50 protein-coding genes and 1 pseudogene (1 of these 51 running past the window's edge) are annotated in these 56,960 nt (G+C 70.2%); 26 read left to right on the top strand and 25 right to left on the bottom strand.

Going from position 1 to position 56,960, the window contains the following annotated elements; translation table 11 throughout:
• The 3 genes from ACX80N_RS00255 to ACX80N_RS00245 form a co-directional block, all read left to right on the top strand.
• Positions 1-263, top strand: the 3' portion of a protein-coding gene (locus ACX80N_RS00255) for a hypothetical protein (RefSeq protein ID WP_459337845.1). It extends 379 nt beyond the left edge of the window; the window shows 263 of its 642 coding nt (coding positions 380-642); the start codon falls outside the window, past its left edge; it ends in the stop codon at positions 261-263.
• 45 nt (positions 264-308) lie between these two features.
• Entirely contained in the window at positions 309-2,285 is a 1,977-nt protein-coding gene (locus ACX80N_RS00250; protein WP_459337844.1) for a beta-galactosidase, read from the top strand.
• Positions 2,286-2,443: 158 nt separating this feature from the next.
• A complete protein-coding gene (locus ACX80N_RS00245) occupies positions 2,444-2,683 on the top strand; it encodes a hypothetical protein (RefSeq protein WP_105032846.1) in 240 nt (79 codons plus the stop codon).
• A 118-nt stretch (positions 2,684-2,801) separates the two neighbouring features.
• Here the strand turns inward: ACX80N_RS00245 and ACX80N_RS00240 are convergent, their stop codons facing one another.
• Positions 2,802-3,941, bottom strand: a complete 1,140-nt coding sequence (locus tag ACX80N_RS00240) for a glutamate--cysteine ligase (protein ID WP_459337843.1) — start codon at positions 3,939-3,941, stop codon at positions 2,802-2,804.
• 162 nt (positions 3,942-4,103) lie between these two features.
• On the opposite strand from ACX80N_RS00240, the gene ACX80N_RS00235 reads away from it, so the two are divergent.
• Positions 4,104-4,922: a shikimate 5-dehydrogenase gene (locus ACX80N_RS00235; RefSeq protein ID WP_459337842.1), complete on the top strand. Its 819-nt coding sequence runs from the start codon at positions 4,104-4,106 to the stop codon at positions 4,920-4,922.
• Between the two features lie 80 nt (positions 4,923-5,002).
• Here the strand turns inward: ACX80N_RS00235 and ACX80N_RS00230 are convergent, their stop codons facing one another.
• Positions 5,003-6,979: an amylosucrase gene (locus ACX80N_RS00230; RefSeq protein ID WP_459337841.1), complete on the bottom strand. Its 1,977-nt coding sequence runs from the start codon at positions 6,977-6,979 to the stop codon at positions 5,003-5,005.
• 277 nt (positions 6,980-7,256) lie between these two features.
• On the opposite strand from ACX80N_RS00230, the gene ACX80N_RS00225 reads away from it, so the two are divergent.
• A complete protein-coding gene (locus ACX80N_RS00225) occupies positions 7,257-7,988 on the top strand; it encodes a trypsin-like serine protease (protein ID WP_459337840.1) in 732 nt (243 codons plus the stop codon).
• 117 nt (positions 7,989-8,105) lie between these two features.
• Here the strand turns inward: ACX80N_RS00225 and ACX80N_RS00220 are convergent, their stop codons facing one another.
• The 5 genes from ACX80N_RS00220 to ACX80N_RS00200 all read right to left on the bottom strand — a co-directional run bounded on the left by ACX80N_RS00220 (position 8,106) and on the right by ACX80N_RS00200 (position 15,418).
• Entirely contained in the window at positions 8,106-9,440 is a 1,335-nt protein-coding gene (locus ACX80N_RS00220; RefSeq protein WP_459337839.1) for an ABC transporter substrate-binding protein, read from the bottom strand.
• 77 nt (positions 9,441-9,517) lie between these two features.
• On the bottom strand, positions 9,518-10,351 hold the full coding sequence (locus ACX80N_RS00215; protein WP_459338453.1) for a carbohydrate ABC transporter permease: 834 nt from the start codon (positions 10,349-10,351) through the stop codon (positions 9,518-9,520).
• A 95-nt stretch (positions 10,352-10,446) separates the two neighbouring features.
• Complete coding sequence (locus ACX80N_RS00210; protein WP_105032841.1) at positions 10,447-11,385, bottom strand: carbohydrate ABC transporter permease; 939 nt, start codon at positions 11,383-11,385, stop codon at positions 10,447-10,449.
• Positions 11,363-13,429 (bottom strand): beta-galactosidase, encoded by a 2,067-nt coding sequence (locus ACX80N_RS00205; protein ID WP_459337838.1) that lies wholly within the window; start codon positions 13,427-13,429, stop codon positions 11,363-11,365. Before ACX80N_RS00205 ends, ACX80N_RS00210 begins: the two co-directional genes overlap by 23 nt.
• Before the next feature lie 201 nt (positions 13,430-13,630).
• Entirely contained in the window at positions 13,631-15,418 is a 1,788-nt protein-coding gene (locus tag ACX80N_RS00200; RefSeq protein ID WP_459337837.1) for an ABC transporter ATP-binding protein, read from the bottom strand.
• Between the two features lie 89 nt (positions 15,419-15,507).
• On the opposite strand from ACX80N_RS00200, the gene ACX80N_RS00195 reads away from it, so the two are divergent.
• Complete coding sequence (locus tag ACX80N_RS00195; RefSeq protein WP_459337836.1) at positions 15,508-16,065, top strand: TetR/AcrR family transcriptional regulator; 558 nt, start codon at positions 15,508-15,510, stop codon at positions 16,063-16,065.
• Here ACX80N_RS00195 and ACX80N_RS00190 read toward each other — a convergent pair.
• Positions 16,062-16,715, bottom strand: coding sequence for a maleylpyruvate isomerase family mycothiol-dependent enzyme (locus tag ACX80N_RS00190; RefSeq protein WP_459337835.1), 654 nt, complete (start codon positions 16,713-16,715; stop codon positions 16,062-16,064). The genes ACX80N_RS00195 and ACX80N_RS00190 overlap by 4 nt on opposite strands.
• Positions 16,716-16,718: 3 nt before the next feature.
• The gene (locus ACX80N_RS00185) at positions 16,719-17,165 is read right to left on the bottom strand and encodes a VOC family protein (RefSeq protein WP_105032837.1); all 447 of its coding nucleotides are present in this window, start codon (positions 17,163-17,165) and stop codon (positions 16,719-16,721) included.
• A 171-nt stretch (positions 17,166-17,336) separates the two neighbouring features.
• On the opposite strand from ACX80N_RS00185, the gene ACX80N_RS00180 reads away from it, so the two are divergent.
• Positions 17,337-18,791 (top strand): APC family permease, encoded by a 1,455-nt coding sequence (locus ACX80N_RS00180; protein ID WP_459337834.1) that lies wholly within the window; start codon positions 17,337-17,339, stop codon positions 18,789-18,791.
• Positions 18,792-18,823: 32 nt separating this feature from the next.
• Positions 18,824-19,660 (top strand): PhzF family phenazine biosynthesis protein, encoded by an 837-nt coding sequence (locus ACX80N_RS00175; RefSeq protein ID WP_459337833.1) that lies wholly within the window; start codon positions 18,824-18,826, stop codon positions 19,658-19,660.
• Between the two features lie 33 nt (positions 19,661-19,693).
• Here ACX80N_RS00175 and ybaK read toward each other — a convergent pair whose 3' ends face one another.
• Together ybaK and ACX80N_RS00165 are read right to left on the bottom strand one after the other, a co-directional pair.
• The gene (gene ybaK, locus ACX80N_RS00170; protein WP_105032834.1) at positions 19,694-20,188 is read right to left on the bottom strand and encodes a Cys-tRNA(Pro) deacylase; all 495 of its coding nucleotides are present in this window, start codon (positions 20,186-20,188) and stop codon (positions 19,694-19,696) included.
• An 18-nt stretch (positions 20,189-20,206) separates the two neighbouring features.
• Entirely contained in the window at positions 20,207-20,536 is a 330-nt protein-coding gene (locus ACX80N_RS00165) for a hypothetical protein (RefSeq protein WP_459337832.1), read from the bottom strand.
• 410 nt (positions 20,537-20,946) lie between these two features.
• On the opposite strand from ACX80N_RS00165, the gene ACX80N_RS00160 reads away from it, so the two are divergent.
• Together ACX80N_RS00160 and ACX80N_RS00155 are read left to right on the top strand one after the other, a co-directional pair.
• Entirely contained in the window at positions 20,947-21,963 is a 1,017-nt protein-coding gene (locus ACX80N_RS00160; RefSeq protein ID WP_459337831.1) for a LacI family DNA-binding transcriptional regulator, read from the top strand.
• Positions 21,964-22,006: 43 nt separating this feature from the next.
• The gene (locus ACX80N_RS00155; protein ID WP_105032831.1) at positions 22,007-22,300 is read left to right on the top strand and encodes a DUF503 domain-containing protein; all 294 of its coding nucleotides are present in this window, start codon (positions 22,007-22,009) and stop codon (positions 22,298-22,300) included.
• 15 nt (positions 22,301-22,315) lie between these two features.
• Here ACX80N_RS00155 and ACX80N_RS00150 read toward each other — a convergent pair whose 3' ends face one another.
• The 6 genes from ACX80N_RS00150 to ACX80N_RS00125 form a co-directional block, all read right to left on the bottom strand.
• Complete coding sequence (locus ACX80N_RS00150) at positions 22,316-23,038, bottom strand: HAD family hydrolase (RefSeq protein ID WP_459337830.1); 723 nt, start codon at positions 23,036-23,038, stop codon at positions 22,316-22,318.
• A 123-nt stretch (positions 23,039-23,161) separates the two neighbouring features.
• Positions 23,162-24,376: a class I SAM-dependent methyltransferase gene (locus ACX80N_RS00145; RefSeq protein ID WP_459337829.1), complete on the bottom strand. Its 1,215-nt coding sequence runs from the start codon at positions 24,374-24,376 to the stop codon at positions 23,162-23,164.
• Positions 24,377-24,385: 9 nt separating this feature from the next.
• Positions 24,386-25,144 carry an iron ABC transporter ATP-binding protein gene (locus ACX80N_RS00140; protein WP_459337828.1) on the bottom strand — a complete coding sequence of 253 codons (759 nt, stop codon included), beginning with the start codon at positions 25,142-25,144 and terminating at the stop codon, positions 24,386-24,388.
• Entirely contained in the window at positions 25,141-26,154 is a 1,014-nt protein-coding gene (locus ACX80N_RS00135) for an iron chelate uptake ABC transporter family permease subunit (protein WP_459337827.1), read from the bottom strand. Before ACX80N_RS00135 ends, ACX80N_RS00140 begins: the two co-directional genes overlap by 4 nt.
• The gene (locus ACX80N_RS00130; RefSeq protein WP_459337826.1) at positions 26,144-27,157 is read right to left on the bottom strand and encodes an ABC transporter permease; all 1,014 of its coding nucleotides are present in this window, start codon (positions 27,155-27,157) and stop codon (positions 26,144-26,146) included. Before ACX80N_RS00130 ends, ACX80N_RS00135 begins: the two co-directional genes overlap by 11 nt.
• Positions 27,158-27,190: 33 nt before the next feature.
• Positions 27,191-28,135 (bottom strand): siderophore ABC transporter substrate-binding protein, encoded by a 945-nt coding sequence (locus ACX80N_RS00125; protein ID WP_105032826.1) that lies wholly within the window; start codon positions 28,133-28,135, stop codon positions 27,191-27,193.
• Positions 28,136-28,458: 323 nt separating this feature from the next.
• Here ACX80N_RS00125 and groES point away from each other — a divergent pair, with 323 nt between their 5' ends.
• The 3 genes from groES (at position 28,459) to ACX80N_RS00110 (ending at position 31,587) form a co-directional block, all read left to right on the top strand.
• A complete protein-coding gene (gene groES / locus ACX80N_RS00120; RefSeq protein ID WP_105032825.1) occupies positions 28,459-28,755 on the top strand; it encodes a co-chaperone GroES in 297 nt (98 codons plus the stop codon).
• A 68-nt stretch (positions 28,756-28,823) separates the two neighbouring features.
• The gene (gene groL / locus ACX80N_RS00115; protein WP_459337825.1) at positions 28,824-30,440 is read left to right on the top strand and encodes a chaperonin GroEL; all 1,617 of its coding nucleotides are present in this window, start codon (positions 28,824-28,826) and stop codon (positions 30,438-30,440) included.
• 286 nt (positions 30,441-30,726) lie between these two features.
• Positions 30,727-31,587 carry a VanW family protein gene (locus tag ACX80N_RS00110; RefSeq protein ID WP_459337824.1) on the top strand — a complete coding sequence of 287 codons (861 nt, stop codon included), beginning with the start codon at positions 30,727-30,729 and terminating at the stop codon, positions 31,585-31,587.
• A gap of 194 nt (positions 31,588-31,781) precedes the next feature.
• On the opposite strand, the gene ACX80N_RS00105 is transcribed toward ACX80N_RS00110, so the two are convergent.
• Positions 31,782-33,416, bottom strand: a complete 1,635-nt coding sequence (locus ACX80N_RS00105; protein ID WP_105032823.1) for a ribonuclease J — start codon at positions 33,414-33,416, stop codon at positions 31,782-31,784.
• A 421-nt stretch (positions 33,417-33,837) separates the two neighbouring features.
• On the opposite strand from ACX80N_RS00105, the gene guaB reads away from it, so the two are divergent.
• Together guaB and ACX80N_RS00095 are read left to right on the top strand one after the other, a co-directional pair.
• Positions 33,838-35,364 carry an IMP dehydrogenase gene (gene guaB / locus ACX80N_RS00100; RefSeq protein WP_459337823.1) on the top strand — a complete coding sequence of 509 codons (1,527 nt, stop codon included), beginning with the start codon at positions 33,838-33,840 and terminating at the stop codon, positions 35,362-35,364.
• 111 nt (positions 35,365-35,475) lie between these two features.
• Entirely contained in the window at positions 35,476-37,305 is a 1,830-nt protein-coding gene (locus ACX80N_RS00095; RefSeq protein ID WP_105032821.1) for an ABC transporter ATP-binding protein, read from the top strand.
• A 150-nt stretch (positions 37,306-37,455) separates the two neighbouring features.
• Here the strand turns inward: ACX80N_RS00095 and ACX80N_RS00090 are convergent, their stop codons facing one another.
• Both ACX80N_RS00090 and ACX80N_RS00085 read right to left on the bottom strand, forming a co-directional pair.
• Positions 37,456-38,106: a hypothetical protein gene (locus ACX80N_RS00090; RefSeq protein ID WP_157940284.1), complete on the bottom strand. Its 651-nt coding sequence runs from the start codon at positions 38,104-38,106 to the stop codon at positions 37,456-37,458.
• A gap of 192 nt (positions 38,107-38,298) precedes the next feature.
• The gene (locus ACX80N_RS00085) at positions 38,299-38,433 is read right to left on the bottom strand and encodes a hypothetical protein (protein WP_459337822.1); all 135 of its coding nucleotides are present in this window, start codon (positions 38,431-38,433) and stop codon (positions 38,299-38,301) included.
• A 113-nt stretch (positions 38,434-38,546) separates the two neighbouring features.
• Between ACX80N_RS00085 and ACX80N_RS00080 the strand changes: the two genes are divergently transcribed.
• From ACX80N_RS00080 to ACX80N_RS00070, 3 genes are all read left to right on the top strand, one after another.
• Positions 38,547-39,041 carry an FBP domain-containing protein gene (locus tag ACX80N_RS00080; protein WP_105032819.1) on the top strand — a complete coding sequence of 165 codons (495 nt, stop codon included), beginning with the start codon at positions 38,547-38,549 and terminating at the stop codon, positions 39,039-39,041.
• 115 nt (positions 39,042-39,156) lie between these two features.
• Positions 39,157-40,296: a GuaB3 family IMP dehydrogenase-related protein gene (locus ACX80N_RS00075; protein ID WP_459337821.1), complete on the top strand. Its 1,140-nt coding sequence runs from the start codon at positions 39,157-39,159 to the stop codon at positions 40,294-40,296.
• A gap of 24 nt (positions 40,297-40,320) precedes the next feature.
• On the top strand, positions 40,321-40,803 hold the full coding sequence (locus ACX80N_RS00070) for a PTS sugar transporter subunit IIA (RefSeq protein ID WP_420808262.1): 483 nt from the start codon (positions 40,321-40,323) through the stop codon (positions 40,801-40,803).
• Between the two features lie 19 nt (positions 40,804-40,822).
• On the opposite strand, the gene ACX80N_RS00065 is transcribed toward ACX80N_RS00070, so the two are convergent.
• Complete coding sequence (locus ACX80N_RS00065) at positions 40,823-42,529, bottom strand: ABC transporter ATP-binding protein (protein ID WP_459338452.1); 1,707 nt, start codon at positions 42,527-42,529, stop codon at positions 40,823-40,825.
• A gap of 31 nt (positions 42,530-42,560) precedes the next feature.
• The gene (locus ACX80N_RS00060; RefSeq protein WP_459337820.1) at positions 42,561-44,282 is read right to left on the bottom strand and encodes an ABC transporter transmembrane domain-containing protein; all 1,722 of its coding nucleotides are present in this window, start codon (positions 44,280-44,282) and stop codon (positions 42,561-42,563) included.
• A gap of 131 nt (positions 44,283-44,413) precedes the next feature.
• Here ACX80N_RS00060 and ACX80N_RS00055 point away from each other — a divergent pair, with 131 nt between their 5' ends.
• The 4 genes from ACX80N_RS00055 (at position 44,414) to ACX80N_RS00040 (ending at position 51,676) form a co-directional block, all read left to right on the top strand.
• Positions 44,414-45,313 (top strand): SURF1 family protein, encoded by a 900-nt coding sequence (locus ACX80N_RS00055; RefSeq protein WP_459337819.1) that lies wholly within the window; start codon positions 44,414-44,416, stop codon positions 45,311-45,313.
• Positions 45,306-45,809 (top strand): DUF3817 domain-containing protein, encoded by a 504-nt coding sequence (locus tag ACX80N_RS00050; RefSeq protein WP_459337818.1) that lies wholly within the window; start codon positions 45,306-45,308, stop codon positions 45,807-45,809. The genes ACX80N_RS00055 and ACX80N_RS00050 overlap by 8 nt, the downstream gene beginning before the upstream one ends.
• A gap of 98 nt (positions 45,810-45,907) precedes the next feature.
• Positions 45,908-47,494 carry a glutamine-hydrolyzing GMP synthase gene (gene guaA / locus ACX80N_RS00045; protein ID WP_105032813.1) on the top strand — a complete coding sequence of 529 codons (1,587 nt, stop codon included), beginning with the start codon at positions 45,908-45,910 and terminating at the stop codon, positions 47,492-47,494.
• Between the two features lie 93 nt (positions 47,495-47,587).
• On the top strand, positions 47,588-51,676 hold the full coding sequence (locus ACX80N_RS00040; protein ID WP_459337817.1) for a DUF4011 domain-containing protein: 4,089 nt from the start codon (positions 47,588-47,590) through the stop codon (positions 51,674-51,676).
• Between the two features lie 38 nt (positions 51,677-51,714).
• Here the strand turns inward: ACX80N_RS00040 and ACX80N_RS00035 are convergent, their stop codons facing one another.
• The 3 genes from ACX80N_RS00035 to ACX80N_RS00025 form a co-directional block, all read right to left on the bottom strand.
• A complete protein-coding gene (locus ACX80N_RS00035; protein ID WP_459337816.1) occupies positions 51,715-52,386 on the bottom strand; it encodes an RcpC/CpaB family pilus assembly protein in 672 nt (223 codons plus the stop codon).
• A 178-nt stretch (positions 52,387-52,564) separates the two neighbouring features.
• Positions 52,565-52,891, bottom strand: coding sequence for an FmdB family zinc ribbon protein (locus ACX80N_RS00030; protein ID WP_459337815.1), 327 nt, complete (start codon positions 52,889-52,891; stop codon positions 52,565-52,567).
• A gap of 84 nt (positions 52,892-52,975) precedes the next feature.
• On the bottom strand, positions 52,976-53,653 hold the full coding sequence (locus ACX80N_RS00025; RefSeq protein WP_459337814.1) for a 5-formyltetrahydrofolate cyclo-ligase: 678 nt from the start codon (positions 53,651-53,653) through the stop codon (positions 52,976-52,978).
• 57 nt (positions 53,654-53,710) lie between these two features.
• Here ACX80N_RS00025 and galU point away from each other — a divergent pair, with 57 nt between their 5' ends.
• From galU to ACX80N_RS00005, 4 genes and pseudogenes are all read left to right on the top strand, one after another.
• Complete coding sequence (gene galU, locus ACX80N_RS00020) at positions 53,711-54,613, top strand: UTP--glucose-1-phosphate uridylyltransferase GalU (RefSeq protein ID WP_105033215.1); 903 nt, start codon at positions 53,711-53,713, stop codon at positions 54,611-54,613.
• A 16-nt stretch (positions 54,614-54,629) separates the two neighbouring features.
• The gene (locus tag ACX80N_RS00015; RefSeq protein ID WP_459337813.1) at positions 54,630-55,259 is read left to right on the top strand and encodes a GNAT family N-acetyltransferase; all 630 of its coding nucleotides are present in this window, start codon (positions 54,630-54,632) and stop codon (positions 55,257-55,259) included.
• A 255-nt stretch (positions 55,260-55,514) separates the two neighbouring features.
• A complete protein-coding gene (locus ACX80N_RS00010) occupies positions 55,515-56,312 on the top strand; it encodes a hypothetical protein (RefSeq protein ID WP_459337812.1) in 798 nt (265 codons plus the stop codon).
• Positions 56,313-56,375: 63 nt separating this feature from the next.
• Positions 56,376-56,960: pseudogene (locus tag ACX80N_RS00005) on the top strand (hypothetical protein); the annotation flags it as partial.

Raw genomic sequence — 56,960 nt, 5'->3', positions numbered from 1 at the left:
GCGTCGTCCTGCTGATCGGGCTGCTGGCATGCCTGGCAGGGACGACGGCACGCTGGCAGCTGACGCGCTCCTGGCGGGAGGCGGCCCGCCTGTGGCTGCGGGACGCGCAGCAGGACCCGAGCGGCGTCCTCTGGCTCGTCGTCGCCGTCGTGCTCACCGCGATGGTCGCCTGGCAGCTTCCGCCGCTCATCGTCCCGGGGATCGGCTGCCTGGTGTTCGCCGCGCTCGCGACGTCGGTGCGCGAGCGCGGCTCCCGCTCCTGAACGCGTTCCCCACCGACCCGCCGACCCACCGACCCAGGAGATCCCGTGCACTACGGCGCCGACTACAACCCCGAGCAGTGGCCCGAGGAGATCTGGCCGGAGGACGTGGCCCGCATGCGCGAGGCCGGTGTCACGATGGTGAGCCTCGGCATCTTCTCCTGGGCGCGCATCCAGCCGTCCGAGCACGAGTTCGACTTCGAGTGGCTGGACCGCATCATCGGGCTGCTGCACGACGGCGGTATCGCGGTGGACCTCGCCACCGCGACGGCGTCGCCTCCTCCCTGGGCCACCGTCGCCTATCCGGAGATGCTCGCCGCCGACGAGAACGGCACGCCCTACTGGCACGGCAGCCGCCAGCACTACGCCCCGTCCTCGCCCGCCTACCGGAAGCTGGCCGCGGCCCTCGTCACGAGGATCGCCGAGCGCTACGCGCAGCATCCGGCCGTGGTCCTGTGGCACGTTAACAACGAGTACGGCTGCCACCTGAACATCGACTACTCGGATGCGGCGCGCGACGCCTTCCGCTCGTGGCTGCAGAACAGGTACGGATCGGTCGAGGCGCTGAACGACGCGTGGGGCACCATGTTCTGGTCCCAGCGCTACGGATCCTTCGCCGAGGTCTTCCCGCCGCGGCACGCGCCCTACAGCCACAATCCGGGACAGCTGCTCGACTACCGCCGGTTCACCTCCGACATGCTGTTCGAGTGCTACCGGATGGAGCGGGACATCATCCGTGCGGCCGGTGCCCTGCAGCCGATCACCACGAACTTCATGGGGGCGTTCAAGCCCGTCAACTATGCGCAGTGGGCGGCGGAACTGGATGTGATCAGCGACGACCTCTACCCTGACCCGAACGATCCGGAGGGCTTCCGTGAGGGCGCGTTCCACGGCGACCTCATGCGCTCCCTCAAGCCCGGGACCCCCTGGCTCCTGATGGAGCAGGCATCCAACGCCGTCAACTGGCGGCCCAGCAACGCCCCCAAGGCTCCCGGGCAACTCGCCGCGCAGAGCCTGCAGGCCGTGGCCCGCGGTGCGGACGGGATCCTCTTCTTCCAGTGGCGGCAGTCCCGCGCCGGCTCGGAGAAGTTCCACTCCGGGATGCTGCCGCACGCAGGGACGGAGACGCGGACCTGGCGGGAGGTCGTGGCGCTCGGCCGGACGCTGGGTGGCCTTCCCGCACTCCCCGCGGACGACGGCTCCGCCCGGGTCGCGATCCTGCTCGACTGGGAGAACTGGTGGGCGATCGAGAACCCCGACCATCCCACCTCGCTGGACTACCTGTCGCTGGTGCGGGGCTGGTACGACGCCGCCCACCGCCTCCACGTACAGGTGGACCTCGTCCCGCCCACCGCCGACCTCTCCCGATACCGCGCGGTCATCGCCCCGCACCTCTACCTGCTGACGGAGCAGGCCGCAGCGAACCTGTCAGGGTTCGTCGACGGCGGAGGACACCTGCTCGTCACGGCGTTCACCGACGTCGTCGATACCAACGACCGCTTCCGGACCGGCGGGTTCGGCACGCAACTGCGCCGGCTCCTGGGCGTCGTCGTCGAGGACTTCGGCGCGCTGGTGGCCCCCGCATTATCCGGCCCGGGTCAGCAGCAGGTCCAGGTCAGCGGTGGAGGATTCGCCTTCCCGGGGTCCCTGCTGGCCGAGGAGGTGCAGGCTGTCGACGCCGAGGTGCTGGCCGGCTTCGACGGTGGGCGTCAGGACGGCATGCCTGCGCTGACGTCGCGCCGCCGCGGTGCAGGCTCGGCCTACTATCTGGCTACGGTGCCGGACGACGACGGTGCACGCCAGGTACTGCAGCACCTGTTCGGGGCGGCACAGGTGCAGCCGGTGCTGCCGGGCCTGCCACCGACGGTCGAGGCTATCCGGCGCGGGCGGTTGCTCACGGTGATCAACTACGGGGACGAGGCCGTCGACGTCGAGGTTCAGGGCCTGGACGCCGTCGACGGCCGGGCCGTCAGCAAGGTCTCGCTGCAGCCCTTCGGCTACGCCCTGGTCCTCACCGACGCCTGAGCCCCGGATCCGCCGTCCTCGTCCCGCCACCTGGTCACGGTCCTGCAGACGGAACCCCCGGTAGGAGACCGTTACACCGCCCTGCGGACACCTGCAAGACCGCGGACGAGTCCGCGCCGCGAGAGCAGGACGGTCTCGGCAGGCCTACGCTCGGGTGCATGGACCAGCCCACCGAAGAACATCACCTGAAGGACCTCGGCAGCGCGGAGGGGATCGACCCGACCGACGTGGGCCAGATCCAGGACGGCCCACTCACCGCCGCTGACGAAGTGGACCTCATCTCCAACCAGGCCGTGCCCGATGGCGATCCGTCCGTGGAGACACTCGCCGGGAATCTCGGCCTCGAAGGCTCCGCGGACAACCCGACGCGGGACGACCACTTCACGGGCGGCTCCTGACCCGGGAGCGCCTGCGCGGGCTCCTGCACCTGGTCGGGCACGACGGCGCGGAGGTCGCAGTCGTCCTCCTCCGCGGCCCCGGGCCGGCGCCGGCCCTCTCGCCCCGAGGTGGTCGCGCCTACGCTCGCAGCTGCTGCACCATGTCGAGCACGACGGCGCGGAGGTCGCCGTCGTTCTCCTCCGCGATCCTGCGCTGGCGCTGGTACCCGGCGCCGCGCTGCAGGATGCCCTCGACGTCCGCGAGCTCGCTGCTGCAGCCGAGCTTCGCGGCGATCGGTTCGAGCCGGTTCAGGACCTCCACGAGGTGTTCCGTGACGAGCTGCTCGTTGCCCTTCGCGTCGAGGATGATGATGGCCTCCATGCCGTAGCGGGCTGCCCTCCACTTGTTCTCCTGGATGTGCCACGGCGGCATGGTGGGGATGCTGCCGCCGCCGTCGAGCGTGTCCGAGAACTCGTGGACGAGGCACTGGGTGAGGGCCGCGACGGCGCCGACGTCCTGCAGGGTCGAGAGCCCGTCGCAGACACGCATCTCCACGGTGCCGAGGTTCGCCACCGGGCGGATGTCCCAGCGGATCTCGCTGACGGTGTCGATGACGCCGGTAGTCGACATGTCCTGGACGTAGGACTCGTAGCCGGCCCAGTCGTCGAAGTGGAACGGCAGCCCGGCGGTGGGCAGCTGCTGGAACATGAGGGCCCGCTGCGAGGCGTACCCCGTGTCCTCGCCGCCCCAGAACGGGGACGAGGCGGAGAGTGCCTGGAAATGCGGGAAGTAGTTGGTCAGACCGTCCACCACGGGCAGCGCCTTGTCCCGGTGGTCGAGTCCCACGTGAACGTGCACCCCGTAGATGACCATCTGCCGCCCCCACCACTGCGTGCGGTCGATGAGCTTCGCATACCGGTCCTTGTCCGTGACCTGCTGGGCGCGCGGGGCGCTGAAGGGGTGCGAGCCCGCGCAGAAGAGCTCCACGCCCATGGGGTCCGTGACCTCCCGCACGGCGGCGAGGGAGCGGGACAGGTCGGCCTTCGCATCCGCGACCGTGGTGCAGACACCGGTGACGAGTTCCACCGTGTTCAGCAGGAGCTCCTGCTTGATGTGCGGGTGCTCGTCGTCGTCCTGCAGCTCGGGGTGGTTCGCGCTGACACCGCGCAGTACCTCGTTCGCCACGGAGACGAGTTCGCCGTTGTAGCGGTCCACGAGGGCCAATTCCCACTCGACGCCGAGGGTGGACTGGGCCGACTGCGCGAAATCGATCTTCAAGGGCGTGCTCCTGGGACGGTGTGGGCGGTGGAATCCGTTGTATCTCGGCAGCGCGCCGTCGCGGGACCGAGGTCAAGTCTAATGAGGATGCACCGCCGATTGCATGATCGGTCGTCCTGGGTCACGTTGGCTGTTCGCGCCTCTCACGGGCAGAATTGCCGGATGCCCATCCTGAACAAAGACATGACGCTCTGCATCTCCCTGGCTGCGCGCCCCAGCAACATCGGCACGCGCTTCCACAACTACCTGTACGGGGAACTGGGGCTGAACTACATCTACAAGGCCTTCACCACCACCGACCTGCCCTCGGCCATCGCCGGCCTGCGCGGCCTGGGGATCCGGGGCTGCGCCGTCTCCATGCCGTTCAAGGAGGACGTGATCGCCCTGGTGGACCACCTCGACCCGTCGGCGAAGGCCATCGACTCGGTCAACACCATCGTGAACGACGACGGCGTCCTCACCGCCTACAACACCGACTACCTCGCGGTGGAGCGGCTGCTGCGCGAGCACGCCGTGCCCACGACGCACTCGGTCCTCGTGCAGGGCTCCGGAGGCATGGCCAAGGCCGTGGTCGCGGCCCTGCGGGACTCGGGCTTCGAACGGGTGACGGTCGTTGCCCGCAACGAGCGCACGGGGCGGGCGCTCGCCGACCTGTACGGCTTCGGGTGGCAGCAGGAGGTGGGGGACACGACGGCGGACCTGATCCTCAACGTCACGCCGCTGGGCATGGCCGGCGCGGACGCCGACGTCCTCGCCTTCCCGCAGGCGGCGATCCACGCCGCGCAGGTGGTGTTCGACGTCGTCGCCTCGCCGTCCGAGACGCCGCTGATCCTGGCTGCCCGGGAGGCGGGCAAACCCGTCATCACGGGTGCCGAGGTGGTGGCGCTGCAGGCCGAGGAGCAGTTCGTGCTCTACACCGGGGTGCGGCCCACGCCGGAGCAGGTACGCGCCGCGGGGGAGTTCTCCCGCCAGCAGGCCTAGCGGCACGACGGGGGGAGTTCTCCCGCCGGCAGGCCGGACGGCACCGCGGCGTGCGGAGCCACCGGCATCCCTTCGCACGCTTACAGGCGGTACCACCGCACGCCGTGCGGCTCGAGCGTCAGTCCCGGGCGGAGCAACTCGCGCTCGCCGGTGATGAGTTCCAGTGCCGACTCCGGCAGCCCGGACAGCGTCTCGGCCGTGATCTCCTGCGCCGTGTCGGCGAAGTTCGCGAACACGACGACGGTGGACTCCCGGCTGTCCGACCGGCTGTCGGGCCGGCCGGGGCGCTGGTAGCCGAGGACGTGCGGGTTGCGGGTGTGGAAGGGTACGAGCCGTCCGCCGGCGAATTCCGGGGTGTGCTTGCGGACCTGGATCAGGCGGGTGAGTCCGGTGAAGACCGCACCGGCGTGCGTGGTCGGATCGTTGCGCTGCGCGTAGGCCTCGGCCGGGTAGACCGGGCGCCCCACCCAGCGGCTGTCGCCGGCCTTGGCAGGGTCGTCGAGGTAGGAGTAGTCGTTGAGCTGGCCCACCTCGTCGCCGAGGTAGAGCAGCGGGATCCCGCCGGTACTGAGGATGATCGAGTGCGCCAGGAGGATCCGCGCCACCGCCGCATCGGCTGCGGTGTCTGCAGCGCCATCTGCCGCGGCCGAGGTGTCGTCTCCCTGGTCGAGTCCCGGGATGGCTGCTGCTTCGAGGCCGGCCAGTGAGGCCGTGGTGCCGGAGATCCGGCAGTCGCCGGTGCGGGGGTTGTCCTGGAAGGGGACGCCGCGCGCGAAGCTTCCGGGGAAGCGGTCGACGTAGAAGGCGTTGAGGAACCGGCGGTGGTCGTAGCCGTCGATGCCGAACTCCGCGGCGTCCTCGTCGGAGAACGTCCACCCGATGTCGTCGTGGCTGCGCACGTAGTTCACCCACGCGGTGCCCTCGGGGATGTCATGCCTGCGTTCGAGGGCCTGGGCGAGCAGGGACACCTCCCGGGTGGCCAGGGAGTTCCAGATCAGCGCCATCTGCAGGGGGTTGTAGCTGAGCTGGCACTCTCCGGGGTCGATGTACTGCACGACCTCGTCGGGGTGCACGATCGCCTCGGACTTGAACAGCAGCGACGGGGCGGCGAGTCGGCAGACGGCATTGAACGCCTGCAGCAGCAGGTGGGCCTCGGGCAGGCTCTCACACGTGGTGCCCAGCTGCTTCCAGATGAACGCGACAGCGTCCATCCGGACGATGTCCACGCCCTGGTTCGCCAGGTACAGCATCTCGCCGGCCATGGCGCGGAACACCCGCGGGTTGCCGTAGTTGAGGTCCCACTGGAAGGAGTGGAACGTGGCCCAGATCCACCGGCCGTCCTCGAGCTGCACGAAGGAGCCCGGGTGGTCGTCGGGGAAGATCTCCCGCACCGTCCGCTCGTAGGCATCGGGCATGTCGCGATCGGGGTAGATCCAGTAGAAGTCCTGGTAGTCGGGATCGCCCGCGACCGCCCTGCGGGCCCATTCGTGCTCGTCGGAGGTGTGGTTGAAGATGAAGTCGACCACCAGGGCGATGCCGCTCTCGCGCAGCTCCCGGGCGAGGTCCGCGAGCTCGTCCATGGTGCCGAGTGCGGGGTCCACGTCGCGGTAGCTGGAGACCGCATATCCACCGTCGGAGTTCTCCTCCGGCGCCAGGAACAACGGCATCAGATGCAGGTACGTCAGCCCCAGCTCCCGGAAGTAGGGGATGCGTTCGCGAAGCCGTGCGAGGCTTCCCGCGTACAGGTCCACGTAGCAGACACCCCCGAGCATCCGGTGGGAGGAGAACCAGTCGGATGTCATCGCCCGGTCCGCGTCGAGGGCCTTCAGATCCGCGGGCCGGTCCTGCCACGAGGTGGCCGCGTCCAGGACCACCTGCAGCAGCTCGTCGTCCGAGCCGGGTCCGTAGATCCTGTGGAAGAGCGACCGCAGGCGCGGGAACTCCGCGCCGAAGCGTGCCCGGAACGACTCCCAATCGGCGTCCGTAGTACTCTGCCGGCGTGCGGACTCGAGCGCTGCCCGAAATCGACCCTCGGGCAGGGTGTGCGGAGAACTCATCCGGCAAGCCTATTGCAGTCGGGCAGGGCTCGGCGGGCCGCCCCGTGCGTGCTTCAACGCGTACCGCTGTCCGGAAAGGGGGAATGGTGGCTCCATCGCCGGCGTGGGAGTAGTCTCCTCCCACCACATCCCTGGAAAGGTCGCAATGATGAGACGTTTTCTCCGTAGTTCCGCCTTGCTGGCATCGATGGCGATTGCCTTGTCCGTCGTCGGGACAACCCCCGCCTCGGCCATCACGGGAGGCGAGCCAGATGGCGAAGAACATCCAAATGTCGGATTGATCCTGGCCTATGGGGAGGACGGCCAGCGGTTTCGTTGTTCGGCCACCCTGATCGAGCCGACGATCCTCCTGACAGCCGCGCACTGCACCGATGGGACCGTAGGGAGCACCCTGGTCACGTTCGACTCCGTGGTGGCCGAGGCGCCACCGTCACCGTTCCCTTTCGCAGCGGACCCCTCCGTCGGGTACACGGACGCGGAAATCGCCCGCGCAGGCTACTTGTCGGGAAGTGCGGCTACCCACCCCGCCTATTCGGACTTCACGGACCTGTCCAACTGGAACGACGTCGGGGTCATCGTCCTGGATGGGGCGATCACCGGCATCCAGCCGGCGAAGGTTGCCCCGATCGGATACCTCGATCAGTTCGGGTCTCCCGTACTCAACAAAACCCTGTTCGAGGTGGTGGGTTACGGCACCGAGGTGCGCAAGCCGGAGGCCGGGCCGCAGAAGCCCCAGCCCATGTCGTATCCGCTCATCCGTCGCAACACCACGTCGCCGGGCCAGAAGCTGACCCCGCAGATCCTGCAGCTGCAGGGCAACCCGAACGACAACCGAGGGGGAGGCGGAACCTGTTTCGGGGACTCGGGTGGGCCCGTCTTCCTCGGCGGTTACCTCGTGGCCGTGACGAGTTACGGGTACACCGCGAACTGCCGCTACCTCGGCGGTTACCAGCGCGTGGACATCCCCGTCGTGCAGGGTTGGCTCGCGGACTACCTCGTTCGGAACTAGGGCACCTGCAGAACAGGAGCCGGCTCCCGCGAGGGGGCCGGCTCCTGTTTCGTTCTCCGTAGTGCCCGCCCTGTCAGCAACAGTGGGCAACACGATGGAGCGAGGTGCTGCTCCGTGCTACTCCGAGACGGGGATGGACTGCGACTTCAGGGAGTCGATCGTCTTCTGCTGCCCGTTCTCGAGGGCGTCCATGAGGGTGCCGGAGCCGCCGATGGCTGCACCGAACCCGTCCGAGACGTCCGTGTAGGTCTGCGTCATCGTGGGGCCCCAGGTGAAGTTCGGGTCCACGTTCGAGGACGCGTCGGCGAAGACCTCGTAGATCTTCTGTCCGCCGTAGTAGTCGACGCCGCCGGCGAAGGCTTCGAGCTCGGTCGCGGACTTCGCTGCCGGGTAGATGCCGCCGAGTTCGTTGGCGAGCGCGAGGGCTTCGGGATCGGTGTTGAGCCACAGCGCGAACTTCGCGGCCTCGGCCGGGTGCTCGGAGCCCTTCAGGACCGCCGTGGACGAACCGCCCCAGTTACCGGCGGTCTCCCCGCCGTCCTCCCACTGCGGCATCGGGGCGACGGCCCACTTGCCGGCGGTGTCGGGAGCCCCGTCGGAGAGGGTGGTCGCGCCCCACACGGCGGACACCCAGGTCCACTGCTGGCCCTGGTTGAAGGACGCGTTCCACTCGTCCGAGAAGGACGGCAGCGTGGAGACGAGGTCCTTGGAGAGCAGGTCCTGCCAGTAGGTGGCGACCTCCTCGGACTCGGGGCTCGTCAGGTTGACGTCCCAGCTCTCGCCGTCGTTCGCGAACCACTGGCCACCGTTCTGCCAGACCATGCCGGCAAACCAGTTGACGTCCTGCTTCGGGAAGTTGGTGATGTAGGAGCCCTGCGCCTTGATCTGCTCGGCTGCCGCGGCGTACTCCTCCCAGGTGGTGGGGACCTCGATGCCGGCGGCCTCGAAGAGGTCGGCGCGGTAGTACATGGCCATGGGGCCGCTGTCCTGGGGGACGGCGTAGACGGAGCCCTCTTCGCCGAAGGTCACCTGGCCCCAGGTCCAGTCGACGAACTTGTCCTGCGCGTCGGCGACGCCCTCGCACGCTGCGATGTTCTCCAGTCCGTCCTGGACACGGAAGTTCGGCAGCGCGTCGTACTCGATCTGGCCGAGGTCGGGTGCGTTGCCGGCCTGGATCTGGTTGAAGAAGTTCTGGTAGGTCCCCGAGTTGCCGTTGGGGCCGGTCTGCACCTCGACCTGGATGTCGGGGTTCTCGGCGTTCCACAGCTTGACGACCTCGTCCATGCCGGGGACCCACGTGGTGAAGTTCAGGGTGACAGGGCCCTCGGAGGCCTCGCAGGGAGCCGCTTCGGCTCCTGCCTCGGTGCTGTCTCCGCCGGCTGAACAGCCGGAGAGAGCCAGCGCAGAGATCATGGCAAAGGCCGCGGTGACTTTTCCGTAATGCGCGCGCATTGTCTTTCCTATCGGTGGTAGTGCGGTGCAGGGGCGGTCGCCCGTGCACCTGTGGTGCTGGTCGGGAGACTGGGGTGCTACTTGACGCCGCCTGCGCCGAGGCCGCTGCTCCAGAAACGCTGGAGTGCGAGGAAGGCGATGATCAGCGGGAGGATCGAGACGAGCGCGCCGACGATCACGAGGGAGCGCAGCTCGGGGATCTGGCTGATCTGGCTGTTCCAGGCGTACAGACCCAGCGTCACGGGGAAGAGCACCTGGTCGCGGAGCATGATCAGGGGCAGGAAGAAGTTGTTCCAGATCGCCACGAACTGGAAGAGGAAGATCGTGACGAGGGCCGGTGCCATGAGGCGCGTGGACACCGTGAAGAACGTGCGGATCTCACCCGAGCCGTCCAGGCGGGCCGCTTCGAGCAGTTCGTTGGGCACGCTGGCTGCGGCGTAGATACGGGCCAGGTACACGCCGAACGGGCTGACGAGGCTCGGCAGGAACACGGCCCACATGGTGTTGGTCAGCTCCACGCGGCTGAAGATGAGGAACAGGGGGAGAGCCAGCGCCGTGGCGGGCACGAGGACCCCGCTGAGCACGATGTTGAAGATCGCCTCGCGCCCCCGGAACTCGTACTTGGCGAGGGCGTACCCGCACATCGCCGCGATGATCGTGCCGATCAGGGCGCCGACACCCGCGTAGAGGGCGGAGTTGAGCAGCCAGCGGCCGAACAGCCCGTCGCCGTAGCTGAACAGGCGCCCGAGGTTGGCGAAGAAGGTCCCGGCGGAGTTGCCCGTGAACCACAGGGGAGCGGTGGACGTGATCTCGCCGCCCGTCTTGGTGGACGTGGTGAGCAGCCACCAGATGGGGGTCAGGAAGTACAGGGTGAAGACACCCATGATGAGCATCGCCGCACTGCGGGACATGATGCTCTGACGGGGACCGCGGGCATGCCTGCCGGCGCTGTCCGCCGTCGAACTCCCGCCACGATGGCGCTTGGACGCGGTGGCTGGGGCTGCCGTCACTGGGTTACCTTCCGCTGGGTGGACTTGAGGAAGACGAAGGAGAGGATGAAGGTGGCGAGTGCGAGGACCACCGAGAACGCCGCGGCGAGGTTGTAGTTCGGCACCGACGCCGTCGTGTAGACCGCGAGGTTCGGGGTGAACGTGCTGTTGATCGCCGAGCTGAAGCTGCGGAGCGTCTGGGGCTCGGCCAGGAGCTGGAGCGTGCCGATGATCGAGAACACCGCCGTCAGGATGATGGCCGGGATCACCAGGGGGATCTTGATGCGCCAGGCGATCTGGATGTTGCTGGCGCCGTCGAGCCGTGCCGCCTCGTAGATCTCCGTGGGGATCGCGAGCAGCGACGAGTAGATGATGAGCATGTTGTAGCCCACGTAGACCCAGGTGACGATGTTCGCGATCGCCCACAGCACGAGGTTGCCGCCCAGCAGGTCGACGTTCGAGGTGACTGCGCCGAACGGCGAGAGCGACGGCGAGTACAGGAAACCCCACATGATGGCCGCGATGACGCCGGGGACGGCGTAGGGGGCGAAGAACGCGAGCCGGAAGAACTTCTTGCCCTTCAGCAGCGGCGAGTCGAGCAGCAGCGCGAACAGGAGGGCGAGGCCGAGCATGATCGGCACCTGCACCACGCCGAAGAGCAGCACGCGCCCCACCGATTCCCAGAACGCGGTGTTCTGGAAGACCTGCTCGTACTGGACGAAGCCCCCGAAGACCTGCCGGGGCCTGCCGAAGGTGCCCTCGCGCTCCACGGTGAGCAGCGACTGCACGACGGCGTACACGATCGGGATCGCGTAGAAGGCGAGGAAGAGGATCGCGAACGGCGCGATGAACAGCGCCACGGCGCGGCGCTGCGCTCCCGACGAGCGGGTCCTCCTCGAGACCGGGGCCGCCTTGGGGGCCTCGGCCGGAGTGCTAAGAACTGACATGGCCTGCATCCTTTCGGCCCTGGGTCGAGCCGTCGGTGTCGGTGGTTGCTGGAGTGGTGCGCACGACGCGGACGGCGCCTGCGGGAACCACGACGACGTCGGCCACGGCCTCGGCGGTCAGCAGTTCCAGACCGCTGACCCGGTGCTTGCGGTCCTCGGTGGTGTGGTTGATGAGGAAGACGTACTCGCGCCCGTCGCCGCGGCGCGCGACGACCTCGAGGCCGGACTGCGCCTCGGGCACCTCCACGCCGGCGGTGACCGCTGCCCGGAGCAGCAGGTCCCTGAGTACGCCGCCGTCGAGCACGGTCCCGGCGTACCACGCCTCGCCCGCTCCGACGCGGTTGCGGGTCACGGCCGGTGTCCCGGTGTGGTGGCCGGTCGCGTAGCTGAGGACGGCCTCGGCCGAGGTGAGGCGCAGGGACTCGGACCAGAGCGTGGCGGGTGAGCCGTTGTCGAGGGTCAGGGGGTGCGCGGGATCGAGGGGGAAGAACTCCTCGGAACGGATGCCGAGGAGGTCACGGAAGGCTCCCGGGTAACCGCCGGGCCGCACCCTCTCGTTCTCGTCGACGATGCCGCTGAAGAACGTGATGAATGCGGAGCCGCCGTTCGTCACGAAGTCGCTGATGACGGCGGCGTGCTCGTCGCGCACGAGGTAGAGGTTCGGCACCACCACGAGCTTGTAGGCGGAGAGATCCGCGCCGGGAGCCACGATGTCCACCGTGACGCCGGCGTCCCACAGGGCCTTGTAGGCGGCGTGGACCTGCTCGATGTAGCGCACGTCGCCCGACGGGTGCGACTCCTGGTCGTGCGCCCACCATGCCTCCCAGCTGAAGACGAGCGCGACGTCGGCGTGCACCGTGGTGCCCGCGACCTCCCGGAGTCTTCCGAGCGTGGCGCCGAGTTCGACGACGTCGCGCCAGACCTGCGAATCGGTGCCGGCGTGGGGGAGCATTGCGGAGTGGAACTTCTCGCTCCCTTGCAGCGACGCGCGCCACTGGAAGAAGCACAGGCCGTCAGCACCCCGCGCGAGGTGGGTCAGGGAGTTGCGGAGCATCTCCCCGGGACCCTTGGCGATGTTGCGGGGCTGCCAGTTCACGGCACCCGTGGAGTGTTCCATGAGCAGCCAGGGCAGTCCCTGGGCGAGCCCGCGGGTGGTGTCGGCGGCGAACGCGAGTTCCGCGTCCGGCGCGCCGAGACGGTGGTCGAGGTAGTGGTCGTTCGCGATGACGTCCATCTCCGGCGCCCAGGACCAGTAGTCCTGGTCGCGGATGTGCGCGGCGACCATGAAGTTGGTGGTCACCGGGACGGTGCTGTTGCGACGCAGGACCGACTCCTCGGCCGAGTAGTGTGCGAGCAGCTCGTCGGAGCTGAAGCGGTGGAAGTCGAGCGTCTGCGTGGGGTTCAGGGCCGAGAGGGTGAGCCTCGGGGGCAGCACCTGCTCCCACGCGGAGTACCGCTGGCTCCAGAAGGCGGTGCCCCAGGCGGCATTGAGTGCGTCGAGGGTCTCGTAGCGGGTCCGGAGCCAGCCCCGGAAGGCCTCGGCCGAGACGTCGCAGTAGCACAGGGAGTTGTGGCAGCCGAGCTCGTTGGAGACGTGCCACAGGCGCAGGGCCGGGTGGCTGCCGTAGCGGGCGGAGACCTGCTCCACCAGGGCCAGGGCGTGCCGCCGGTAGACGGGGGAGCTGGGGCAGAACGCCTGGCGGCCGCCGGGCCAGCGGCTGGTGCCGTCGGCGGTGCGGGGGAGCATCTCGGGGTGGGCCGTGGTGAGCCAGGCGGGGGTGGACGAGGTGCCGGTGCCGAGGTTCACGCCGATGCCGTGTTCGGCGAGGAGGTCCATGACGGCGTCGAGGTCCTCGAACCGGAACACTCCCTCCTCCGGCTCGAGCTCCGCCCACCCGAAGATGTTGACGGCCACGAGGTTGACGCCGGCTTCCTTCATGAGTCGGACGTCCTCACGCCAGACGGCGGCGTCCCACTGCTCGGGGTTGTAGTCACACCCGTAGACGAGCTCTCCGTTGCCGGACAGTCCTGCGACGGTGGTTGTGGGTGCCAAACCTGCTCCTCATGCTGCGGTACCTGTTCTCGGGCGATGCCGGAGAACAGACCACGGCGCAGTTCTGTGAACGTTCCCAGAACCGGGCGGCGTACTCTCCATCGAGAATGTGTGAACGCTCCCAGAGTAATGCCGGCCACATTCGGTGTCAACGGCGACCGGAAGCGGCCAGGCTGATTCGGCGCGCCGGAGGCGGTGGACTCAGGCGCTGGTCCCGGCAGACCGTCGGACACCGTCGGCGGACTGTCCGGGATGGTCCGAGGCGTCGTCGTGGATCCGAAGCGCGACGACGAGTCCGCAGTACAGTGCGTCCCGGCCGAGCAGCGCCTCGTGAGTCCCGATGTCCCGGATCCGCCCGCCGTCCATGACCACGATCCTGTCGGCGTCGAGGACCGTGGAGAGGCGGTGTGCCACGGTGACGACCGCGGCGCCGGAGGCGACGTCGGTGATGCACCGCTGCAGCGCCTGCTCGGTCACGCCGTCCACCTGTGCGGTCGCCTCGTCGAGTATCAGGACGTCGGGTGTGCGCAGGACCGCGCGTGCGACGGCGACCCGCTGACGCTGGCCGCCCGACAGCTGGCCTGCCTGGAGCGAGGTGTCGAGCCCATGGGGCAGGGCGGCGACGACGTCGGTGAGGCGGACGGCCGCCAGCGCGGCCGCGACCTCCTCGTCCGAGGCGTCCGGGTGCGTGAAGGTGATGTTCTCGCGCACCGTGCCGGGCACGAGGGGCGTCTCCTGCTCCACGTAGGCGAGCCGCGCCCGCACCTGCTGCGGGGTCCACTGCGCGTACGGCCTCCCGTCGAGGACCATCCCGCCCGCCGAGGGTTCGAGGAAACGCAGCAGCAGGGAGAGCAGGGTGGTCTTGCCGGCGCCGGACGGGCCGACGATGGCGAGGTGACCCCGCCTCGGGATCCCGAGGGTGATGCCTGCGACAGCCTCGCCGGCGTCCGGGCCGTACCGCGCGCTGACGTCGTCGAACTCGAGGATGCAGGGGGTGCCCGCATCCGCCGGTGCCATCGGTCCGTCGGGAACGGTGGTCGGCTCCGGCTCGAACCTGTCCATCTGACCGATCCGCTCGGCGGCCGCGATACCGGACTGCAGAGCCGTGAGGTTCTGGGTCAGCTCCGTGAGCGGTCCCATCAGCCCGAACGCGTACAGCAGGAAAGCGATCAGCGTCGAGACGGGCATGTCGCCCTGCGCCACCCGCCATGCACCGACGCCGAGGATGACGATGATCGCGAGTTGCAGTCCCGTCCACGCGATCGTCCAGACCCACGCCTGCGTCACCGCTGACCGCACCCCGAAGCGGGCGGCGGTGTCGATGTGGGAGCCGATGCTGTCGAGGATCCTGGCCTCCGCCCGGCTCGCCTTGACCGTGCGGATGGCACGGACGGCGCCCTCCAGCGTGGACCCGATATTTCCCACGGCCTCCTGGGCTCTCGCCTCGGCGACGGCGATGCGCGGCAGCAGCAGGACCATGAGGGCCGTGACCACGCCGACGGCCACCACCGTGATGCCAAGGAGAGGCGGGTCCAGCACGAGCATGAGCACGAGCGTCCCGACGAGCATCACGACGGCGTTGACGAGTCCCACGAGGCTGGCCGAGGCCTGGTGCAGAAGGCCGGTGTCGCTGGTGACCCGCGTGACCACCTCGCCGGACGGCGTTCGCGCCACCGACCCCACCCGCGCCCGCAGCACCGTGCCGACCAGCATCCGGCGGGCGGCGAGCACCACCTGTTCACCCAGCCTCCCGAACAGGATCCACTGGGCGAACGAGACCACCGCCCCGGCGATCACGAGTGCGAGCAGCCACACCACCGGGCTCACCAGGGTGTCGGCCGTGTCGGCCGTAGCCAGTGAATCGAGCACCCACTTCGTGACCAGGGGAGTAGCGAGACCCGCAGCGCTGGCGAGCAGGCCCAGCAGGAGGCCGACGAGCAACGTGGCGCGGTGCGGAGACAGCAGGGTGAGCAGTATTCGGAGCCTCATGCTCCACAATGGAACATCGGTGTACCAGTCTGGTCAATAGTCTGCAGAGTCAGCGACTACTCGAATCGGGATGGAGTAGTGTCGCTCGCGTGACCGCACCAGCAACCGGAGTACGCTCCCGCACCCGTCAGGCGATCGTCGCCGCGGCGGTGACGACGCTCGCCTCGGACCCGTCGGCGAGCCTGGCGGACGTGGCGGACGCGGCGGGCGTGGGCCGCACCACCCTGCACCGGTACTTCGCCGAACGCTCGGACCTGGTGGCCGGGGTCACGGAGGAATGCGGTCGGGCCGTAGCCGCGGCCCATGCCCGCGCCCGGCTCCTCGACGGCACCGGGCGGGAGGCACTTCTGCGACTGTGCCGGGAGTACTTCGACCTCGGCGACGTCCTGGCGCTCGTGTTCAACGGCGTCGTGGAGCTCGACGGCGCACTGCCCGACGACGAGGCCGGGCTGTCCGTGCGGGTCTGCGAGCGGGGGCACGACGACGGCAGCCTCGACCCGGGCCAGCCCGCCCTGTGGCTGGTGAACGTCCTGTGGTGCTCGCTCTACTCGGGGTGGGCCTGGATGCAGGAACACGGAAGCTCACGCCACGACGCCCTGGAACTGCTGCTCCGCACGCTCGACGGCGCCGTCCGACCGCGCGGCTAGCCTTCCGTCGCGATCCGCGCGCGCAGCAGGGGCATGCCCGGGCCGTCGAGTTCGTCGAGGTAGGCGGCCCGGCCGGCAAGGCACATCACGAGTGCGAGCAGCGTGCCCTTCACCTCCGGACCCTCGCCCGCGGTGAAGGAAGCGTCCGTCGCGACGAGCCGGAGGCCCGCGGCGTTCCGGCGACTCGGGACGGTGAAGTTCCTGGCCACGAAGAACTCCGCCACGGGGAGCAGCGCCTCGATGCCGGGCCGGGTCGGGATACCGAGCGGCGACCGGATGTCCTGGGCATGCACCACCACCTCACCGAGGTAGGCGGGGATGTCCGACGACGGCGCGATCGACAGGTCCATCACCTCCCGGAACCGCTCGAGCGTGCCGGCGGGTGAGGCGCCCCGGTGTTCGGCCAGGCGTCGCCGGTTGTGTACCCCCGGGCGGAAACCGGCCAGCAGCATGCTCCTGATCCACCGCCCCCGGCCCACCGATGCTGCGGCCGAGAGGTGTGCGGTGACGTCCTCGACGTCCCACTCGCCGCACAGCGTGGGTGCCCGCCACTGCTCGGGTCGGAGGGCGGCGAGGTCCCGGGCGAGGGAGGCCCGTTCGGCGTGGGCCATCTCCCACAGGGCATCGGTGCCGGTGGTGGTCCCGGGCATGCGTCAGGCCGGCTGCTGGTCGCCGTACTTGGCGCCGACGGCTTCCCAGTCGCCGGTCTGGGCGATGGGATCCATCCACATCACTTCCCAGGTGTGTCCGTCGGGATCGGCGAAGGAGCGCGAGCGCATGAAGCCGAGTTCCTGCGACCTGCCTTCGACGGCACCGGCCGCGACGGCCCGGCCCACGAGAGCATCGACGTCCTCGGGCGCGTCCACGCTGATGGCATTGATGACGGCGGAGGTGGCGTGGGCGTCGGCGACGGGCTTGTCCGTGAACTGCGCCCAGTGCTGGTGGGTCAGGATCATCAGGAAGATGGTGTCGCTGATGGCGACCGCACCGGCGTCGTCATTGGAGAAGTCCGGGTTCAGCGTCCAGCCGAAGCTGGTGTAGAAGGCCTTGGACCGTGCGAGGTCGCTGACGGGGAGGTTGATGAAGACGTTCGTGGCCATGGCCGTTCTCCTGTTCCTGGGTGGTGTTCCGGCAGCTGCTGCCGAACCTTGTACCTGTTGGACGCAGGCCCGCCTGAAGAATCATCGGTGCCCCACCTCTTCCTGTCCACCCCTTGCTAAGCGGGCCCAACAGGGCAACAGTAAGGGGGAAAACCCCAGGGGAGGCCGACCATGAGTACTTCTGCCGAACATGCGTCCGATGCACCGACCACCACCGGAGAACCGGAACTCAAGCGGGTCCTCGGGCCGAAGCTGCTCCTGCTGTTCATCGTGGGGGACATCCTCGGCGCCGGCGTCTACGCCGTGACCGGGACGATGGCCGGGACCGTGGGCGGGCTGGTCTGGCTGCCGTTCCTCCTGGCCTTCATGGTGGCGACGATGACCGCGTTCTCCTACCTCGAACTCGTGACGCAGTATCCGCAGGCGGCCGGAGCCGCCCTGTACACGCACAAGGCGTTCGGCATCCACTTCGTCACGTTCCTGGTGGCCTTCGCCGTCGTCTGTTCGGGCATCACGAGCGCCGCGACGTCGGCGAACGTGCTGGCGCAGAATTTCTTCGGGGGGCTCGAGGTCAACGGCTGGATGGCCGTGCCCGGTCAGGGCGTCATCACGGCCGTGGCCCTCGGGTTCATGCTCCTGCTGGCCGTGATCAACCTGCGCGGTGTGGGCGAGAGCGTGAAGTTCAACGTGGTGCTGACGCTCGTCGAGGTGGTGGCGCTGTGCATCGTGATCGGTGTCGGGTTCTTCGTGATGGCGCAGGGCAACGGCAACGTGGGCGAGATCTTCGTGTTCAACGACTACCAGGACAAGGGCCTCTTCCTCGCGGTGACCGCGGCGACCTCCATCGCGTTCTTCGCCATGGTGGGCTTCGAGGACTCCGTGAACATGGTGGAGGAGACCCAGAACCCCGAGCGCATCTTCCCGCGCACCATGCTGACCGGCCTGGGGATCGCCGTCGTCGTCTACATGCTGGTGGCCGTCTCGGTGGTCACGGTGCTCAGCCCCACCGAGCTCGAGGGCATCCGCGAGGCCGAGGGCGCGGCCCTGCTCGAGGTGGTCCACAAGGGCTCGCCCGACTTCCCGATCGACAGGATCTTCCCGTTCCTCGCCGTCTTCGCCGTGGCGAACACGGCACTGATCAACATGCTGATGGCCAGCCGCCTGATCTACGGGATGGCTCGGCAGGACGTCCTGCCCCGCCCGCTCGCGAAGGTGCTCCCCGTCCGCTGCACCCCCTGGGCCGGTATCGCCTTCTCCACGCTCCTGGCACTCGGCCTCATCCTCTACGTGACCAGCGACCCCGAGAGCAACATCGTCGCCAACCTCTCGGGCACCACGGCGTTCCTGCTCCTGTGCGTGTTCACCGTGGTGAACGTCGCCTGCGTGGTGCTGCGGCGCAAGCGGGACGTCAATCGCAAGGTGTTCTTCACCTCTCCCGGCCCGCTGCCCATCGTGGCCGCGCTCCTGTGCGCGTTCCTCGCCGGTCCCTGGGTCGGCCGCCCGGCGGTGCAGTACCAGATCGCCGGTGGACTCATGGCGATCGGCGTCGTTCTCTGGGTCGTCACATGGCTCATCAACCGGCGGACCAACACGCGGGCGGGCGACCCGACGGCGATCGACGCCTGATCCTGATCCCTGCGGGCCGATAGCATCGCACCATGGAGATCCTCCGCTACGCGGCGTTCACAGACCGGCCCGACGGCGGCAATCCCGCAGGCGTGGTGCTCGACGCCGATGCCCTCACCCCCGCGCAGATGCAGGCCGTCGCCGCCGACCTCGGCTACGCGGAGAGCGCCTTCGTGTCGCATCGGTCGCCGGGAGCGGCGACTGTGCGCTACTTCGCACCGGAGGCGGAGATCCCGTTCTGCGGTCATGCGACGATCGCCACCGGCGTCGCGCTCGCCGGACGCGAGGGGCCGGGAGCGCTGGTCCTGTCCACGCCCGTGGGTCCGGTAGACCTCAGCACCGAGACAGTGGGCGACCGCATCGTCGCGTCCCTCGTGACCGTCGAGCCGTGGGTCGGGAAGATCGGCGTCGAGGTCCGGATCGAGCTCCTGCGGCACCTCCGGCTCACCGAGGAGGACCTCGCGGCCGACCTGCCGGTGATGCTGTCCTTCGCCGGGAACATCCATCCGATCGTGCCCGTGCGGACCGCGGCGGTCCTCCGGGGGCTCGACTACGACTACGACGGGTTGAAGACGCTGATGGCCGCACAGGGGTGGGGAGCCACGATCGCCGTCGTGCACCGGCTGGGGCCGCTCGTCTTCGAGGCGCGGAATCCGTTCCCGCCGGGCGGGGTGCGGGAGGATCCGGCGACGGGGTCGGCAGCGGCGTCGCTCGGCGCGTACCTCCGGGCGCGGGGCGAGGTGGCGCCGCCCGCCATGCTCACCGTGCATCAGGGGGCCGATGTCGGACGTCCCTCGCTCATCACGGTGGGTATCGCGCCGACCGGTGGCCTGACGGTCTCCGGCGGCGCGGTGCCGATCAGCGCCTAGGGCGCCCGCCGGGTCGAGCGACGAGGCCCGGAGTCAGGGTCCCGCGATCGGTGCCGTCATCGCGTCCGTCACGCGGACGAGGTCGGCCGGCGCCACCTCGATGTCCAGCCCGCGCCGGCCTCCGGACACGAAGACGGTCGGGTGGTGGAGCGCGGTCGCGTCGATGACCACGGGTGACGGTCGGCGCTGCCCCAGCGGGGAGATCCCGCCGAGGACGTACCCCGTCCGGCGCTGTGCGAGAGCGGGGTCGGCCATCGCCGCCTTCCGCCCGCCGAGGGCGGAGGCGAGGGCCTTGAGGTCCAGGGAACCGGTGACGGGCACGACGGCGGCCACGAGGGTACCGTCGACGCTCGCCATGAGCGTCTTGAAGACCTGCGCGGGCGGGACGTCGAGGGCTGCCGCGGCCTCCAGCCCGTAGGACGGGGCGCCCGGCCGGTGCTCGTAGGGGCGGGCGGTGTAGGCGATACCGGCCGCCGAAAGTGCGGCAAGGGCCGGGGTCCCTGCGGCATCCGCGGCTCTCCTCACCATGTCCTGCTCCTCCAGGTCCTACGACGCCGTGGCGACGTCCCGGAGGAGCTCCGAGATGCGGGGGTCGGGGTGGCCCCAGGCCCCCGCGAAATCGCAGGACGTGATGAAGTCAGCCACCACGGGACCCGCCAGGATCACCCCTTCGAGGTAGTCCACCCCGTCCTGCTGCACGGGCTCCGCCCCGTGGGCGACGAGCGTCTCGAGGAGAGATCCGGTGTCCGTTCCGGCCCCGGTGTGCAGGGAGCACCAGTACAGGTAGAGACCCTCGACCTCGTCGAGGGTGGCGAGAGAACCGTCGTCGGTGACGGTGATGCATTCGCGGAGGAAGTCTTCGGTGTGCTGCGTCATGGTGATGATCCTTTGCAGGTGCTCGTAAGCGGGGCCGGCGAGGGATGGGGCCGGCGGGATCGACTCGCTCGAGGCGGTCGGTGCGGTGAGGATGCGCTGGTGGGCATCCACCGCGTCAGCGCGCGAAGGCGCCGCGGGGTGACGGGTCGTCAGACGGGCGGGCGTACGCCGGGGCTCGGACACATCGGGTGGGTCGCTGGACCGCCTGCGAGCGGCTGCGGGGGAGAGGCTTCCTGGCCGTTCATGGTGCACGCCCCTTCCGGGGATGGTGCTCTGCTGTCGCGTACCCGGCGCGAGGGGCGGGGCAGCGACGAGAAGAACCGAAGGCAGCCGCCTTCTTCTAGACAACTGCCCCCACCCTACTCCTCCCCGGCGCGGATGGTGCGGGGCGGCTCGGCTACAGTACACGTATGCCCCCGACGCGTACCCGGAACCGCCGGGCGACCATCAACGACGTCGCCACCGCGGCCGGGCTTTCGCGGGGTACGGTGTCGCGGGTCGTCAACGGCGAACGCTACGTCTCGGACGAGGCGCGCACCGCCGTCGAGGAGGCCATCGCCCGCGTCGGCTACGTACGCAACTCGGCCGCACGGAACCTCGTCACGCAGGAATCCAGGGCGATCGCCCTGATCATCCACGAGCCGCACTCGCTCCTGTTCGAGGACCCGAACATCGGGTCGATCCTCCTCGGTGCCAACGCCGTCCTGTCGAGGGCCGACTACCAGCTGGTCTCCCTCATCATCGACTCGGACCGGGACAGCCGCAGGGTGGCGGACTACCTCCGGGGCGGGCTCGTGGACGGAGCGGTGATCGTCTCGGCCCGCGCGTCGGACCCGATCGCCTCCGCCGTGCGCGACATCGGGGTGCCCGCGGCCTTCGTCGGGCATCCGCCCGGGACGCCGGACCTGCCCTACGTGGCGATCGACAACGTGGCCGCGGCCCGCGCGATCACCCGCCGCCTCGTGGACACGGGCCGCCGGCGGATCGGCATGATCGCCAGTGCCATGGACCGCGACTCCGGCCATGACCGCTTCTCGGGTTTCCGCGACGCCATGGGCCCGCGCTTCGACGCCTCGCTGGTGGTCGAGTACCCGCTCTACACCTATGCGGCCGGGCTCGAGGGCATGCAGGAACTGCTGCGGCGCTGCCCGGAGATCGACGGCGTGTTCGCCGCATCCGACGCCGTCGCCGCCGGTGCCATGACCGCGCTCCAGGAGTCGGGGAGGAAGGTGCCCGACGACGTCGGGATCGTCGGGTTCGACGACAGCAGCTGGGCCCTGCGGACCAGGCCCCAGCTGTCCACCGTCAGGCAGCCCGCGGACCTGCTCGGCAGCACCGCCGCCGAACTGGTCCTGGCCCAGATCAGGGGCCTGCCGAGCCCGGTGCAGGTGCTCGAGACCGCGGTCGTCTGGCGCGACTCGGCCTGACGCGCCCGCAGGCCGGGCGGGCGCCCGAGATGAGGAGAACGCCATGTGGATCGGGTTCATCGAGTTCGACGTCCTGCTCGGCGACGTGCATTCGCTGAAGGGCAAGCGGTCGGTGGTGCGTCCGCTGGTGTCCGACCTGCACCGCAAGTTCGAGCTGTCCGTCGCCGAGGTGGGCCACCAGGACCTCCACCGGCGCGCCGTCGTCGGCGCGGGCCTGGTGGGCGGTGACCGGCGGCATGTCGTGGACGTGCTCGACCGCGCGGAGCGGTACGTCGCCGCGCGGCCGGAGATCGAACTGCTCAGCGCCCGGCGGCGGCTCCTCAGCAGCGAGGACTAGCGGCCGTCCTCCCGCTCAGGGATGGTCGGCGGAGGACGACGACGAGGCGAGCGCATGCAGCGCGCCGTCGTCGAACGCGTCGAGCAGGGCCCGGATGTCCTTGTAGACCTCCACCGCCCCGGCGTCACGCAGCTCGGCCTCACTGGTGCCGCCCGAGGCGAGTCCGATCGTCGGGATCTTCAGCTCGGAGGCCGCGAGGACGTCCCACACCGAGTCGCCGATGAAGACGGCGTTCTCCGCCTCCAGCCCGCCGGCGTCGAGCGCGGCCTGGAGGATGTCGGGGGAGGGCTTGCTGTTCTCGGCGTCGGAGGAGCTGGTGGCGGCACTGATGGACGCGTCCGCGTCGATGATCCCCCGCAGGACGCCGAGCTCCTGTTCCGAGGCGGAGGATGCGAGGACCACCGTCAGGCCGTCGTCGGCGCACCGGCGCACGAGGTCGGCAGCGCCGGCGAACGCGCGGAGGCCCGGCCAGTAGCTCGAGAAGATGGCGCCGTGCGTGGCGTCGAGCTCGTCGTCCTGGTCGGCGTCGCGGTCGTCCCCGAGCAGGTGCTCCACGAGCTTGTCCCCGCCCATGCCGATGGCGCGGTGGATCTCCGCCGCGGGCACGTCGTGGCCGAACCGGCGGAACGCCTGCCACCACGCGAGGGTGTGCTGGTAGTTGGAGTCGACGAGCGTGCCGTCCACATCGAACAGCACCCCGTGCCGTCCGTTCGTCGATTCCGTGGTGCCGTCTGCCAAGGTGTCCGCCTTTCCGCGTGTCTGGACTCGATTCCCCATCGAGTCTAGGAACGGGGAGCGACGTCCGTGGCGGCGTTCGCGCGGTTGCGGCCGGCGGGTAAGTGTGGCCGCGGGCAGGACGGGCTAGACACCGGCCACGGGCTCGACGACGATCGCCACGCGCTCGTCGCCGATGCGGGTCAACACCAGGGTGGCCTTCCCGCGGCCCTTGCCGGACCCGGTCAGCAGCTGCTTGCGCACCTCCTCGGGCGTCACGGCGGTGCCGCGCTTCTTGATGTCGAGCACGCCGATCCCCTCGGAGCGCACCCACGACCTCAGGGCCTTCACGTTGTAGGGACGGACCTCGAGCACCCGGTAGGCGCGGGCGAACGGGGTGTCCGTGTACGAGGGTGCGCAGATGTAGGCGATCATCGGGTCCAGCAGGTGCCCGCCGAGCTGCGCGGCGAGGTCAGCGACGAGCTCGGCCCGGATGACGGCGCCGTCGGGCTCGTAGAGGTAGCCGCCCGGCGCGCCGACCGCCGCCGTCGGGCCCTCCCCGAAATCCGCCGCGGACACCAGCTCCGCGGCGCCCTGCGGACCGATGACGAGCGCCGCCCGGCGGACGCCGTCACGCCGGAGGGTGTTGAACCAGAGAGCCACCTCGGTGACGTCGCCGCCCACGGACACCCACTGCGCCTCGCAGGTGGACGGGATCGCCGCGTGGGGCATGCCCGGGCCCATCTTCACGCCCACGGGCTTCCCGCCGTCGGCGAGGTGCTGGACGAAGGACAGGGGAGGGGAGAACGCCTCGGGGTCGAAGAGGCGGGAGGTGCCCGACGTCGTGGTCGTCCTCCGCGCGGGATCGAGCCAGACGCCGTCGTACGCCCCGGTGTCCACGGAGGAGGCGTCGGCGTTGACGACGCGCGCATTGCGGAAGGGCAGCAGGTTCATCGTCGCGGCGGCGGCTGTCGTCTCGTCGAGTTCGACGGCGGTGACGTCGCGCTCCAGGGTGGCCAGCGCCATGCTGTCGGCGCCGAGACCGCAACCGAGGTCGGCGACCCTCACGAGGCCGGCGTCGACGAAGCGCTGCGCGTGGCGTGCGGCGACCGTCAGGCGCGTGGCCTGCTCGAGGCCGGCCGCGGTGAAGACCATGCGCTCGGCGAACGCCCCGAACTTCGCGGAGGCCTTCGCGCGGAGCCGCGACTGCGTGAGCGCTGCGGCGACCACCTGCGCGGAGTGTCCCGCCTTGCGCAGCTGCCCGGTCAGGCGGAGGCTGTCGGCCTCGGTGTACGGCCCGAGGGAGTTCAGCAGCTCCCAGCCCTCGGGGGTCAGGATGTCCGCGATGTTCTCCGAAGCCATGCAGTCAGCCTAGGCGAAGTAGACGCCGATCCTGTTGCCGCGGATCTGCTCCACCTGGATCTCGACGTCGTACACCCGGTGCAGCACCTCCGGCGTCATGATCTCCTCGGGTGTGCCCTGGTGGATGAGCGCGCCCTCGCGCATCGCGAGGATGGTGTCCGAGTAGCAGGAGGCGAAATTGATGTCGTGGATCACGAGGACCACGGTCTTCCCGAGGTCGTCGGCGAGCCGGCGGAGCAGGCGCATCATGTCCACGGAGTGCTTCATGTCCAGGTTGTTGAGCGGTTCGTCGAGGAGGATGGTGCCGGTGTCCTGTGCCAGCACCATGGCGATGAAGGCCCGTTGGCGCTGGCCGCCCGAGAGCTCGTCGACGAAGCGGTCGGCGAGGTCCGTGAGGTCGAGGTACTCGAGGGCCCGCTCGATGTGCTCGCGGTCCGCCGCCGTGGGGCGGCCGTTGTTGTGGGGGAACCGGCCGAATCCCACGAGGTCCCGGACGGAGAGCCTGACGGTCAGCTGGTTCTCCTGCCGCAGGATGGACAGGGTCTGGGCGAGGTCCTTCCCTGGTGTGGTGGCGACGTCCAGCCCGTCCACCTCGACCCGGCCGGCATCCAGCGGCAGGAGCCGGCTCATCAGGGACAGCAGCGTGGACTTGCCGGCACCGTTCGGGCCGATGATCGACGTGACGCCGCCGCCGGGGATCGTGCACGTGACGTCGTCCACCACCGTGGCGGCGCCGTAGCGCTTGGTGGCGTGGCTGATGGTGATCACCGGATGCGGCCTTTCAGGAGGAGGACGAGGAAGACGAGGCCGCCGGTGAACTCGATGACGATGCTGAGGGCGGTGTCGAACGCGAAGACCTGCTCGAGGACGAGCTGCCCTCCCACGAGGGCCACCACCCCGAGGAGGACGGCGACGGGCAGCACGACGGCGTGCCGGAAGTGGTTGCACAGCTGGTACGCGAGGGCCGAGACGAGCAGGCCGAAGAACGTCGCGGGCCCCACCAGTGCCGTGGAGACGGCCACGAGCACGGAGCAGATCACGAGGACCAGGGTCACGGTGCGCCGGTAGTCGACGCCGAGGCCGACGGCGGTGTCGCGCCCGAGGGCCAGGACGTCGAGGCGGTGGCGCAGGCGCCAGGCGGGGACGCACAGGACGGTGACGGTGACGGCGGAGATCAGCAGCAGCATCGGATCCACGCGGTTGAAGCTCGCGAAGAACAGGTCCTGCAGGATGATGAACTCGCTCGGGTCCATGAGGCGCTGCAGCAGCGACGAGACCCCGCGGAAGAAGACGCCGAACACGATTCCGACCAGCAGCAGCAGGTGCAGGCTGCGGCCGTGGCCCGTGAACAGCCACCGGTACAGCAGCCACGAGAAGCCGACCATGAGCGTGACCTCGACGGCGAAGCGGATCGGCGCGCCGAGGGTGAGCAGGGTGGAGGCGCCGAGCGCGAACGCCAGGACGGTCTGGATCAGGATGTAGAGCGCGTCCAGGCCCATGATGGACGGCGTGAGGATCCGGTTGCCGGTCACGGTCTGGAACAGCACGGTGGACACCCCGACGGCGACGGCGACCAGCACCATGGCCCCGATACGGTTGAGTCGCCGCGGCAGGACGTAGGCGAGGTTGCCGTCGAGGTCCACGAGCAGGAACGCCGCGATGAGGGCAGCGGCGACGAGGCCGAGCACCACGAGCCACGCGGCGGGCGGAAGCGCTGTCATCGGCTTCCGGACCGACTGCACGACGGCGTCGGGCAGGGGACTGGTCCTAGCGCGCACCGGTGGTCCTCCTCACGAGCAGGGCGATGAACAGGGCGCTGCCGAGCACCGAGACGATCACGCCGACCGGGATCTCGTAAGGGAAGCGGATGACCCTGCCGAGGATGTCGCACGCCAGGACGAACCCGGCGCCGAACAGGGCGATCCACGGGACGGCGCGGCGCACGTTGTCGCCGATCAGCAGGGACACGAGGTTGGGGACGATCAGGCCGAGGAAGGGGATGGCTCCCACGACCACCACGACGACGGCGCTGATGAGGCTCACCAGGACGAGGCCGAGGTTCATGGTGCGCCGGTAGTCCAGGCCGAGGTTCGTGGTGAACTCCTCGCCCATCCCGGCCACGGTGAACCGGTCGGCGCACACGTAGCCGACGACGGCGAGCACGGCGACGATCCACAGCAACTCGTAGCGGCCGCGGATCAGGCCCGAGAAGTCACCGATCATCCACGTGTTGAGCGTCTGCAGCAGGTCGAAGCGGTAGGCGAAGAACGTGGTCACGGCGGCGATGACCCCGCCGAGCATGATGCCCACGAGCGGGACGATCAGCGTGTTCCGCAGCGGGATCCGGCGCAGGACGGTCAGGAAAAGCGCGGTCCCGGCCAGGGCGAAGACGGCGGCGATCCCCATCTTCGCCACGAGCGGGGCGGCCGGCAGGAGGAGCGTCGCGACGAGGATCCCCGCGGTGGCGGACTCCACCGTGCCCACGGTGGACGGTTCCACGAACCGGTTGCGCGCCATCAGCTGCAGGATGAACCCGGAGATGCTGAGGGCCACGCCGGCCAGGATGATCGCGAGTGTGCGGGGGACCCGGCTCACGACGAACGTCTGCATCACGGTGGCGTTACCGCGCAGGAGATCGGCGGGGGAGATCTCGGAGACGCCCACGAAGAGGCTGACGAGGGCGAGCAGCAGCACGGCCCCGGCGGCCGACCAGAGGGCCGGCGACCGCGTGGGGCCGGGCTGCTGTGCCGGCCGCTGCGGCCGGAGGGGAAGTGCTGCCATGGGGGGCGCCCGCCGCGGGAGCGGCGGAACGGATCAGGCCGCGACGGCCTCGTGGACGGCCGAGACCATGGCGTCGAGGTTGTTCAGGCCGTATCCGATCAGGTACCAGCTCGCCGAGTCGAGGTAGGTGACGTCGTCGTTCCTCGCTGCGTCGGTGCCGTTGACGAGCTCGTTGTCGAGGACGGCGGCTCCGGCGGCGCCGGCCTCACCGACGGCGGCATCGCGGTCGATGACGAACAGGTGCGCCGGGTTGATCTCGGCGATGTACTCGAAGGAGACGGCCTCGCCGTGCGTGCCCTCGCTCTTGACCTCGGAGGCGGGCTCGACGCCGAGCACGTCGTGGATCAGGCCGAACCGGGAGCCGGCACCGTAGGCGGTGACCTCACCGGCACTGGTCATCAGGACCAGGCCGTTGCCGGCGGACGCGGCAGCGTCCTTCGTCTCGGTGATCCTGGCGTCGAGCGAGGCCAGGCGGTCGGCCACCTCGTCCTCCGCACCGAAGATCCGTCCGAGCGACTCGGTGTGCCCGATGAAGCTCGCCATGGGATCGGCGGCGTCGACGCTCAGGTCGATGGTCGGGGCGATCTCCGCGAGCTCGTCGTAGGAATCGGCCACACGGCCCGAGATGATGATCAGGTCCGGGGCGGCGGCCGCGATGGCCTCGAAGTCGGGCTCCTTCATGGAACCGATGTTCGTGATGTCGCCGCCCTCGTAGGCCGCGAGCTGCTCGGGCAGCGTCCCCTGGGGGACACCGGCGACGTCGACGCCGAGGGCGTCGAGTGTGTCGAGGGCGCCGAGGTCGAAGGTGAAGACCGTCTCGGGGTCCACCGGTACCTCGGTGGTCCCCTGCGCGTGCTCGACCGACACGGTCGCGGCCGCTTCGGCCTCGCCGGCAGCTTCGGAGGAACCGCCGCAGGCCGTCAGGGCGAGGGTGGCCGCAGCGGCTGCGGAAAGGACGGCGAGGCGCACGTGTGCCATGGGTGAACTCCGGGGGGAAGGGGCCTGCACAGGCCGTGAATCGAAGTAAGGAGATCCTTACCTAGATCGAATCTAGCCGTAGTCCGTCGAATTACGCAACCGAAGCATGTCCTAATGCGTCCTACCGGGGCCCGCCGGGGAGGACGAGTGTCAACGCTGGCACTCGCCTTGACCGAGTGCCAGCCCTTGCATACAGTCGGACTTGGCACTCGCTCATAGCGGGTGCTAATCCCGAGGGAAGCGTGCATCGGCACCGCGACGACGGTCCACGCCCAGCCCGACGGCCCCCTTTCCATTGGTATCGAACGCAAAGGAGAGCCCGAGTGTCGGTCTCTATTAAGCCCCTTGAGGATCGCATCGTTGTCCGCCCCCTCGAAGCCGAGCAGACCACTGCTTCCGGCCTCGTCATCCCGGACACCGCCAAGGAGAAGCCCCAGGAGGGTGAAGTCGTAGCAGTCGGACCGGGTCGCGTCGACGACAACGGCAACCGCGTCCCCGTCGACGTCGCCGAGGGCGACGTCGTCATCTACTCGAAGTACGGCGGAACCGAGGTCAAGCACGGCGGCACCGAGTACCTCGTGCTCTCCGCGCGCGACGTCCTCGCCATCGTCGTCAAGTAGTACCCCTGGAGAAGCCCCGGCCCGTAGCGGCCGGGGCTTTTCCTCGCCAAGCCTGAAAGGAACCAACAGTGGCAAAGCAGTTGGAATTCAACGACGCCGCCCGCCGTGCCCTCGAGGCCGGCGTGGACAAGCTCGCGAACACCGTCAAGGTGACGCTGGGCCCCCGCGGACGCAATGTCGTGCTCGACAAGAAGTGGGGCGCCCCCACCATCACGAACGACGGCGTCACGATCGCCCGTGAGGTCGAGCTCGACGACCCGTACGAGAACCTCGGCGCGCAGCTGGCCAAGGAGGTCGCCACCAAGACCAACGACGTCGCCGGTGACGGAACCACGACCGCCACGGTCCTGGCCCAGGCACTCGTCAAGGAGGGCCTCCGCAACGTGGCGGCCGGTGCGGCCCCCGGGCAGCTCAAGCACGGCATCGAGGTGGCGGTCGAGGCCGTCGCCAAGCGCCTGCTCGAGAACGCCCGCGAGGTCGTCGGCCAGCAGACCGCCAACGTGGCCTCCATCTCCGCGCAGAGCACCGAGGTCGGTGACCTCCTCGCCGAGGCGTTCGACAAGGTCGGCAAGGATGGTGTGATCACCATCGAGGAGTCCTCCACCACGCAGACCGAGCTCGTCCTCACCGAGGGCATGCAGTTCGACAAGGGCTACCTCTCGCCGTACTTCGTGACCGACCCCGAGCGCCAGGAAGCCGTCCTCGAGGACGCGCTCATCCTCATCAACTCGGGCAAGATCTCCTCGCTGCAGGAATTCCTGCCGCTGCTCGAGAAGGCGCTGCAGGCCGGCAAGCCGCTGTTCATCATCGCCGAGGACATCGAGGGCGAGGCGCTCTCCACCCTCGTGGTCAACAAGATCCGCGGCACCCTGAACGTCGTCGCCGTCAAGGCTCCCGGCTTCGGTGACCGCCGCAAGGCCATGATGCAGGACATCGCCACCCTCACGGGTGCGCAGGTCGTCTCGCCGGACCTCGGCCTCAAGCTGGACCAGGTGGGCCTCGAGGTGCTCGGGTCCGCCCGCCGCATCACCGTCACCAAGGATGCCACCACGATCGTGGACGGCACCGGCAGCGAGTCCGACGTCGCCGACCGCGTGGCGCAGATCCGCGCCGAGGTCGAGCGCACCGATTCCGACTGGGACCGCGAGAAGCTCCAGGAGCGCCTCGCGAAGCTCGCCGGCGGCATCGGCGTCATCAAGGTCGGCGCCGCCACCGAGGTGGAGCTCAAGGAGAAGAAGCACCGCATCGAGGACGCCGTGTCCTCCACGCGTGCCGCTCTCGAGGAGGGCATCGTGGCCGGCGGCGGTTCCGCGCTGGTCCACGCCGGCAAGGCGCTGGACACCGACGCCGACGTGCTGGCACTCGAGGGCGACGCAGCCACCGCCGTCGGCCTCGTCCGCCGGGCCCTCGCCCAGCCGCTGCGCTGGATCGCCGAGAACGCCGGACACGAGGGCTACGTGGTCGTCGCGAAGGTCTCGGACCTCGAGGACGGTCACGGCTTCAACGCCGCGACCGGCGAGTACGAGAACCTCGTGGACGCGGGCATCATCGACCCCGTGAAGGTGACGCGCTCCGCCCTGCGGAACGCCGCCTCCATCGCGGCGCTCGTGCTCACCACGGAGACCCTCGTGGTGGAGAAGCCCGAGGAGTCCGACGACGAGGGCGGCCACGGCCACTCGCACTAGGACGCACGGGCTCCCGCCCATCGCCTGACGCAGCACCCCGGTTCCTCGGAGCCGGGGTGCTGCCGTGTCCGAGGGTGTCGAGGTGGTCGGGCTTCCTCCCCTTGCATGACGCCGGGACGTGGGAGTGTCCGGGTGTGCCCATCCCACCGGCAGCCGGAGTGGGAGGAAGCGGCATGCTCACGGGGCGGGCAGGTCCCGGCGCCCGACGGGTATCGGGGCCTCCTCGTGTATCGAACGCCGGCTGCTCGCGGCTATCCTGGGCACGTAACGATCCCGGGGGGTGAACGTGACTCGACGACTGTTCGGCGAGATCTCGCCGCTGACCTACCGCCTCGCCAGTGAGCGCATGATCCTGATGCGGCACCTGCGCAACCTCCGGAACCGCGGCACGCTCGCCTCGACCCGCTCGGAGGAGTCCCTGCCGGTCACGGTGTACCGGCACAACTCGCTGATCCGACGCCGTCTGGGCGATGTCGAGACGGAACTGCAGGACAACAAGGCCGTCAGCCTCGGCCTCACCGCTCCGAAGATCGACGGCATCCTGATCGCCCCGGGCGAGTGTTTCTCCTTCTGGCACCTCGCAGGTCGATGCTCCGCGAAGGAGGGCTACAGGGAGGGCCTGACGATCAGCAACGGCAGGCCGGCCAGGGGCATGGGAGGCGGGATGTGCCAGTTCACCAATCTGCTGCACTGGATGGTGCTGCACAGCCCCCTCACTGTCGTCGAGCACCACCACCACAACGGCCTCGACCTCTTCCCCGACTACGACCGCCAGATCCCCTGGGGCACCGGCACGTCCATCGCCTTCAACTACCTCGACTACCGGGTGGAGAACAGGACCGACGTCACGTTCCAGTTCCGGACCTCGACGACGGACGAATACCTGCGTGGGGAGTTGCGGGCCGATCACGACCTGCCGACGAAGTTCCATATCCGCGAACGTGACGCCTACTTCTACGAGGAGGGCGACGACGTCTTCCGGCACAACAGGGTCTACCGGATCGAGCGGGACAAGCGGACGGGCCGGGAGATCTCCGAGGAGCTGATCCTCGAGAACGAGGGAAGGATCGCCTATGACCGCTCCCTCGTCCGGGCGGAGATCCTTCCCGCCCGGCCGGCGCCCGCCGGGCGCGCCGCTACGCCCTGACGGGCAGGCTCGGAAGGCGAGCACCCGGGGTGTCGACGCGGTCGGGCTTCCTCCCATTGCATGACCCCGGGACATGGGAGTGTCCGGGTGTGCCCATCCCACCGGCAGCCGGAGTGGGAGGAAGCGGCATGCTCAGGGACGAGGAAGCCCCGGCGCCCGAAGGGGCACCGGGGCTACCTGGTGAGAACCGGGGATCAGGCGTCGACGACGATCGCGGTCACGACGGGCTGACGGTTGTAGAACCGGCGCATCCAGTTGGCCGTGGCCCGCTCGATGATCTCCTCCGGATCCTGGCGGCGACCGCCCTGACGGTTGGAGGCCGCATCGCGGAGCGCCTTCTCGACGGCGGCGCCCGCCTTGTCGAGGTCCTCGTCGGAGCAGGAGAAGCCCTTGGTGAAGAACTCCGGCGCCTCGACGATGTCCCCGTTGTCCGGGTCGATGATCGCGAGGACGGTGACGACGCCCTCCTCCGCCAGGCGGCGGCGCTCCACGAGGTCCTCCTCGGTGATGCCACCGACACTGTCGCCGTCGACGAACACGAGACCGGCCTCGACCTTGCCCGAGAGGGTGGCGCGTCCGCGGACGAGGTCCACGGTCACGCCGTCCTGCGCGATCACGACGTTGCGGGGATCGACGCCGGTGGCGACGGCGATCTCCGAGTTGGCACGCAGGTGGCGCCATTCGCCGTGGACGGGCATGACGTTGCGCGGCTTGACGATGTTGTAGCAGTAGGCGAGCTCGCCGGCGCTGGCATGGCCGGAGACGTGCACCTTGGCGTTGCCCTTGTGGACCACGTTGGCGCCGATCTCGGTCAGGGCATTGATGATGCCGTAGATCGCGTTCTCGTTGCCCGGGATGAGCGAGCTGGCCAGCAGGACGGTGTCGCCCTCGCTGATGCGGATGGCGTGGTCCTTGTTGGCCATGCGCGAGAGGGCCGCCATGGGCTCGCCCTGCGAGCCGGTGCAGATGAGGACCACCTTGTGGTCGTCGCTGCGCTCGAGCTTCTTGAAGTCCACGAGCAGGCCCTGCGGGATGTTGAGGTAGCCCAGATCCGCCGCGATCGTCATGTTGCGCACCATCGAGCGGCCCACGAACGCCACCTTGCGGCGGTGGGTGTGCGCGGTGTCGATGATCTGCTGGATGCGGTGGATGTGGCTCGCGAAGCTGGACACGATGATGCGGCGCGGTGCGGTGCGGAACACGGCGTCGATGGCCGGCGCCAGGTCCTTCTCCGAGGTGGTGAAGCCGGGGACGTCCGCGTTCGTGGAGTCGGTGAGGAACAGGTCCACGCCCTCCTCGCCGAGCCGCGCGAAGGCGGTGAGGTCGGTGATGCGACGGTCGAGGGGGAACTGGTCCATCTTGAAGTCACCCGTGTGCAGCACCATGCCGGCCGCGGTGCGGATGGCGACGGCGAGGCTGTCGGGGATGGAGTGGTTCACGGCGACGAACTCGAGGTCGAAGCCACCCATGGTCCGGCGGTCGCCCTCCTTGACCTGCACGGTCTTGGGGGTGATGCGGTGTTCCTTGAGCTTGGCCTCGATGAAGGCGAGCGTGAGCCTGGAGCCGACCAGGGGGATGTCCGCGCGCTCCTTGAGGAGATACGGGACACCGCCGATGTGGTCCTCGTGGCCGTGGGTGAGGACGACGGCCACGACGTCGTCGAGGCGGTCGCGGATGTAGGAGAAGTCGGGGAGGATGACGTTGATGCCCGGCTGGTGTTCCTCGGGGAACAGGACGCCGCAGTCCACGATCAGCAGCTTGCCGTCGAACTCGAAGACGGTCATGTTTCTGCCGATCTCACCGATACCTCCGAGCGCGACGATGCGCATGGCCCCCTTGGCCAGTTCCCGTGGTGCTTTCAGTGCGGCAGGTCTCTTATTCACAGATCAGGTTTCTCTCATTCATGCGGCAGGCGGGGCGGCGGCCGTCCGACGGACGTCGTCGGGGCCGGCAGATCCGGCAATTCCGGTCCGGTGGTCCCCGGTGTCCCCGGGAACATGCTTCTCCAAGAGTACGTGGTTCGCGCGCGCCCCGGCGGATCGATCGGTCCTCGGGCGTCCGCGGTCCGGTGCTGCCCGGGAGGCGACGGAACGGTCGAGCGGGAATTTGCTCCGGCCCTGCCGGGCAGGGCTGTGAGCGTCATCACCGGAATAGGGCCACTGCTGCCATGGTTCTAGACTGGCAAGGCCCGCGGGCGCGACCCGCCGAAGGCCCCTACCCCCACCCGGTTCCACCGAAAGAGGCGCAGCAGTGAGCCAGCAGTCCGGCCAGAACGAGACCCACGACCCCTTCGGATTCATCGGCCTGACGTACGACGACGTCCTCCTGCTCCCCGGCCACACCGACGTGATCCCCTCGGAGGCCGATACGTCGTCGCGCATCTCCAAGCGCATCACCGTCAAGACCCCACTGCTCTCCTCCGCCATGGACACCGTCACGGAGTCCCGCATGGCCATCGCCATGGCCCGCCAGGGCGGGCTCGGCGTCATCCACCGCAACCTGTCCGTCCAGGACCAGGCCGACCAGGTGGACCGCGTGAAGCGCAGCGAGTCCGGCATGATCACCAATCCGCTGACCATCGGCCCCGATGCCACCCTGCAGGAACTCGACGAGCTCTGCGGCCATTACCGCGTCTCCGGCCTGCCCGTGGTGGACCCGACCGGGCACCTGCTCGGCATCGTGACCAACCGCGACACGCGCTTCGTCCTCGAGCGCGAGTTCCCGCGGACACTCGTGCGTGACGTCATGACCAAGATGCCGCTCGTCACGGGGCACGTGGGCATCAGCGGCGACGACGCCATCAACCTCCTCGCGACCAACAAGATCGAGAAGCTCCCGCTCGTCGACGACGAGGAGGTCCTCCGCGGCCTCATCACCGTCAAGGACTTCACGAAGGCCGAGCAGTACCCGCTCGCCACCAAGGACGACGACGGACGCCTGCGCGTCGGTGCGGCCATCGGCTTCTTCGGTGACGGGTGGGAGCGCGCCATGACCCTCGTCGAGGCCGGCGTCGACGCCCTCTTCGTCGACACCGCCAACGGCCACAGCGCCGGCGTGCTCGAGATGATCGCGCGCCTGAAGGCCGAGAAGTCCGCCGCGCACGTGGACATCATCGGCGGCCAGGCCGCCACCCGCGAGGGCGCCCAGGCCCTGATCGACGCGGGCGCCGACGGCATCAAGGTGGGCGTGGGCCCGGGCTCCATCTGCACCACGCGCGTGGTCGCGGGCGTGGGCGTGCCGCAGGTCACCGCCATCTACGAGTCGGCGAAGGCCGCCATCCCGGCCGGGGTCCCCGTGATCGCCGACGGCGGGCTGCAGTACTCGGGCGACATCGGCAAGGCCATCGTGGCCGGCGCCGACACGGTGATGCTCGGATCCCTCCTGGCCGGATCGGCCGAGGCCCCGGGCGAGCTGATCTTCGTGAACGGCAAGCAGTTCAAGACCTACCGCGGCATGGGATCCCTGGGTGCCATGCAGACGCGCGGCAAGAACACCTCCTACTCCAAGGATCGCTACTTCCAGGCCGACGTCTCGGGGGACGACAAGCTGATCCCCGAGGGCATCGAGGGGCGCGTCGCCTACCGCGGCCCGCTGGCCTCCGTGGCGTACCAGCTCGTCGGCGGCCTGCGCCAGACCATGTTCTACACCGGGGCGCGCACCATCCCGGAACTGAAGGCCAAGGGCAAGTTCGTCCGCATCACTGCCGCCGGACTGAAGGAATCGCACCCGCACGACATCCAGATGACGGTCGAGGCACCCAACTACGGCTCCAAGTAGGCGCGGTCCGCTTCCCGGCGAGCCGCCCGATGAACGCCTGCAGCCCCCGGTGACCGGCCGGAGCCTCCTGGCCGCCGATCTTCCCAGCTCAGCTCCGACGGCGGCTCCGGCATGAGCGGACTCCCGCAGCCCGAAGCCGCCGCGCGCCGCAAGCTCCGGCTCGGCCCGTATGCACGTGCCGTCGGGCAGGTCCTCGTGCTCAGCGCGAAGGCCTCGCCGGGCGCCGTCGCCATGAAGGTGGCCGGCTCGCTCATCTCCGCGGTGCTGCCCCTGGTCACCACCTACTTCGCGTCCCTGACCACGACGGCGCTGGCCGCGGCCTACGCGGGTGACCCGGACGCCGGACGCTCCGCGCTCGTCTACGTGATCGTCACGGCCGTCCTCGGGCTGCTGTGGGGTGCGTTCACGAGCGTGGACCGCTACATCCAGCAGGTCCTGAGTTTCCGCGTGGGGGCGATCGTAGGGGATCGCATGTACGAGCGGTTCCTGGCGCTGGAGTTCTGGCGGTACGACGACAAGGAGACGGTGGACCTGTACGACAGGGCCCGCCGGTTCTCCGACTCCTACGCGCGGGTCCTGGACCGCATCGCCGCCATCTTCACGCAGCTGGTCTCGGTGGTGCTCGCGATCGGCGCGCTGCTGCTCGTCAGCTGGTGGATCGCGCTGATCGTGCTCGTGGCCATCATCCCCAGCGTCTACCTGCAGTTCCGGCTCTCCCGCGAGCAGATGGCGCACTGGAACACCCAGGTGGACTCGCGGCGGCAGCGGCGCATGATCGAGACGAACCTGATGAAGCCGCAGCACATCGCCGAGATGCGCCTCTACGGGATCGTCCGCCACCTGATGGACCTGCGCTCCACCCTGCGCGACGCCGACGAGAAGCGGCGCCTGGACTTCCAGAAGCGGTACATCCCGAAGCAGCTCCTCGCGGACGCCCTGCAGTACGGCGCCGAACTGCTGGCCCTCGTGTGGATCGTGGGCCAGATCATCGCCCGCGCCCAGCCGGTGGGCCAGTTCCTGTACGTGCAGCAGATCGTCAGCCGGGCGCTCAGCACCGCCAACAACCTTGTCTCCTCGCTGAGCTCCATCGACGAGGACCTCGCGAACCTCAAGGACTACGAGCAGTTCATGGACTTCCCGCTCTCCACCGGCGCTCCCGGCCGGCTGGAAGCCGCTCCCGCCGTCGTCGAGCTCCGCGACATCCACTTCACGTACTCCGGCGGCGAGGAGGAGGTGCTCAGGGGCATCTCCATGTCCTTCGAGCGCGGCACGCACGTGGCCATCGTGGGCGAGAACGGCGCGGGGAAGTCCACCCTGATCCGCGTCCTCGCCGGCCTCTACCAGCCGGGCAGGGGAGAGGTGCTGCTCGACGGACGGGACCTGCGCGGCATCCGCATCGACGACTGGCACCAGCACCTGGCCGTCATGTCGCAGGACTTCCTGCGGTACGAGTTCGCGACGGCGGAGAACAACATCTACTTCGGCGACGTCCACCATCCGCGTGACGACGCACGCGTGCGGCGGGCGGCGCGGGATGCCGAGGCCGCGGACTTCATCGAGAAGATGCCCAACGGCTTCGAGAACTACGTCAGCAACTGGATGGAGGACCCGCGCGGCCGGAAGGGCAGCGGCCTCTCCGGCGGGCAGTGGCAGCGGCTCGCGATGGCCCGCAACTTCTACCGGGACGCGCCCTTCATCGTCATGGACGAGCCGACGTCGGCCATCGACGCGCTCGCCGAGCACCGCATCTTCACCCGGCTCTTCGCCGACCGCTCACGGACCATCATCGCGATCAGCCACCGGCTCGCCACCATCGAGAAGGCGGACGTCATCCACATGCTCGAGGACGGGCGCGTGGTGGAGTCGGGGACGCACCGGGAGCTGGTGGCGCTCCGCGGCCGCTACTACCGGATGTTCGAGAGCCAGCTGCCGGACACCTGAGCCCTGCCGGATCGTCGGCGCAGCCCGGATGCGGCGAGGGGGCCGAGGGCGGCCAGGCCAGGACGCGATCACGACGGCGGACCGCGGCGCACGGTTCACGGTGATGCGGGGCAGGGCACGTCCTGTGGCCAGGGCCCCCGGTGGATGCGATCAGCCGTCGGCCCCGGCGGGGAGGCCGAGCGCGGCGCGCAGCGCCCTGAACGCGTGCGCCTCGTCCGCGTACGGCATCACCTCGAGATCGTCCCCACCGGCGGGGGTGCGTGCGACCTCCCAGCCACGCTCGGCGGTGCGGCGCACGTTCGCCGTCCTGGACGGCACGTCGCTCGTGCGCCGCCGCAGCGACACCAGGGTGTCCTGACCGCCGGAGGAGAAGCCGGCGGAGGCGAGCTCGAGCGCCATCTGCGAGCAGTCCACCGACGCTTCGAGCGGGACACACAGCACGATGCTTCCCGGACGCGCGAAGAGGGCCGCCTTCCCGGCAGGAGACTCGACGAGGAACGTCACGGAGGTCTGCCGTGCGACGGCGACCGTGGCATCGATCCACAGGGTGGCACTGGTCAGGATCCGGGCCAGCGCCCTGGCAGGGCCACGAGGGGTGACCTCGTCCCCCTTCCGATCGAGGAGTTCCCGCACCGAGAGCGTCGAGAACCCCGCGCGCACCAGTTCCGAGGTGTCGGGAAGGTCGGCGAGCTTGAGCATCGACCGCGATGCCTCCTCGGACGGGCCACGGTTCAGAGCCAGCAGCGCGAGCAGCTCATGGGTCGTGAACTGCACTGCCGAAGCTGGTGGTGCTGCCGTCATCATGTTCCCTCGAGTCGTGGTCGGTCGTGGTCCGTCATGGTCCGGGTCAAGACTAACCAGACCCGGGGGCTCCGTTCGCAGAACCCCTGCCTCTCCGGAGGAGTGCCGGCAACGCCCGGCGGCCGGTACGGCTTTGCGGTGAGGCAGGTGTTCCTGCGAGGATGGCCCGGCACGAAGCACGAGGATCACGGATCAGGGACGGATGAGCATGCTGCGGACCTTTCGGGCCCGGACGGCCGCGGAGAGCGGGGCGGCCGTCATGGCCTGCTGTGTGCCCGCGCCCCGGCCGGCCTCCTCCATGAAGGGCAGTTCCTCCGCCTGACGCACGCCTGCACCCCGTGGTGCATGGCCCGCGGCACCCACGCGGTCGGTCGCGCCCTAGGACGTGAGCCGGCAGAGCTCCCTTCCCTCCGATCCTCCGTCTGCCGAAAGCCCTTCCCATGCAACCGATCTCCATCAAGGACATCCGCTCCTCGTTCATCAACGCCACGCGGTCCGAGACCGTCAAGCTCACCCCACCGAAGAACCTCGACACCCTGGACTGGGAGAACCTCGACTTCCTCGGGTGGCGCGACGAGAAGATGCCGCTGCGCGGCTACCTGGTGGTGCCCGGTCGTCAGGGGCCGTCCGGCATCCTGCTCAGGGCTCCCGAGGGCGGTGCCCGCAAGAACCGCTCCGTCCTGTGCGAACTCTGCCGCGATGTGTACTCCAAGGAGGACGTCCTCCTGTGGGTGGCCCGCCGGTCCGGCCAGTCCGGACGCGACGGCAACACCGTCGGGACGCTGATCTGTGCCGACTTCATCTGCTCGTCGAACGTCCGCAGGGAACCGCCGGCCAGCGAGATCCACCCGGATCCGGCCGTCGTCGTCCGGCGCCAGGCGGGTGAACTCCGCGAGCGCACCGACAAGTTCATCGCCCGCGTCCAGCTGAGGTAGCGGCAACGGCCCGGGTACCAGGGGCGCTGCCGCCCCGGGTGCCCGGGGCCACACACCTGCACGCGGGGGCGCCCCGATGAGAGGCCGCGCGACGGCGCTGGGCTAACCTAGAGCAGTGACTTACGAGATCGAGATCGGCCGAGGCAAGCGCGGACGCAGGGCATATTCGCTGGACGACGTGGCGGTGGTGCCGTCCCGGCGGACCCGTGATCCGCTGGACGTCTCCGTCACCTGGCAGATCGACGCCTACCAGTTCGAGATGCCCGTCGTCGCAGCCCCCATGGATTCGGTCATGTCGCCCGCCACCGTCATCGCCATGGGCCGCCTCGGGGGCCTCGGCGTCCTCAACCTCGAGGGACTGTGGACCCGCTACGAGGACCCGCAGCCGGTCCTCGACGAGATCGCCGGCCTCAGCACCGAGAGTTTCAGCCCGGCAGCCACCCGCCGCATGCAGGAGCTCTACAGTGCGCCCATCCGGGCCGAACTCATCACGAGCCGCCTGGCCGAGATCCGCGAGGCCGGCGTCACGGTGGCAGGGTCCCTCACCCCGCAGCGCACCCAGCAGTTCTACAAGACCGTGCTCGCGGCCGGCGTCGACATCTTCGTAATCCGTGGCACCACGGTCTCCGCCGAGCACGTGTCCAAGAACGAGCAGCCCCTGGACCTGAAGAAGTTCATCTACGAGCTCGACGTCCCCGTGATCGTCGGCGGCGCGGCCGGGTACACGCCCGCCCTCCACCTCATGCGCACCGGCGCGGCCGGTGTGCTCGTCGGCTTCGGCGGCGGCGCCACGACGACCACGCGCCGCGCGCTCGGCATCCACTCCCCGCTCGCCTCCGCCATCGCCGACGTGGCCGGCGCCCGCCGCGACTACATGGACGAGTCCGGCGGACGCTACGTGCATGTCATCGCCGACGGCGGCATGGGTGCCAGCGGCGACATCGTCAAGGCCATCGCGATGGGGGCCGACGCCGTCATGCTCGGCTCCGCGCTCGCCCGGGCCGAGGAGGCGCCCGGCAAGGGCTGGCACTGGGGCCAGGAGGCGCACCACCACGAACTGCCGCGCGGCGACAGGGTCGATATCGGCACCGTGGGTCCCCTCCAGGAAGTACTGTGGGGGCCCTCGCACCACACCGACGGCACATCCAACCTGATCGGCGCCCTGCGCCGGGCCATGGCGACCACCGGCTACTCGGATCTCAAGGAGTTCCAGCGCGTGGAAGTGGTCCTCTCGCCCTACGCCTCCACCGACTGATCCGAAAGGCATACCGTGAGCGACCTGTCCCGCGAGCTGCACGACGCCGAACTGACCACGCCCGACCTCGTGATCCTCGAGATGGAGGCGGCGTCGAAGGAGGACGCGGCGGCGCAGCTGGCAGGGCGCCTGCACGCAGCCGGGCGCATCTCCGACCTCCAGGCGTTCCTCGACCAGGTGAACTCCCGCGAGCACCAGATGGCCACGGGGCTGCCCGGCGGGGTGGGGCTGCCGCACGCGCGCAGCGAGTACGTGAACCAGACCTCGATCGCCGTCGGGGTCACGCGTTTCGGCCACAGCCTGGACTTCGGCGCCGTCGACGGCCCCGCCACGCTCGTGCTGCTCATGGCCACCCCGGCGCAGTCCTTCTCCGAGCACCTCGAGGTGCTCGCCACGATCGCCCGCAGTCTCTTCAAGGAGAACTTCCGTGAATCGCTGCGCCGCGCGCACGACGCCGAGGTGATCGCCGAGCTGATCAACTCCTCGCTGGTGTTCTTCGACCACTGACGCGGCGTGCCGTGCGCGGCTACTCGCTCCGCCAGGAGTGCCAGAGCGACGCGTAGGCGCCGTCCAGGGCGAGCAGCTCGTCGTGCGAGCCGAGCTCCGCGATCCGCCCCTCCTCCACCACGGCCACGCGGTCGGCGTCGTGCGCCGTGTGCAGCCGGTGTGCGATCGCGATGACGGTGCGCCCCTCGAGGACGGCATTGAGCGACCGCTCGAGGTCGCGCGCCGCCTGCGGGTCGATCAGGGACGTCGCCTCGTCCAGTACCAGGGTGTGCGGATCGGCGAGGATCAGGCGCGCCAGGGCCAGCTCCTGCGCCTGCGCAGGCGTGAGCTCGTGGGCGCCCGATCCCACCTCCGTGTCCATGCCCTCCGGGAGCTGCTTCACCCAGTCCAGGGCACCGACGCTGCGCAGGGCGTCCTCGAGCTCGCCGTCACCGGCGTCCGCGCGTCCGAGCCGCACGTTGTCCGCCACGGACCCCACGAAGACGTGGTGCTCCTGCGTCACGAGGGCCACCTCGCGGCGCAGGTCGTCCAGCGGCCGGTCCACCAGGGGCACGCCGCCCACGGTGACGGAGCCCGACGTCGGCGGGTGGATGCCCGCGATCAGCCGCCCGAGGGTGGATTTGCCGGCACCGGAGGGACCGACGACGGCGAGGCGCTCGCCGCGCACCAGGGTGAGGTCGACGCCGTGCAGCACATTGTGCCCGGGGCGGTACGCATAGGTCGCCGCGGACACCACGATGTGCTCGTTGGCCGGTTCCGCCGTGGTCGCCTCGCGGTCGGGCTCGACGTCCTTGATACCCACGATGCGGGCGAGCGACGCGGCCCCGACCTGGATCTCGTCGGTCCACATGATGAGCAGGTCCACGGGGTCGATCAGGCGCACGGCGAACAGGGCGACGGCGGCCACGGCACCGGCCGTGACCACGCCCTGTCCCGCGAGCCAGCCGCCCCACAGCAGCACGGCAGCGGCCGGCAGCCAGAACGCGACGTCCGCCGCCGGGAACAGGACCGAGCGCAGCCACAGCGTGTACCGCTCGGCGGAGAAGCTCCTGCCGAGGGCGGCGTCGAGGTCGGCGCGACGCAGGGAGCCGAGGTCCAGGGCGTCCACGGTGCGTGCGCCCTCGATGGTCTCGGTGATCGTCCCGTTCACGACGGCGTAGGTCTCCCGCTCGCGCATGTAGCCGCCCGCGCTGCGCCGCAGGTACCAGCGCGTCACGGGCCACAGCAGCGGCAGGCCCACGAGGAGTGCGAGGGACAGGACCGGGGAGGTGACGACGGCGGCGCCGAGGGTCAGGACGATGGTCACCACCGACACGACGACCTGCGGCACGCCGAAGCGGACCGTGTGGGACACCGCGTCGATGTCATTCGTGGTCCTGGCCACGAGGTCGCCCGTGCCCGCCTTCTCCACCGTGGACAGCGGGAGCGCCGTCACGTCCTTCATGAAGTCCTCGCGCAGCTCGGCGAACACGCGCTCGCCGAACACCATCCCCGACCGCACCGCGTAGCGGCGCAGGACGGACTGCACGGCGAGGAAACCGAGCATCCCGAGGGACACGGCGGCCACGAAGGACGGCGTGGTCCCGGCGGACACGGCGTCGATGAGGATGCCGAGCAGCAGCGGCCCGGCGAGGCCCGCGACGGCCGAGCCGACGTACAGCGCGATCACGGCGCCGAGGCCCCGCCGGTGGCGGCGGATCAGGCGGGTGGCTTCGTCGCGCACCATCCCGGGCCCGGCGACGGGAAGCTTTGCCGTGCTACTCACTGCGGATCACCACGTTCCGGTAGGCGGGATTGCTGGTCATGAGGTCCTTGTGGCTGCCCTGGGCGGCCACACGGCCCTCCTCGAGGAAGATCACGCGGTCCATGATGCGCAGCAGGAGCGGGCTCGCGGTGACGACGACGGTCGTCCTGCCGTCGTGGCGCCGTGCATCGCCGAGCCGGGCGGCGATGCGTTGCTCGGTGTGGGCGTCCACGGCACTGGTCGGCTCCACCAGGACGAGGTTCTCGGCGTCGGTGAGGAGGGCCCGGGCCAGGACGAGGCGCTGGCGCTGCCCGCCCGAGAAGCCCCTCCCGCGCTCGGTGACCTCGTGATCCAGCCCGCCGTCGAGCCCGTCGAGGATGTCCAGGGCGCTCGCGGCCTCGAGCGCCGCGAGCACGGCGTCGTCGTCGTGCCGGCCGTGCGGGTCGAGCTGCCCGCGGAGGGGACCGCTGAACAGCTGCGGGCCGGCCTCGCTGACCACGATGCGCGCGCGGATGTCCGCCAGCGGCACATGCCGCAGGTCCGCGGCGCCCCACCGGACCGTCGCCTCCTCGAGGACGGCGTCCTCGAACCGGCCGAGGCGCGTGACGGCGTCCGTGGACTCCGCGGGCTCCCGCGAGACCACGGCGGTGAGGAGCCCGGGCTCGATGACGACACCGGAGCGCTCGTCGACGAGGACAGCACCCGGCGGCGGTGCGGGCACCGGCGAAGCGCTCTCCGTGACGTGCGCATCGACCGAGAGCACCGCGATGATCTTCCGGGCGCCCACGTGGGCACGGATGAAGCGGGCCACCGAATCGGCTGCCGCCCGGATGGGGGTCATGAGGAAGATCGAGAAGCCGTACAGGGCCACGAGCTCGCCCGGCGTGATGTCGCCCGAGAGGACCAGCGAGGCGCCCACCCAGGTGAAGACCACGCTGAACGACCCGGCGATGAACACCTGCGACGCCTCGAGGTCCGCGAGGGAACGGGCCACGCGGATGCCGGAGTCGCGCGTGACCGTCGACTTGTCGCGGTAGCGGTCCACGAAGATGTGCTCGCCGCCGATGCCGCGCAGCACGCGCAGGCCGGCCACGGTGTCCGCCCCGACGGCCGTCATCCTGCCGGACGCCTCGCGCTGCTCGCGCTGCCGCGCCTGCATGGGCCGCACGACGAACAGCAGGAGCCCGCAGCACACGGGGACCCCGACGAGCACGACGACCCCGAGCACGGGGGAGGTCTGCCAGATGAGGACGGTGACCACGAGCCAGGCCGCGGCCGCGCCGGCGAGCCGCGTGAGGACCTCATACACCTCACCGAGGCGGAAGGCGTCGGACGCCGCGGTGGACACCACCTCGCCGGTCGAGAGCGCGGTGGGCAGGGCGTCGCCGGTCCTGCTGATCTTGTGCCCCACGAGGCGGACGGACCGAAACGCCGCCTGCATCCAGTTGCTGACGCCCGCGCGGTGCGTCGCGGTGTCCGAGGCGGCCTGGACCACCATGAGTCCCAGCAGCGCACCCGCCCAACCGAGCAGCGCCCGCGCATCGCCCCCGATGACGCCGTCGTCGATCGCCCTGCCGAGCACGAAGGGCATCACGGCCTGCGAGGCCATCCAGACGGTGCCGAGAAGGATCCCGGCGGTCAGGGTGGCCTTCTGGTGGCCGCCGAGCCACAGCAGGTACCGCGCGGGGGAGCGCAGGTCCGGCGGGCCGGTCAGGGAGTAGGGAAAGGAACGCACGAGGATTCATCCTAGACCGCATCCCGACGAAGTGATAGGGATTCACCAATCACTCTTCGGGTCGCTGCAGCGCCCCCGTCCAGTCCGGGAGCCATTCGTTGTTCTACACGCGTACGAAGTACCGTTGAGGGGTGTTGAAGACCGCGCTCAAGCCTCGATGGATCCTCCTGCTGATCCTCGCGATGGCGCTCGCCGCGGTCTTCGTCCTCCTGAGCCAGTGGCAGCTGAACTCCTCCAGGGAGACTCCGCCGCCCGCACCGAGCACCACCGAGACCGTCCGTCCGCTGACCGGGGTTCTCGCCCCCCTCACGCCGCTCTACGCCTCGGGCGCCGACCAGATGGTCTCGCTCGACGGTGCCTTCCTGCCGGACACGCGGATGCTGGTGCAGAACCGCCTGCGCGACGACGTGGAGGGCTTCTGGGTGGTCCAGGGAATCGCGGTCGACGGTTCGGGCGGTGACGGCCCCGAGGCCGCTCCCGGCGGGGACGCCGTCATCCCGGTCGTGCTCGGCTGGGTGCCCGAGGCGGAGGACGCCGCGTCCGTCGCCGTGCAGCAGGGCGCCGCCGGGGTCGTCGGGCGCCTCCTGCCGCCCGAGGCCCCCGAGGTGCAGCAGCCCGTGGAGGGCGAGGTCCCCACACTCTCCACCGCCGAGCTCTCCAACCTGTGGGACGCGAGCGTCTACGCGGCATTCGTCGTCGCCACCGAGGTGACGGCCGACGGCGCAGCCGTGCCGTTCGCGGCGGGCATGGAGCCGGTGGTCGTAGGCCCGCAGCCACAGGACACACCGATCAACTGGCTCAACATCTTCTACGCCATCGAATGGGTGGTGTTCGCCGGGTTCGCGTTCTTCCTGTGGTGGCGCCTGGTCGCGGACGATCACCGCCGCATCCTCGAGGACGCCGAGGACGCCGCGGAGGAGGCCCGCGCCCACCCGTCCCCCGTCGCGCCCGGCGCCGAACCCACTCCCCATCCTGCGCCCGGGTCGACTCCCGGCACGTCCTCCAACGAAAGCGGTGCCCACCGTGACTGAGCCAGTACTCGACCCCACCGCCGGAACTGCCGGACGAACCGGCGCCGGACGCGGGCCGGCCGGGAAGCCGAAGCGGCGGTTCGGCGGGACGCACGCGCAGATCCGTTCGGCGCTGAGGTTCTACAAGGTCCTCGCCTACGCGACAGGGATCATGCTCCTGCTCGTCGTCGTCGAGATGGTGGCGAAGTACGGCTTCGGCTCCGAGATCGTCGCGGGCGGGGGAGCGGTCCTCCAGTTCCTGCCCGAGGTCGTCGCCGAGACGGCCGGCGGCGTCAACCTCTCCACGGCCGTGCTGATCGTGCACGGCTGGCTCTACGTGGTCTACCTCATCGCCGACTTCCGACTGTGGCAGCTCATGCGCTGGCCCTTCGGCCGCTTCGTCCTGATCGCGCTCGGCGGCGTGGTGCCGCTGCTGTCGTTCTTCGTGGAGAAGCGGGTCCACCGCCAGGCCGAGGAGGACCTCGCGGCGCATCCCGAGGCCGCACCGCGGTACTGAGCCGGACCCCGCGCAGGACAGCGCTCCGCCGCGGGTACGGGCGTTCCTGCCCGTCCCCTGATGTGCGGTGGCCGGGACGCGCGGACTATTGTTGATGGGTGACTACCCCCGAGAACGGCTCCGAACACCGTCCTGTCCTCGTCGTGGACTACGGCGCGCAGTACGCACAGCTGATCGCACGCCGCGTCCGCGAGGCCGACGTCTACTCCGAGATCGTCCCTCACACCCTCAGCACGCAGGAGATCCTCGCGAAGAACCCCGCGGCGATCATCCTCTCGGGAGGCCCGTCCAGCGTCTACGCCGAAGGCGCCCCCCGGGTCGACGCGGACCTGTTCGACGCCGGGGTGCCGGTGCTCGGCATCTGCTACGGCTTCCAGGCGATGGCGAACGCGCTCGGCGGGACGGTCGCGAAGACCGGGCTGCGTGAGTACGGCTCCACGGACGTGCAGTCCGACGGCGCATCGCGTTCCATCCTCGCCGGGACCCCCGAGCAGCAGAACGCCTGGATGAGCCACGGCGACAGCGTGCAGGCCGCCCCCGAGGGCTTCGACGTCCTGGCCAGCACGGCAGGCGCACCCGTCGCGGCTTTCGCGCACGAGGAGAAGGGCCTCTACGGCGTGCAGTGGCACCCGGAGGTCAAGCACTCCCGGCACGGGCAGGCCGTGATCGAGAACTTCCTCTTCCGGGGCGCTCGGCTCGACCCGAACTGGACCACGCGCAACATCCTCGAGGAGCAGGTGGAGCGCATCCGCGAGCAGATCGGCGACGCGCGCGTGATCTGCGGCCTCTCCGGCGGCGTCGACTCCGCCGTCGCCGCCGCGCTCGTGCAGCGTGCCGTCGGCGACCAGCTCACGTGTGTCTTCGTGGACCACGGTCTGCTGCGCGAGGGCGAGGCCGAGCAGGTGGAGCGCGACTTCGTCGCCGCCACGGGGGTGAAGCTCCACGTCGCGAACGAGCAGGAACGCTTCCTCGCCGCGCTCGCCGGCGTCTCCGACCCCGAGACCAAACGCAAGATCATCGGGCGCGAGTTCATCCGGGCCTTCGAGGAGGCCGAACGCGCCATCATGCGCGAGGCGGAGGCCGAGGGTGAGCCCATCCGGTTCCTCGTCCAGGGCACCCTCTACCCCGACGTCGTCGAATCCGGCGGCGGAGAGGGCGCCGCGAACATCAAGAGCCACCACAACGTGGGCGGCCTGCCCGAGGACCTGCAGTTCGAGCTCGTGGAGCCGCTCCGCACCCTCTTCAAGGACGAGGTGCGTGCCGTCGGCGCCCAGCTCGGCCTGCCCGCGGAGATCGTGGGACGCCAGCCGTTCCCCGGTCCGGGACTGGGCATCCGCATTGTCGGCGAGGTCACGGAGGAGCGCCTGGCGCTGCTGCGCCGGGCCGACGCCATCGCGCGCGCCGAACTCACCGCGGCCGGGCTCGACAACGAGGTCTGGCAGATGCCCGTGGTCCTCCTCGCCGACGTCCGCAGCGTGGGCGTCCAGGGGGACGGACGGACCTACGGGCACCCGATCGTCCTGCGGCCGGTGTCCAGCGAGGACGCCATGACCGCCGACTGGTCGCGCCTGCCCTACGACCTCCTGGCACGCATCTCCAACCGCATCACCAACGAGGTGGACGGCGTCAACCGCGTGGTGCTGGACGTGACGAGCAAGCCGCCGGGAACCATCGAATGGGAGTAGGCGGAGTGGGCGGTGGCGTCAGAACCACTTCCCCCCGCCCGGGCCGCGTTGCTATCCGCGGGGTCCGAACGCTTATCGGATAGCTTGGAAGACATGCCAATCTGGTCGAGATCAGCTCGTGACGAAGCAGGGAAGAAGGCGGCTGTGCCGGAGCAGGACCAGCGGGACACGGCGGGGTCGCCGGCGGATCGGCCGCAGGGCCGGCAGGGCGTCGGACCGGGCCGTCAGCGTCCGGCCCCGCCCGCCGATGCTCCCGACGAAGCCTCGGCCCAGGACTTCCTCGTGCCGTGGCTCGAAGGGCTCGGCCCCCAGGCCAGCGGCGACACGCTCCTGCACTTCCGGCCCTCGGCCGGCACGAGCATCGACCTGACCCACGCCCACCCCTCCGGGCTCGCGCAGCTCCTGGCCGGACGGCGCACGCGCCTGTCGACGCTCCTGCGCGACCCCGTCCAGTACAGCGCCGCCAAGGCCGCGGCGCGGGCACTGCGTGCGAAGATCTTCGAACTCGGCACCGAACGCGGGATCGACGTCGGCTACCTCACCGCCGGGACGGCGTCCTGGCGGTCGGTGGATGACTCCGGACGCTCCGAGACGCTGAACGCCCCGGTGCTGCTCACCGCCATCTCCCTGACGGTGCACGCCTCGCAGGACGACTACGAGCTGCAGATCACCGAGCAGGCGCGCATGAACCCCGCGCTGGTCCGCCACCTGAGGCAGCAGCAGGGCCTGGAGGTGGATCCCGTCCGTATCGCACGGCTGGCCTACGGCACCGCCCGCTTCGATCCGCACCCCGTCCTCGAGCGCATGCGGGTGCTGAGCGAGGGTGTCCGGGGCATGTCCGTCGAGCACCGCATCCTGGTGTCCACCTTTGCCGACCTCGCCGGGGTCAAGGGCGATCCCGCCCTGCGCCCCGACCACCCCGTCCTGGCCGCCCTTCTAGGGTCGGCCAGGGGGGACGCCGAAGCCGCGTCGGGACTCAAGGGTGCTGCGGACGGTCTGCTGTTCCCGGCGGCCGACGAGCGGGACCCGGCCGAGGAACTCCTCATCCTCGACGCCGACAGGGCCCAGCAGGACGTCCTCGACCTCGCGTCCGCGGGCGTCAGCGTCGTGGTCGCCACGCCGCCGGGGACCGGACAGACCCAGACCGCCCTGAACCTCGCGGCGCGGGCCGCCGCCGAGGGCAGGCGCGTGGTGGTCGCGGCGGAGCGCCGTGGCACGCTCAACGAGTTCGTACAGGACCTCGACGGGCTCAATCTGGGCTCGCTCGTCCTCCAGCTGGGCAGCCAGACCGGACCCGCGCAGCTGCGCGAAGCGGTCATCCGGGCCCTCGTCCGCAACGAGAAGGCGGTCGAGCCCTCTCTCGAGACGCTCCACTCCACACTGGCCGGACACCGGCACCAGCTCGTGGAGCACGTGCGCAGCCTCCACAACGTCCGCAGCCGGTGGGACTGCTCGCCCTACCAGGCCATGCAGTCCCTTGCCGGCCTCACGGCCCTGGACCCGGCGCCGTCCACCACGGTGCGCCTGAAGCGCAGCGTCCTGGACTCCATCACCGACCGCAGGGAACTGACGGAGCGGCTCCAGCGAGCCGCCGACCTGGGGAGCTTCAGCAAGGCCTCGACCGAGAGCCCGTGGTACGGTGCGCAGCTGCTGAACCGCAAGGAGACGGAGCGCGCGCACGGTCTCGCCGAGCAGCTCGCAACCGAGATCCCCGAGCTGCGGGGCAAGGTGCAGCGCGTCGCCGAGCACTCGCACATCACGCTCGGCGGGACGTTCGGTGAGTGGGGCGAGCAGCTCGAACTCCTCGTCGCGGTGCGCGAGAGCCTGGACAAGTTCACGCCGGACATCTTCGACCGGCCCGTCACCGACCTCATCTCCGCCACGGCGCCGTCCTCGTGGCGGAAGGAGCGGGACATCGAGATGAGCTCGATGACGCGGTCCCGCCTGCGGCGTGTGGCCAAGGAGTACATCCGGCCGGGTGTGCACATCTCCGACCTGCACACCTCCCTCCGCGAGGTCCAGCAGCAGCGCACCCTGTGGACTCGTTATGCCCTGACCGAGCGCCACCCCTCCGTCCCGACGGGTCTGGCGGAGATCCACGCGTCCTACCGCGACGTGGACGCGCGGCTCACGGACCTGACGGCGATCCTCCGCCCCACCTCCGACCACCCGGACCTCGCGGCGCTGGAACTCGACGCTCTCGAGACCCTGCTCCGCGACCTCGCCGTGGACAAGGAGACCCTTGCGACACTGCCCGAGCGCACCCTGCTGCTCGACGAGATGCGCGAGCAGGGCCTGGGTGAACTGCTCGCGGACCTCGCTGAGCGCGAGGTCCCCGCCGAACGCGTGGGTTCGGAGCTCGAGCTCGCCTGGTGGCAGTCCGCGCTCGAGGCCATGATCAGCGGCGACGACTACCTCGCCATGTCCGACGGCGACAGTCTGCGCACGCTCGAGGCGGAGTACCGCCTGGCCGACAACGCGCACATCGCCTCCGGGCCCGCCAGGATCCGGTGGACGCTGGGGGAGCGCTGGCGCGCCGCCGTGGAGAACCACCCCGGGGACGCCGCCCGCCTGCGTCAGGAGCTCAAGGACGGAACTCTGACCCTCGAGGTGTTCGCGGGACTCGACCATGAGCTCGTGGCTGCGCTCCTGCCGATCTGGGCCGTGAGCCCGCTGACCATCCGCGGCGCCGTACCCGAGGGCCACACCTTCGACACCGCGGTGATCCTGGACGGCGAGTCCATGTCGCTGCAGAGCGCCGTCCCGTGCATCGCCCGGTCCTCGCAGGTGGCGGTCTTCGGTGACGACCGCCTCGCCGGGCCGACCCGCTTCAGCATCGAGGTGCAGTCCGCGGACCGCGCATCCACCCTGGAGCCCCTGCCCAGCGCCTTCGACGCGCTGCGCAGTGTGCTGCCCGTACGCGGACTCACGGAGATCTACCGCGGCGTGGACCGGAGCCTCGACACCTACCTGAGCGAGTCCTTCTACGACGGCAAGCTCTCCCGCCTGCCGCAGGCCTCCGAGGTCACGGGCGCCGGGCGCGGCCTCGTGGTCGAGTACCTGCCCAATGGCACCGGCATGCCGAGCTCGGAGCACGACGGCGTCGAGAGCGTCGCGGTCGAGGTGAGCCGCGTCGTCGAGCTGGTCTTCGACCACATCCGACGCCGTCCGAGCTTCTCGCTCGCGGTCGTCACCGCCAGTGCCCGACACGCGGCGCGGGTAGGGGAGGCGATCCGCCTGCAGATGGCGGAGTTTCCCTGGGCAGCAGACTTCTTCACCCCGGGCAGGGAGGCGTTCCGCGTGGTCCCCGTCGAACGGGCAGGAGGACTGGTCCGCGACGACATCATCTTCTCGCTCGGCTACGGCCGCACGCCCCACGGGCGGACGCTCCACTCCTTCGGTCCGCTCTCGGGTCCTGACGGCCGCCGCAACTTCGTCATGGCGATGACGCGCGCACGGCGCTTCCAGCACGTGCTCACGTGCTTCCAGCCGTCGGACCTCGATCCCGACCGCCTGACCACGGGGGCGCTGGACTTCTTCGAGCTGCTGCAGCGCGAACTGGGCGGAACCCCCGGACACACGCCCGCCGCAGGCGGCGGCAACGAGGATCCCCTCGTCGCCGACCTGGTGGACCGCCTGCGCTTCCGCGGCGCCGAGGTCTGGGACCACTACGCGGGGGTCCTCGACATCGTCGCGGTACGGCCGGCGGACCTGCGCGCCGACGGCAGCGCCGCGGCAGCGCACGACGAGCGTCCCGCTCCACTGGCGATCGAGTCCGACGGGACCGGCCGCTACGGGGGCATGTCGGTGCGGGAGCGCAGCAGGCTCCGACCTCAGGTCCTCGAGCGCATGGGCTGGCGCTACATGCCGCTCTGGACCATCGAGGTCTTCACGGACCCCGACGGGTGCGCGGAGCGCGCCTCCGGCATCCTGGGCCTGCCGCCCCGGGATGCCGCCGACCAGCAACGCACACGGAAGGACGCCCCGAGGATGCGCGAGGACGAACAGCACCCCGCCAGCGGAACCGGTCCGGGTCGGGATTCCGCGGAGTCGGTGGAGTCGGCGGACTCCACGCCGATCGTGCCCACGACGGCGGGAGAGGACGACCCCCGTTCCTGGGGCGACGCGGAGGACGACCACGACGAGTGGCTCCAGGAGCAGCGGCCCCCGCACTGGGGGTGATGGCGGCCCGGTGCCGGGCGGCGCGATGCGCTGACCGTTCACGGCTTCGTCGTCAGCACGAGGTGGACGTCCCCCGAGCTGGAGGATCCGGCCAGGACGGCGGCGTCGTCGGCGCCCGCCGCCACGACGACGAGCCCGTCGTCGCCCGCCTCGCCGGGCCACGCGCTGCCGGTCCCGCCGGGTGCCGTCCAGAGGACGGCCACCGACCGGGCGAGGACCGTCGGCTCGGCCGGGGCGTCGTAGCCGTCGCCCGTGCTGAGGACCACGTCGACGAGCTGGCCCGGCGCCAGGAGCCGGACGACCGCAGGATCGGCCGGCCGGAGCGGGACCGCGACGGTACCGGGGCGGGTGCCGGTCAGCAGGCCGTCGCCCACCAGCGCCGTCGGTGGGATGGGGGAGCCCTGCGCCAGCGGAGCGGCGAGCTGCTGGCCCACCACCTGGCCGGGCTGCTCGAACGCGGGACCCGTCACGGCCTGGGCCGGGATGCTGGCGGTTGTGACGTCCGCGTCCGTGAGGACCGTCCCGACCGCGAGGTCCCGGGCCGCGCTGACCACCGTCGTCGTCGGGTAGTCCTCACCCACGGCCGCCTCGACGGCGACGCCCGCGGCGATGCTGAAGAGCAGGCAGGCCAGGAGCCTCTTGCGGCGATGGACGAACCTGCGCAGGCGGTACCGCAGTGGAACTTCCCGGAGGACCGGAGTCGGGGTCATGCCCTGACCCTAGGCGGGCCCTGCCGCCTGCCGGCCTGCCGCAGGAGCTATGTGGACGGAGCCGGACGGGCTCCTGCAGACCCTCCGGCCTGCAGGATCCCCGCGTCAGGAGCCGAGTGCCCCCGACTGCCACCCGCCGACGGTCGGCGGACCCCCGTCGCCGTGCAGGGCGCGGGCGTCAGGAGGCGGCGGCGGTCCCGCTCGCCGAGGAGGGTGCGCTGGTGCCCGCGGACGAGCCGGAGGCCGCGCCCACGGTGCCCGGGGACCCGGTGCCGGCAGCGGCGGTCGAGGAGGTGGACGGCGATCCCGCATCCGTGCTCGTCGTCGTGGACCGCGAGTCGTTGCGGTAGAACCCCGAGCCCTTGAACACCACGCCCACGCTGTTGAACTTCTTGCGCAGTGATCCGCCGCAGGCGGGGCATTCGGTCAGGGAGTCGTCGGAGAACGACTGCTGGATGTCGAAGGCGTGGCCGCAGTCCTTGCAGGCATAGGCGTACATGGGCATGGAAATCCTCCTGGACGGGCTTCGTGGTCCCCTGGTGGCCGATCCGGCCACTGCTCTTGGCACTCTCCAGGGTCGAGTGCCAGTCTACACGCCCGCGTCCACCGCTCCGAAGCGCTCCAGCCCATCGGCAGTGAACACGCCGGCCAGCGGCTGGTCGTAGGGTTCGGCCGGGATGGTGCCGATGGGCAGGAGCTCGGAGCGGTAGACGACGCCGAGCCGGTCCACCGCTCCCGGCCGGTCCAGGGGATGGGCCGCGAGGAAGCGGTCGTAGTAGCCGCCGCCCTGTCCGAGGCGGTGCCCGGCGCGGTCCACACCCAGCGCGGGTACGAGGATGAGTGCGACGTCCGTCATCTCCCCGAAGGAGCGCCGTGGACCCGTCGGTTCGTCCACGGGTGCGCGGACCGAGCGCTGCAGGGGAACGCCCGGTGTCCAGGACACCCAGGACAGCCGGTACCCCGGCTCGCACACGGGGACGACGACGCCGAAGCCGAGGCGATGCAGGTCCTCGAGCAGGGGTACGGTTCCGGGCTCGGGGTCGCGGCCGAGGTAGGCGGCGATCGTCGGGCGGGCGGTCGGGGAGCCCCAGTCCGAGGGGGGATCGGAGGGAGGGGACACTGCAGCAGGGCGGGTCAGATGCGCGACGACGGCCCGGGCGACGGCGCGGGACTGATCCATGCGGTCGGCGGGATCCAGGACTGCGCGTGCAGCGCGCAGGGAGGCCCGCAGGTGGTGCTTGCCCGTATCACGGCTGGTGAGCGTCATTCCACCATTGTGGAGGGCGGCCCGGGCTCGGCGCATAGGTTAGGTAGTGTGGTGCCCATGACTTTGCGATCACGTGTGACGAAGGCCGTTATCCCCGCGGCCGGACTGGGAACCCGCTTCCTCCCCGCCACGAAGGCGATGCCCAAGGAGATGCTCCCCGTCGTGGACAAGCCCGCCATCCAGTACGTCGTGCAGGAGGCGGTCGACGCCGGCCTCTCCGACGTGCTCATGATCACGGGGCGTAACAAGAGGGCCCTCGAGGACCACTTCGATCGCGTGCCCTTCATCGAGCAGACCCTCGAGGCCAAGGGTGACCACGACAAGCTGGCCGCCGTGCGCCGCCCCTCCGAGCTCGGCGACATCCACTACCTCCGCCAGGGCGATCCGAAGGGGCTCGGGCACGCCGTGCTCCGCGCCAAGCTCCACGTCAACAACGAGCCGTTCGCCGTCCTGCTCGGCGACGACCTGATCGACGACCGCGACCCGCTGCTCGAGACCATGATCGAGGTCCAGGCGAAGACGGGCGGCTCCGTGATCGCCCTGATCGAGGTCGACCCACAGCAGATCAGCGCCTACGGCTGTGCCGACATCACCGAGATTGACGGCGAGAACCACGTCCGTGTGAACCAGCTCGTCGAGAAGCCGGCCGTCGAGGACGCACCCTCCAACCTCGCCGTGATCGGCCGCTACGTGCTGCACCCCCGCGTGTTCGACGTCCTCGAGACCACCGAGCCCGGCCGTGGCGGCGAGATCCAGCTGACCGACGCCCTGCAGACCCTCGCGGCTGCCGACGGCGAGGGCTCCGGCGTCTACGGCGTGGTGTTCCGTGGCCGCCGCTACGACACCGGCGACAAGCTGAGCTACCTCAAGGCCGTGGTGACGCTGGCTTCGGAGCGTGACGACCTCGGCCCCGACCTGCGCGACTGGATCAGGGACTTCAGCAAGAACCTCCCGGACTAGTACGGAGCGGCACGCCATGTGGTCGGCGACCAGCTGGCCCGTGAGCCTCAGGACGGGTTCCCTCGTCCTGAGGCCCATACGCCACAGGGACAAGGCGGCGTGGACGGCGCTGCGACACCGCAACGCCCGCTGGCTCGCGCCGTGGGAGGCGTCCAACCCGGACCCGGAGGGCTTCCTGCCCACCTACCACCAGATGGTGCGGTCCCTCTCGGCGCAGGCGCGTGCGGGATCGGCGCTCCCCTTCCTGATCACCGAGCAGGACCCGGGTTCGCGCGACGCCCGGCTGGTCGGGCAGCTGACCGTCTCGGGGATCACCTGGGGGTCGGCGATGACCGCGACCCTCGGGTACTGGGTCGACGCCGAGCGGGCCGGCAGGGGAATCGCCCCGACGGCCGTGGCGCTCGCCACCGACTACTGCTTCGGGGACCTCGGACTGCACCGGATGGAGATCAACATCCGGCCGGAGAACAGCGCGAGCCTCCGCGTCGTGGAGAAGCTGCACTTCCGCGACGAGGGGCTGCGGCCACGGTACCTGCACATCGCCGGGCAGTGGGCTGATCACAGGAGCTTCGCCCTCACGGCCGAGGAGGTTCCCCGGGGCCTCCTGGCTCCATGGCTGGAGCGGTCGGGGCCGCCCGGTGGCTGACGCAAGGGTCGAATGCCGTCGCGGGCATACCCGTAGCCGACACACCGCGGCCAATGCGTCGGCGCGGCCGTTCCTGCTCCTACGGTTCTAGGTGTGGTCTTCTCCATGAACAGCTCCGTGGTGCTCGCCGCGATCGTGGGACTGTGGCTGGTGTGGGTAGCTCCCGCAGTCGCCAGGAGGACCGTGCCGGCACCTGCCGGAAGCACTCTTCGATGTCGGACAACCGGGGCCCGCCCCGGAGGGAGCAGAATGATGATGACCGCGCCGCAGGACGATGCGCCCACCGGAACCCGAGGGGTTTCCCACCCGATCCCGGGGACCGCGGTCGATCCCTCCAGCGGGTCCTCCTCGTGGACAGGTGCCTTCGCCCCGCGGTGGGGACGCGTCGGCATCGCGCTCGTTGGCCTTCTGGCCCTTGCGGCCACCCTGGTGACGCTCGTGCTCGGGGCGTTCGGCGTCGTGTCTTTCCTCGTCCCGCTGATGACCCTCGCAGTAGCCGCAGCCGCCGTCGCGGCGCTGAGGATGCTCGCCGCGCGCTCCCGTCGGGCCCGGGTGGATCGGGCGTTCCTCGATGCCATGGCGCCCGTCCGGACGGCCGACCCTCTGGCGCAGCCGGCTCCTGCGGCACCCGCTGCCCCCCGCCGTCCCACCGCCCTGTTCGACGCCGAGGAGACCCCGGCGCGCCGCCTCACGGCGATGGAGATGCGGACCGCGGCACTCGCCGTCGCGCACGGATCCACGGTTTTGGATGTCCGCAGCGCGCCCGCGCCGGACGCCGCGGTCATCGCACCGCCCGGGTCCCCGGAGTGGGCACCCGTGCAGCTCCCGCGTCCCACCTATGTCGATGCCGCGAAGGCCGAACGCCAGGCTCCCGCGCCGCTGGACCTGCCCGAGGCACCGAAGCCCGTCTCGAGGACGCCGATCAAGACGTCCGAGGCCGCTGCCCGCATCGCAGCCTCCGAGGAGACGGTGCGCGACACCCTGCACGAGACGGCGGCCCCTGCGACGGGCCGGATCAACCTCGACGACGTGCTGCAGCGTCGGCGAGCCTGACCGGGCCCACCTGGTAGGGGAGCCCTCCGCGGGCACCCCGTCCTAGGCCTTCGGGGAGGCAGCATGAGGGCGAGGGAGGCGCGCATCCTCCGCGAGCAGGACGCCATGGCGCTCCTCGGCTCGGACGCGCCCTCCGGCATCCTGCGGCAGGTTCTGGCCTCCCGGGGATGGGAGCTCGAGGACTGGCGGCTCGAATCGCTGCACCACCGGCCGGGCGCCGGCGTGACGGGCGTGTACTCGGTCGCCGTCCGGCCCGCCCGCCGCCCGCGGGGCCGTCCCGACAGCCTCGAACCCGCGCCGGCGTACGCGTGCATCACCTCGGGCTCCGTCGCGCTCCCGTCCGACGGCGTCGCCGTGGTCCGCCGCGGCGCCGGTGATCTCGCGGTGTGGCTGCATCCCGCCGATCCGCTGCTGCCAGGACTGCCCCTGGCCGTCGACGCGGAGCGCGCCACGGCCTTCGCCTTCGGCCCGGGACATGATCCAGCGACGACACACCTGGAGCTGCGGAGCTATCGACCGCTCCGCCGGGCCGTAGTGCTCGCGGTCAACGGGGAGGACCGTCGTTACCTGAAGGTGGTGGGGGGCCCCCGGAACCCACCCCCCGCCACCCAAAACCCCACACCCCCCCAAAGCAGTCCCCCCCCCCCC

This window comes from Arthrobacter sp. MDT2-16 (genome assembly GCF_054510925.1).
The sequence above is the reverse complement of the archived record's forward strand: the minus strand, read 5'-3'. Positions and strand labels throughout refer to the sequence as shown.

What these genes read in the sequence shown, in the direction of transcription:
- ACX80N_RS00165 (WP_459337832.1), bottom strand. Translation starts at nt 20,536, where the DNA reads ATGACGCAGCACACCGAAGACTTCCTCCGCGAATGCATCACCGTCACC.
- ACX80N_RS00065 (WP_459338452.1), bottom strand. Translation starts at nt 42,529, where the DNA reads ATGGTGCGCGACGAAGCCACCCGCCTGATCCGCCGCCACCGGCGGGGC.
- ACX80N_RS00190 (WP_459337835.1), bottom strand. Translation starts at nt 16,715, where the DNA reads ATGCCCGGGACCACCACCGGCACCGATGCCCTGTGGGAGATGGCCCAC.
- ACX80N_RS00010 (WP_459337812.1), top strand. Translation starts at nt 55,515, where the DNA reads ATGACCGCGCCGCAGGACGATGCGCCCACCGGAACCCGAGGGGTTTCC.
- ACX80N_RS00235 (WP_459337842.1), top strand. Translation starts at nt 4,104, where the DNA reads ATGCCCATCCTGAACAAAGACATGACGCTCTGCATCTCCCTGGCTGCG.
- ACX80N_RS00025 (WP_459337814.1), bottom strand. Translation starts at nt 53,653, where the DNA reads ATGACGCTCACCAGCCGTGATACGGGCAAGCACCACCTGCGGGCCTCC.
- ACX80N_RS00210 (WP_105032841.1), bottom strand. Translation starts at nt 11,385, where the DNA reads ATGCAGGCCATGTCAGTTCTTAGCACTCCGGCCGAGGCCCCCAAGGCG.
- ACX80N_RS00160 (WP_459337831.1), top strand. Translation starts at nt 20,947, where the DNA reads ATGCCCCCGACGCGTACCCGGAACCGCCGGGCGACCATCAACGACGTC.
- ACX80N_RS00090 (WP_157940284.1), bottom strand. Translation starts at nt 38,106, where the DNA reads ATGACGGCAGCACCACCAGCTTCGGCAGTGCAGTTCACGACCCATGAG.
- ACX80N_RS00080 (WP_105032819.1), top strand. Translation starts at nt 38,547, where the DNA reads ATGCAACCGATCTCCATCAAGGACATCCGCTCCTCGTTCATCAACGCC.
- ACX80N_RS00180 (WP_459337834.1), top strand. Translation starts at nt 17,337, where the DNA reads ATGAGTACTTCTGCCGAACATGCGTCCGATGCACCGACCACCACCGGA.
- ACX80N_RS00185 (WP_105032837.1), bottom strand. Translation starts at nt 17,165, where the DNA reads ATGGCCACGAACGTCTTCATCAACCTCCCCGTCAGCGACCTCGCACGG.
- ACX80N_RS00220 (WP_459337839.1), bottom strand. Translation starts at nt 9,440, where the DNA reads ATGCGCGCGCATTACGGAAAAGTCACCGCGGCCTTTGCCATGATCTCT.
- ACX80N_RS00245 (WP_105032846.1), top strand. Translation starts at nt 2,444, where the DNA reads ATGGACCAGCCCACCGAAGAACATCACCTGAAGGACCTCGGCAGCGCG.
- ACX80N_RS00030 (WP_459337815.1), bottom strand. Translation starts at nt 52,891, where the DNA reads ATGCCCATGTACGCCTATGCCTGCAAGGACTGCGGCCACGCCTTCGAC.
- ACX80N_RS00125 (WP_105032826.1), bottom strand. Translation starts at nt 28,135, where the DNA reads ATGGCACACGTGCGCCTCGCCGTCCTTTCCGCAGCCGCTGCGGCCACC.
- ACX80N_RS00130 (WP_459337826.1), bottom strand. Translation starts at nt 27,157, where the DNA reads ATGGCAGCACTTCCCCTCCGGCCGCAGCGGCCGGCACAGCAGCCCGGC.
- ACX80N_RS00035 (WP_459337816.1), bottom strand. Translation starts at nt 52,386, where the DNA reads ATGACCCCGACTCCGGTCCTCCGGGAAGTTCCACTGCGGTACCGCCTG.
- ACX80N_RS00175 (WP_459337833.1), top strand. Translation starts at nt 18,824, where the DNA reads ATGGAGATCCTCCGCTACGCGGCGTTCACAGACCGGCCCGACGGCGGC.
- ACX80N_RS00215 (WP_459338453.1), bottom strand. Translation starts at nt 10,351, where the DNA reads ATGTCCCGCAGTGCGGCGATGCTCATCATGGGTGTCTTCACCCTGTAC.
- ACX80N_RS00145 (WP_459337829.1), bottom strand. Translation starts at nt 24,376, where the DNA reads ATGGCTTCGGAGAACATCGCGGACATCCTGACCCCCGAGGGCTGGGAG.
- ACX80N_RS00200 (WP_459337837.1), bottom strand. Translation starts at nt 15,418, where the DNA reads ATGAGGCTCCGAATACTGCTCACCCTGCTGTCTCCGCACCGCGCCACG.
- ACX80N_RS00105 (WP_105032823.1), bottom strand. Translation starts at nt 33,416, where the DNA reads ATGCGCATCGTCGCGCTCGGAGGTATCGGTGAGATCGGCAGAAACATG.
- ybaK (WP_105032834.1), bottom strand. Translation starts at nt 20,188, where the DNA reads ATGGTGAGGAGAGCCGCGGATGCCGCAGGGACCCCGGCCCTTGCCGCA.
- ACX80N_RS00230 (WP_459337841.1), bottom strand. Translation starts at nt 6,979, where the DNA reads ATGAGTTCTCCGCACACCCTGCCCGAGGGTCGATTTCGGGCAGCGCTC.
- ACX80N_RS00040 (WP_459337817.1), top strand. Translation starts at nt 47,588, where the DNA reads ATGCCAATCTGGTCGAGATCAGCTCGTGACGAAGCAGGGAAGAAGGCG.
- galU (WP_105033215.1), top strand. Translation starts at nt 53,711, where the DNA reads ATGACTTTGCGATCACGTGTGACGAAGGCCGTTATCCCCGCGGCCGGA.
- ACX80N_RS00155 (WP_105032831.1), top strand. Translation starts at nt 22,007, where the DNA reads ATGTGGATCGGGTTCATCGAGTTCGACGTCCTGCTCGGCGACGTGCAT.
- ACX80N_RS00095 (WP_105032821.1), top strand. Translation starts at nt 35,476, where the DNA reads ATGAGCGGACTCCCGCAGCCCGAAGCCGCCGCGCGCCGCAAGCTCCGG.
- ACX80N_RS00015 (WP_459337813.1), top strand. Translation starts at nt 54,630, where the DNA reads ATGTGGTCGGCGACCAGCTGGCCCGTGAGCCTCAGGACGGGTTCCCTC.